The sequence below is a fragment of the Enterobacter sp. UCD-UG_FMILLET genome (genome assembly GCF_000762975.1).
Taxonomy (GTDB): domain Bacteria; phylum Pseudomonadota; class Gammaproteobacteria; order Enterobacterales; family Enterobacteriaceae; genus Enterobacter; species Enterobacter dykesii.
In genome coordinates this window covers 111728-167023 of sequence record NZ_JRJC01000042.1, presented here as the reverse complement: position 1 = coordinate 167023, position 55296 = coordinate 111728, and the positions used below count along the sequence as shown (strand labels likewise).

The 55296-nt window shown below is 57.7% G+C and carries 58 protein-coding genes (1 of these 58 running past the window's edge); 20 read left to right on the top strand and 38 right to left on the bottom strand.

Annotation, left to right across the window (positions count from 1 at the left end; genetic code table 11):
- Nucleotides 1–253: 253 nt before the first annotated feature.
- Together yhjD and LA04_RS20530 are read right to left on the bottom strand one after the other, a co-directional pair.
- Nucleotides 254–1279 (bottom strand): inner membrane protein YhjD, encoded by a 1026-nt coding sequence (yhjD, locus tag LA04_RS20535; protein WP_047652969.1) that lies wholly within the window; start codon nt 1277–1279, stop codon nt 254–256.
- Nucleotides 1280–1329: 50 nt separating this feature from the next.
- Nucleotides 1330–2229, bottom strand: a complete 900-nt coding sequence (locus LA04_RS20530; protein WP_047652945.1) for a LysR family transcriptional regulator — start codon at nt 2227–2229, stop codon at nt 1330–1332.
- A 119-nt stretch (nt 2230–2348) separates the two neighbouring features.
- Between LA04_RS20530 and LA04_RS20525 the strand changes: the two genes are divergently transcribed.
- Nucleotides 2349–3107, top strand: a complete 759-nt coding sequence (locus LA04_RS20525; RefSeq protein ID WP_047652944.1) for an SDR family NAD(P)-dependent oxidoreductase — start codon at nt 2349–2351, stop codon at nt 3105–3107.
- Between the two features lie 200 nt (nt 3108–3307).
- On the opposite strand, the gene LA04_RS20520 is transcribed toward LA04_RS20525, so the two are convergent.
- Entirely contained in the window at nt 3308–3847 is a 540-nt protein-coding gene (locus tag LA04_RS20520; protein WP_047652942.1) for a GNAT family N-acetyltransferase, read from the bottom strand.
- 148 nt (nt 3848–3995) lie between these two features.
- Here LA04_RS20520 and LA04_RS20515 point away from each other — a divergent pair, with 148 nt between their 5' ends.
- A complete protein-coding gene (locus LA04_RS20515; RefSeq protein ID WP_047652941.1) occupies nt 3996–5585 on the top strand; it encodes an STY4199 family HEPN domain-containing protein in 1590 nt (529 codons plus the stop codon).
- A gap of 58 nt (nt 5586–5643) precedes the next feature.
- Here LA04_RS20515 and LA04_RS20510 read toward each other — a convergent pair whose 3' ends face one another.
- From LA04_RS20510 to LA04_RS20500, 3 genes are all read right to left on the bottom strand, one after another.
- Nucleotides 5644–7293 (bottom strand): alpha,alpha-trehalase, encoded by a 1650-nt coding sequence (locus LA04_RS20510; RefSeq protein WP_047652939.1) that lies wholly within the window; start codon nt 7291–7293, stop codon nt 5644–5646.
- A gap of 181 nt (nt 7294–7474) precedes the next feature.
- Nucleotides 7475–8827: a glutathione-disulfide reductase gene (gene gorA / locus LA04_RS20505; RefSeq protein WP_047652938.1), complete on the bottom strand. Its 1353-nt coding sequence runs from the start codon at nt 8825–8827 to the stop codon at nt 7475–7477.
- Nucleotides 8828–8898: 71 nt separating this feature from the next.
- Nucleotides 8899–9741, bottom strand: a complete 843-nt coding sequence (locus LA04_RS20500) for a 23S rRNA (adenine(2030)-N(6))-methyltransferase RlmJ (protein ID WP_047652937.1) — start codon at nt 9739–9741, stop codon at nt 8899–8901.
- Nucleotides 9742–9955: 214 nt separating this feature from the next.
- Here LA04_RS20500 and prlC point away from each other — a divergent pair, with 214 nt between their 5' ends.
- Nucleotides 9956–11998 (top strand): oligopeptidase A, encoded by a 2043-nt coding sequence (prlC, locus tag LA04_RS20495; protein ID WP_047652936.1) that lies wholly within the window; start codon nt 9956–9958, stop codon nt 11996–11998.
- Nucleotides 11999–12005: 7 nt separating this feature from the next.
- Nucleotides 12006–12758: a 16S rRNA (guanine(1516)-N(2))-methyltransferase RsmJ gene (rsmJ, locus tag LA04_RS20490; RefSeq protein ID WP_047652935.1), complete on the top strand. Its 753-nt coding sequence runs from the start codon at nt 12006–12008 to the stop codon at nt 12756–12758.
- Nucleotides 12759–12855: 97 nt separating this feature from the next.
- Here the strand turns inward: rsmJ and uspA are convergent, their stop codons facing one another.
- The gene (gene uspA / locus LA04_RS20485) at nt 12856–13293 is read right to left on the bottom strand and encodes a universal stress protein UspA (RefSeq protein WP_003861223.1); all 438 of its coding nucleotides are present in this window, start codon (nt 13291–13293) and stop codon (nt 12856–12858) included.
- Between the two features lie 283 nt (nt 13294–13576).
- On the opposite strand from uspA, the gene uspB reads away from it, so the two are divergent.
- The gene (gene uspB, locus LA04_RS20480) at nt 13577–13912 is read left to right on the top strand and encodes a universal stress protein UspB (RefSeq protein ID WP_003861224.1); all 336 of its coding nucleotides are present in this window, start codon (nt 13577–13579) and stop codon (nt 13910–13912) included.
- A gap of 43 nt (nt 13913–13955) precedes the next feature.
- Here the strand turns inward: uspB and LA04_RS20475 are convergent, their stop codons facing one another.
- Together LA04_RS20475 and pitA are read right to left on the bottom strand one after the other, a co-directional pair.
- The gene (locus LA04_RS20475) at nt 13956–14363 is read right to left on the bottom strand and encodes a hypothetical protein (protein WP_047652934.1); all 408 of its coding nucleotides are present in this window, start codon (nt 14361–14363) and stop codon (nt 13956–13958) included.
- Between the two features lie 186 nt (nt 14364–14549).
- Nucleotides 14550–16049, bottom strand: coding sequence for an inorganic phosphate transporter PitA (gene pitA, locus LA04_RS20470; protein ID WP_023309552.1), 1500 nt, complete (start codon nt 16047–16049; stop codon nt 14550–14552).
- Between the two features lie 228 nt (nt 16050–16277).
- Here pitA and LA04_RS20465 point away from each other — a divergent pair, with 228 nt between their 5' ends.
- Entirely contained in the window at nt 16278–17474 is a 1197-nt protein-coding gene (locus LA04_RS20465) for an NAD(P)/FAD-dependent oxidoreductase (protein WP_047652968.1), read from the top strand.
- A 32-nt stretch (nt 17475–17506) separates the two neighbouring features.
- Here LA04_RS20465 and LA04_RS20460 read toward each other — a convergent pair whose 3' ends face one another.
- Together LA04_RS20460 and LA04_RS20455 are read right to left on the bottom strand one after the other, a co-directional pair.
- Nucleotides 17507–18445 carry an NAD(P)-dependent oxidoreductase gene (locus LA04_RS20460; protein ID WP_047652933.1) on the bottom strand — a complete coding sequence of 313 codons (939 nt, stop codon included), beginning with the start codon at nt 18443–18445 and terminating at the stop codon, nt 17507–17509.
- A complete protein-coding gene (locus tag LA04_RS20455; protein ID WP_047652931.1) occupies nt 18445–19137 on the bottom strand; it encodes an RraA family protein in 693 nt (230 codons plus the stop codon). Before LA04_RS20455 ends, LA04_RS20460 begins: the two co-directional genes overlap by 1 nt.
- Nucleotides 19138–19306: 169 nt before the next feature.
- Here LA04_RS20455 and LA04_RS20450 point away from each other — a divergent pair, with 169 nt between their 5' ends.
- Nucleotides 19307–20044 carry an IclR family transcriptional regulator gene (locus LA04_RS20450; RefSeq protein WP_047652930.1) on the top strand — a complete coding sequence of 246 codons (738 nt, stop codon included), beginning with the start codon at nt 19307–19309 and terminating at the stop codon, nt 20042–20044.
- A 37-nt stretch (nt 20045–20081) separates the two neighbouring features.
- Here the strand turns inward: LA04_RS20450 and LA04_RS20445 are convergent, their stop codons facing one another.
- The gene (locus LA04_RS20445) at nt 20082–21416 is read right to left on the bottom strand and encodes an MFS transporter (RefSeq protein WP_047652929.1); all 1335 of its coding nucleotides are present in this window, start codon (nt 21414–21416) and stop codon (nt 20082–20084) included.
- 316 nt (nt 21417–21732) lie between these two features.
- On the opposite strand from LA04_RS20445, the gene LA04_RS20440 reads away from it, so the two are divergent.
- Nucleotides 21733–22131 (top strand): potassium channel family protein, encoded by a 399-nt coding sequence (locus LA04_RS20440; protein ID WP_047652928.1) that lies wholly within the window; start codon nt 21733–21735, stop codon nt 22129–22131.
- Between the two features lie 68 nt (nt 22132–22199).
- Nucleotides 22200–23225, top strand: a complete 1026-nt coding sequence (locus tag LA04_RS20435) for a TerC/Alx family metal homeostasis membrane protein (protein ID WP_023309545.1) — start codon at nt 22200–22202, stop codon at nt 23223–23225.
- 60 nt (nt 23226–23285) lie between these two features.
- Here LA04_RS20435 and LA04_RS20430 read toward each other — a convergent pair whose 3' ends face one another.
- Nucleotides 23286–23948, bottom strand: a complete 663-nt coding sequence (locus tag LA04_RS20430; RefSeq protein ID WP_081957735.1) for an HAD family hydrolase — start codon at nt 23946–23948, stop codon at nt 23286–23288.
- A 239-nt stretch (nt 23949–24187) separates the two neighbouring features.
- Between LA04_RS20430 and LA04_RS20425 the strand changes: the two genes are divergently transcribed.
- Complete coding sequence (locus LA04_RS20425; protein ID WP_047652927.1) at nt 24188–24715, top strand: NlpC/P60 family protein; 528 nt, start codon at nt 24188–24190, stop codon at nt 24713–24715.
- A 5-nt stretch (nt 24716–24720) separates the two neighbouring features.
- Here the strand turns inward: LA04_RS20425 and LA04_RS20420 are convergent, their stop codons facing one another.
- Together LA04_RS20420 and LA04_RS20415 are read right to left on the bottom strand one after the other, a co-directional pair.
- Nucleotides 24721–25515 carry an SDR family NAD(P)-dependent oxidoreductase gene (locus LA04_RS20420; protein WP_047652926.1) on the bottom strand — a complete coding sequence of 265 codons (795 nt, stop codon included), beginning with the start codon at nt 25513–25515 and terminating at the stop codon, nt 24721–24723.
- Between the two features lie 32 nt (nt 25516–25547).
- Nucleotides 25548–26429 (bottom strand): LysR family transcriptional regulator, encoded by an 882-nt coding sequence (locus tag LA04_RS20415; protein ID WP_047652925.1) that lies wholly within the window; start codon nt 26427–26429, stop codon nt 25548–25550.
- Between the two features lie 98 nt (nt 26430–26527).
- Here LA04_RS20415 and LA04_RS20410 point away from each other — a divergent pair, with 98 nt between their 5' ends.
- The 8 genes from LA04_RS20410 to arnF all read left to right on the top strand — a co-directional run bounded on the left by LA04_RS20410 (nt 26528) and on the right by arnF (nt 34734).
- Nucleotides 26528–27034 carry a phenolic acid decarboxylase gene (locus tag LA04_RS20410; RefSeq protein ID WP_047652924.1) on the top strand — a complete coding sequence of 169 codons (507 nt, stop codon included), beginning with the start codon at nt 26528–26530 and terminating at the stop codon, nt 27032–27034.
- Nucleotides 27035–27358: 324 nt separating this feature from the next.
- Nucleotides 27359–28498 (top strand): UDP-4-amino-4-deoxy-L-arabinose aminotransferase, encoded by a 1140-nt coding sequence (gene arnB / locus LA04_RS20405; protein WP_047652922.1) that lies wholly within the window; start codon nt 27359–27361, stop codon nt 28496–28498.
- Nucleotide 28499: 1 nt separating this feature from the next.
- On the top strand, nt 28500–29483 hold the full coding sequence (gene arnC / locus LA04_RS20400; protein WP_047173971.1) for an undecaprenyl-phosphate 4-deoxy-4-formamido-L-arabinose transferase: 984 nt from the start codon (nt 28500–28502) through the stop codon (nt 29481–29483).
- Nucleotides 29480–31462, top strand: a complete 1983-nt coding sequence (gene arnA / locus LA04_RS20395; RefSeq protein ID WP_047652921.1) for a bifunctional UDP-4-amino-4-deoxy-L-arabinose formyltransferase/UDP-glucuronic acid oxidase ArnA — start codon at nt 29480–29482, stop codon at nt 31460–31462. The genes arnC and arnA overlap by 4 nt, the downstream gene beginning before the upstream one ends.
- Nucleotides 31459–32361, top strand: a complete 903-nt coding sequence (gene arnD / locus LA04_RS20390) for a 4-deoxy-4-formamido-L-arabinose-phosphoundecaprenol deformylase (RefSeq protein ID WP_047652920.1) — start codon at nt 31459–31461, stop codon at nt 32359–32361. The genes arnA and arnD overlap by 4 nt, the downstream gene beginning before the upstream one ends.
- The gene (gene arnT, locus LA04_RS20385; protein ID WP_047652919.1) at nt 32358–34013 is read left to right on the top strand and encodes a lipid IV(A) 4-amino-4-deoxy-L-arabinosyltransferase; all 1656 of its coding nucleotides are present in this window, start codon (nt 32358–32360) and stop codon (nt 34011–34013) included. Before arnD ends, arnT begins: the two co-directional genes overlap by 4 nt.
- On the top strand, nt 34010–34348 hold the full coding sequence (arnE, locus tag LA04_RS20380) for a 4-amino-4-deoxy-L-arabinose-phosphoundecaprenol flippase subunit ArnE (RefSeq protein WP_161785598.1): 339 nt from the start codon (nt 34010–34012) through the stop codon (nt 34346–34348). The genes arnT and arnE overlap by 4 nt, the downstream gene beginning before the upstream one ends.
- The gene (arnF, locus tag LA04_RS20375) at nt 34345–34734 is read left to right on the top strand and encodes a 4-amino-4-deoxy-L-arabinose-phosphoundecaprenol flippase subunit ArnF (protein WP_047652917.1); all 390 of its coding nucleotides are present in this window, start codon (nt 34345–34347) and stop codon (nt 34732–34734) included. The genes arnE and arnF overlap by 4 nt, the downstream gene beginning before the upstream one ends.
- Here arnF and acpT read toward each other — a convergent pair.
- From acpT to LA04_RS20275, 20 genes are all read right to left on the bottom strand, one after another.
- Nucleotides 34682–35299 (bottom strand): 4'-phosphopantetheinyl transferase AcpT, encoded by a 618-nt coding sequence (gene acpT, locus LA04_RS20370; protein ID WP_047652916.1) that lies wholly within the window; start codon nt 35297–35299, stop codon nt 34682–34684. The genes arnF and acpT overlap by 53 nt on opposite strands.
- A gap of 2 nt (nt 35300–35301) precedes the next feature.
- On the bottom strand, nt 35302–36531 hold the full coding sequence (locus LA04_RS20365; protein WP_047652915.1) for a beta-ketoacyl-ACP synthase: 1230 nt from the start codon (nt 36529–36531) through the stop codon (nt 35302–35304).
- On the bottom strand, nt 36528–37259 hold the full coding sequence (locus LA04_RS20360) for a 3-ketoacyl-ACP reductase FabG2 (protein ID WP_032662188.1): 732 nt from the start codon (nt 37257–37259) through the stop codon (nt 36528–36530). Before LA04_RS20360 ends, LA04_RS20365 begins: the two co-directional genes overlap by 4 nt.
- Nucleotides 37256–37729 carry an ApeP family dehydratase gene (locus tag LA04_RS20355; RefSeq protein ID WP_047652914.1) on the bottom strand — a complete coding sequence of 158 codons (474 nt, stop codon included), beginning with the start codon at nt 37727–37729 and terminating at the stop codon, nt 37256–37258. The genes LA04_RS20360 and LA04_RS20355 overlap by 4 nt, the downstream gene beginning before the upstream one ends.
- Nucleotides 37726–38895: a beta-ketoacyl-[acyl-carrier-protein] synthase family protein gene (locus LA04_RS20350; RefSeq protein ID WP_047652913.1), complete on the bottom strand. Its 1170-nt coding sequence runs from the start codon at nt 38893–38895 to the stop codon at nt 37726–37728. Before LA04_RS20350 ends, LA04_RS20355 begins: the two co-directional genes overlap by 4 nt.
- 1 nt (nt 38896) lies before the next feature.
- Complete coding sequence (locus LA04_RS20345; RefSeq protein WP_047652912.1) at nt 38897–39475, bottom strand: DUF3261 domain-containing protein; 579 nt, start codon at nt 39473–39475, stop codon at nt 38897–38899.
- The gene (locus tag LA04_RS20340) at nt 39472–41796 is read right to left on the bottom strand and encodes an MMPL family transporter (protein ID WP_047652911.1); all 2325 of its coding nucleotides are present in this window, start codon (nt 41794–41796) and stop codon (nt 39472–39474) included. The genes LA04_RS20345 and LA04_RS20340 overlap by 4 nt, the downstream gene beginning before the upstream one ends.
- Nucleotides 41765–42370: an outer membrane lipoprotein carrier protein LolA gene (locus LA04_RS20335; RefSeq protein WP_033146843.1), complete on the bottom strand. Its 606-nt coding sequence runs from the start codon at nt 42368–42370 to the stop codon at nt 41765–41767. Before LA04_RS20335 ends, LA04_RS20340 begins: the two co-directional genes overlap by 32 nt.
- Nucleotides 42367–42789, bottom strand: coding sequence for an acyl-CoA thioesterase (locus LA04_RS20330; RefSeq protein ID WP_047652910.1), 423 nt, complete (start codon nt 42787–42789; stop codon nt 42367–42369). The genes LA04_RS20335 and LA04_RS20330 overlap by 4 nt, the downstream gene beginning before the upstream one ends.
- A 3-nt stretch (nt 42790–42792) precedes the next feature.
- Nucleotides 42793–44484 (bottom strand): glycosyltransferase family 2 protein, encoded by a 1692-nt coding sequence (locus tag LA04_RS20325; protein WP_047652909.1) that lies wholly within the window; start codon nt 44482–44484, stop codon nt 42793–42795.
- Nucleotides 44475–44828: an ApeI family dehydratase gene (locus LA04_RS20320; RefSeq protein WP_045403321.1), complete on the bottom strand. Its 354-nt coding sequence runs from the start codon at nt 44826–44828 to the stop codon at nt 44475–44477. Before LA04_RS20320 ends, LA04_RS20325 begins: the two co-directional genes overlap by 10 nt.
- Nucleotides 44815–46176 carry an AMP-binding protein gene (locus LA04_RS20315; RefSeq protein ID WP_047652908.1) on the bottom strand — a complete coding sequence of 454 codons (1362 nt, stop codon included), beginning with the start codon at nt 46174–46176 and terminating at the stop codon, nt 44815–44817. Before LA04_RS20315 ends, LA04_RS20320 begins: the two co-directional genes overlap by 14 nt.
- On the bottom strand, nt 46169–46756 hold the full coding sequence (locus LA04_RS20310) for a hypothetical protein (protein ID WP_047652907.1): 588 nt from the start codon (nt 46754–46756) through the stop codon (nt 46169–46171). Before LA04_RS20310 ends, LA04_RS20315 begins: the two co-directional genes overlap by 8 nt.
- 6 nt (nt 46757–46762) lie before the next feature.
- Nucleotides 46763–47014, bottom strand: coding sequence for an acyl carrier protein (locus LA04_RS20305; RefSeq protein WP_008503082.1), 252 nt, complete (start codon nt 47012–47014; stop codon nt 46763–46765).
- A 10-nt stretch (nt 47015–47024) separates the two neighbouring features.
- Nucleotides 47025–47282 carry a phosphopantetheine-binding protein gene (locus LA04_RS20300; protein ID WP_008503081.1) on the bottom strand — a complete coding sequence of 86 codons (258 nt, stop codon included), beginning with the start codon at nt 47280–47282 and terminating at the stop codon, nt 47025–47027.
- Nucleotides 47263–48078, bottom strand: a complete 816-nt coding sequence (locus LA04_RS20295) for a lysophospholipid acyltransferase family protein (RefSeq protein ID WP_047652905.1) — start codon at nt 48076–48078, stop codon at nt 47263–47265. The genes LA04_RS20300 and LA04_RS20295 overlap by 20 nt, the downstream gene beginning before the upstream one ends.
- A complete protein-coding gene (locus LA04_RS20290; protein WP_047652904.1) occupies nt 48075–48797 on the bottom strand; it encodes a beta-ketoacyl synthase chain length factor in 723 nt (240 codons plus the stop codon). Before LA04_RS20290 ends, LA04_RS20295 begins: the two co-directional genes overlap by 4 nt.
- Before the next feature lie 66 nt (nt 48798–48863).
- Nucleotides 48864–49928, bottom strand: a complete 1065-nt coding sequence (locus tag LA04_RS20285; protein WP_047652903.1) for a methyltransferase — start codon at nt 49926–49928, stop codon at nt 48864–48866.
- A gap of 66 nt (nt 49929–49994) precedes the next feature.
- Nucleotides 49995–50384: an LptM family lipoprotein gene (locus LA04_RS20280; protein WP_047652902.1), complete on the bottom strand. Its 390-nt coding sequence runs from the start codon at nt 50382–50384 to the stop codon at nt 49995–49997.
- A gap of 335 nt (nt 50385–50719) precedes the next feature.
- Nucleotides 50720–51769: an AI-2E family transporter gene (locus LA04_RS20275; RefSeq protein ID WP_047652901.1), complete on the bottom strand. Its 1050-nt coding sequence runs from the start codon at nt 51767–51769 to the stop codon at nt 50720–50722.
- 145 nt (nt 51770–51914) lie between these two features.
- Between LA04_RS20275 and LA04_RS20270 the strand changes: the two genes are divergently transcribed.
- Nucleotides 51915–53132, top strand: a complete 1218-nt coding sequence (locus LA04_RS20270; protein WP_047652900.1) for an MFS transporter — start codon at nt 51915–51917, stop codon at nt 53130–53132.
- A 4-nt stretch (nt 53133–53136) separates the two neighbouring features.
- Here the strand turns inward: LA04_RS20270 and LA04_RS20265 are convergent, their stop codons facing one another.
- Together LA04_RS20265 and LA04_RS20260 are read right to left on the bottom strand one after the other, a co-directional pair.
- Nucleotides 53137–53694: a DcrB family lipoprotein gene (locus LA04_RS20265; RefSeq protein ID WP_023309515.1), complete on the bottom strand. Its 558-nt coding sequence runs from the start codon at nt 53692–53694 to the stop codon at nt 53137–53139.
- A 72-nt stretch (nt 53695–53766) separates the two neighbouring features.
- Nucleotides 53767–54432, bottom strand: coding sequence for a 7-cyano-7-deazaguanine/7-aminomethyl-7-deazaguanine transporter (locus LA04_RS20260; protein ID WP_023309514.1), 666 nt, complete (start codon nt 54430–54432; stop codon nt 53767–53769).
- A 167-nt stretch (nt 54433–54599) separates the two neighbouring features.
- Here LA04_RS20260 and tusA point away from each other — a divergent pair, with 167 nt between their 5' ends.
- On the top strand, nt 54600–54842 hold the full coding sequence (tusA, locus tag LA04_RS20255) for a sulfurtransferase TusA (RefSeq protein WP_008503071.1): 243 nt from the start codon (nt 54600–54602) through the stop codon (nt 54840–54842).
- 63 nt (nt 54843–54905) lie between these two features.
- Here tusA and yhgN read toward each other — a convergent pair whose 3' ends face one another.
- Nucleotides 54906–55296, bottom strand: partial view of an NAAT family transporter YhgN gene (gene yhgN, locus LA04_RS20250; protein ID WP_003861574.1) — the 3' portion only. Its footprint extends 203 nt past the window's final position; 391 of the gene's 594 nt are visible here — the last part of the coding sequence; the start codon falls outside the window, past its right edge; its stop codon occupies nt 54906–54908.

Genomic DNA, 55296 nt, shown 5'->3' with positions numbered 1-55296 from the left:
TCTTATTTTTGTCGAACGAAAGGCCATATTACGCACAGCAAAAGCGACATTTCAATCTGTAACAAAGCCGCGGGCTGGTGATAAAAACAACAAAAAGCGGATAATTTTCAGACCAGCGAAAACACGTCTATGAAATGCTTCACAGATTTTAAATATTGGTCAATTAAACTGGATTTCGGTTAAATAAAAGTTACGGGCTGGATTTATATGCTGAAATGAAGAATCGGGCTGAAATTTCAGCCCGAGAGCGGGGCTAGCGGTGCGTTTTGCCCGGCATTCGCGTGTCGCCTTTGTACTCGGCGGTGGCAATCCATGCCGCGCAGAACAGGGTCAGGCGGGCGAAGAAGTAGAAGAAGGCCATCAGCCCCAGCACCGAGCCAAACGCCGCGCCGGAAGGGGATTTCACCAGTGACGGTAAGGTGTAAGTCATCACGATTTTGATCACCTCAAAGCCGATCGCCGCAATCAACGTGCCGCGGAGCAGCGCCTTCTTGCGCGGACGATGGCGCGGCAAGCGCCAGAAGATCCAGAAGAACAGCAGGTAGTTGGCGAAGATGGAAATGGCCAGCCCAATGCCGCGCCAGGCGGGCTTCAGCCATTCGATGTAATCAAGGTAAAGCGCGGAGATGATCATCTGCTGCGCCGAGCCCGCCACGGAGGTAATGGAAAGCGTCACGATCAGCGCGACGAGCAGGCCAATCAGCGAAACAAAATCGCGGAGATACTTAACCCATATTTTCTCCTGGTCCTGCGGCTTACGCTCCCAGACGTCGCGCGACTGGGCGCGGATGGCCTCGCGCAGGTTGCCCATCCAGTTAACGCCGGAGTAAAGGGCAATCAGCAAACCGACAATACCCACGGTGGTACGCTGCTGAACGGCGGTATTGATGGTGCTCTTGAGCGTGCTGGCAAGGGTCGGGTCACTGACGTTATTCAGGATCTTATTGAAGATATCCTGCAGTAGCGTCGGGTGCGACGCGAGCACAAAACCGGCTGCCGCAAACGACACCATCAGGATTGGTATCATCGACAGGAAGGAAAAATAGGTGATGGCGGCACCAAACTGGTTCCCCATGCGGTCATTAAACCGTTCTGTGGCGCGTATCAGGTGCGCAATCATGGGAAGCTGCTGAATTCTCGCGGCGATACCGGTGACGGTCCCCAGCGCTTTGCTGGCGGTGCCTGGCGTTTTGGCCTCTTCGGGCCCGGTCTCCATCTTTTTGATGGGGTCATACTCTAAATGTTGAGTCGGTCGTTGCGGATTGTTTTCCGGCGTCACGCGCATTTTCCTTTTCGTTTGGCTGGATGTTTTTGAATTATAGCTTGCGGCTAGTCCACGTAAGCTTTTGTGAGTTCAGTTAGCCACTCCATGAACAGATGGACCCGGCGGGAGAGGTTGCGGCGGTGGGGGTAAATCAGGGAAACAGGCATCGGTTCGGCCCGGTATTGCGGGAGGATCTCAATCAGCTTCTTCGCGCGCAGTAAATCGCGCACACCAACCCGCGGCACCTGAATAATGCCCAGCCCGGCGAGACAGGCAGCCTGGTAAGTTTCTGTGCTGTTGACGGTTAAGACCCCGCCCGTTTTTATCCACTGCGTTGCACTGCCGTTATAAAACTCAAAACCCTGGGGGCGTGTTCCCAGCGTAGCGGTGTAATGAATGACGGCGTGCGAGCCTAAATCGTCCAGGGTTTCCGGATAGCCAAAACGCGCCAGATAATCCGGGCTGGCGCAGTTAATCACCGATAGCTTGCCCAGCGGACGGGCAATCAGCCCTGAATCCTTCAGCGTGCCGACGCGCACCACGCAATCAAACCCTTCGCGGATCACATCCACAAGACGATCGCTGCTGCTGAGCTCAAGTTCAATGCCCGGATAGTGCTGCAGAAAAGCAGGCAGTTTGGGGATGACTAAATTTCGAGCAACGCCGACGGGCATATCCACGCGGAGCCGACCGCTGATGCTGGAGGGATCGTGCTGAAACATGCCGTCGAGTTCATCAAGGTTTGCCAGCAGATCTTTTGCCCGTTCGTAATAGACCATGCCGTCCTGCGTCAGGCTGACGCGGCGCGTGGTGCGGTGCAATAGCTGGGTGCCAAGCCGGTTTTCCAGAGCCTGAATTTGCCGCGAGACGCTGCCTTTCGGCAGGGTTAACGTTTCGGCCGCGCGGGAAAAACTCTCCAGTTCCGCGACGCGGACGAACAACTGCATTGCGTGAATTTTATCCATAGAGGAAGCTCATTGTTGTTTCTGCTGAAACAGTGAAGCGTTTTAACCCATCTTTATTGATTTTCTATCACCTAATAAGCTCTTTCTCAATCTCCTTAACAGCCAAAACGAGGTTTATGATGAGTGAACGTATCGCATTAGTGACGGGTGGTAGCCGTGGTCTGGGCAAAAACGCTGCGTTAAAGCTGGCGGCAGACGGCACGGGAATTGTCCTGACATACAACCGTAGCCAGCAGGAAGCGCTGGATGTTGTGCATGAAATTCAGCAAAAAGGCGTCAACGCAGCGGCATTACAGCTCAACGTCGGGGATATCACGAGTTTTGATCATTTTGCCCGACAGCTTCAGGAAACCCTTAAGACCGTCTGGCAGCGCGAAACCTTTGACTATTTATTGAACAATGCCGGAACGGGTTTATACGCGCCCTATGCCGACACGACGGAAGCCCAGTTTGACGAAGCGCTGAACATTCATTTCAAAGGACCTTTCTTCCTGACCCAGCGCCTGCTGCCGCTGCTTAACGACGGGGGACGGATCCTCAACGTCTCCAGCGGGCTGGCCCGTTTTACCCAGCCGGGCTCAGGGACCTACGCGGCGATGAAGGGGGCGATGGAAGTGCTGACGCGTTATCAGGCGAAAGAGCTGGGCGCGCGCGGCATTTCCGTCAATATCATTGCGCCTGGCGCGATAGAAACAGACTTTGGCGGCGGACGCGTGCGCGACAACGCGGAGCTAAATCAGATGCTGGCTTCGCAGACGGCGCTGGGACGGGTGGGTTTGCCGGACGATATCGGCGATGCCATTGCGGCACTGCTTAGCGATAAGCTGGGCTGGATGAATGCGCAACGTATTGAAGTCTCTGGCGGTATGTTCCTGTGATGCACGAGCTTAAGGGGAAGGATCCTCTTAAGGAGACCCTTAATCACAATATTTCGCCAGAGAAAGACCCTGAAGTTTTTTTATTAACGCAATGGCCGCAGAAAATATTTCCAGCAAATGACGTTTGATATTCGTTTCCTCTTAATAGCGACACTAAAGAGGAAACGATGTCCGGGGAATATCTGCTAAAAAGCGGTTGGTCAGGAATTATTATTCAGGTATTCCTGCTGTAATAAACCAAATAGCCAGTCATTTTGCCAGCGCCCCGCAAGATAATAGCTCTCGCGTAATTCCCCTTCCAGGCGAAAGCGGGCTTTTTCCAGCAGGCGTCTTGAAGCGACATTTCCCGCGGTGACGGTGGCGGTGAGTCGCCGTATACCACCCTGATGAAAAGCGTAATCACAAAGCGCTTTCAGGGATTCAAAGCCGTAACCTTTCCCCTGCGCCTCGGGGGCGAAAAGGAAGCCCACTTCTGCGCAGTCCTCCTCCCGATGAATATAGCCGGTAACGCCCAGCGGGGCCTGTGAGGCGGTGTCACGTATGACGAGACAAAGCCAGTGCGCGCTGCCCGGTACCCATGGGGTCAGGCGCGAATCAAATGCCTCGCGGATGGCCGCGACGGGGCGGTCTTCCGCCACAAAGCGCATCACGTCCGGGTGCTGCTGTAGCGCCAGAAAAAAGGGCCAGTCTTGTTCCTGCAGGGGCGAACAGGTCAGGCGAGAGGTAATTAAAACCGGCATTCGGATTCTCCTGAAACATTTTAAATCATTTTAGGGTTGTCACTTTATTTCAACAGAAAGTCAGGTATGGTTAACCGCGTATAAATAAAAAGAATAAAGGGCGTTTCGTGCCCATTCCGGATGTCTTCGTTGTCGCTTAAGGAAAACAATGACTCTCAGCACATCACATCATATTCGCGAACAGTTTGAACACTGTCTGGCGGTCATTCGCCTTGCGTCGGTGGAAATTTTACTCCTTCTGAATGTACATGCTTCTGAGGGCAAAGATCCACGCTGGTTCCTGGAACAACTCGACAGCGCGCGATTAGCTCAGGGCGGCTGGGGAGCCGTTGCGAAAAAACTCAACCTTAATGATGCCGAGATGTCGGAATTTACGCTCCAGCTACGCCTGCTGCAGCAGCGCGTTCCGCAGTATGAAAGCGGACAGGATGTGAGTGAAAACCAGCTTATTGCGGCGATGCGGTTTGTGACCGCGCTGGAACATCTTCGCCTGCAGCAGCCGCTGTTGACCTACAGCACGGACCTGGCGCCGGGAAACGAACTCCAGCAGCAGCAGGCGCACAAGCAGGTACGCGCGATTGAGCTGATGATTAAAGGGCTCATCCAGCAGGCCTGGCCCGATCAGGTGCGGCTGAACAACCATCTGAAGACCCTGTTTAACGCTGACCGCGTGCGGCGCTGGCTGAAGCTTGGCGAGATCAATGATGTCCTCAGCGGCATGATGTTCAGTGAACTGGCGCAGATGCTGGTGGATAAAAAAGAGTTCAGCCGCTATTACGCTTCGCTGTTCAGCGACCCGTCGATGCTGACGCTGCTGGTTGAACCGCGCAAAACGCTGCAAACCTTCCTCGATGACATTCGGCAAATCCGCAACAACATCACCGTTCAGAAAACGTTAAGCTCGGCGCAAATCCAGCTGCTGGATAACTACTACACGCAGATCGCGCGGCCCGTGCAACGGGCGTTTGAAGAGGGGAGAACGCCCGTCAATCCGGCCGGATTCATGGCGGTAGATGCCAGCGAATTGCATACCTTCTGGGAAAAGGCGCAGAAAATGGATCGGGTCACCGGTGGGGATCTGTTTGAAGTCCGGGACACCATTGAAAAGCCTACCCAGCGCGCGCCGCGTACGCCCGAACAACGCGAGCAGCTCATTTCCGGTGCGCTATGGGGGGCGGTTGGCGTTATGGTGATTGCCATCGTGGCGGGGGGCTTCTGGCTGGTAACCAGCAGCAAGCCGCAGCCAGCGACCGTCAGCGCGGCTGAAGCGGCTCCTCCGCAGGAAATGCGCGAGACGCCTTCTTCGCGCGAAACGCTCACGCGCATGGGGGTCACCTGGGACGAGAATAATTTCCGCTCGGCCATTAACCGCAACGATACCCGCGTGACCCAGCTCTTTTTGCAGGGCGGTATGGACTGGAAGCTCTCCTGGACCGAAGAGGCGATGTCTGCAGGCTATGACGATGTGCTGGAGCTGATGCTACGCTACCGGCAGAACATGGTGGAAGAGAAGCCGTGTCGTCGCTTCATCAACACGCTCAGCCACGCCATGTCGAACGGTGAGTCTCTGACCTCGGTTCGTAAAGAGTATCTCAAAGCTTTCTGCACCGTGCCTGCCGTGGTGAAACGCCAGCAGCACGATCTCGACATGGCCACACGCCGCGCGCAGTCGCAGCCGGATGCCACCACGAAAAAATGGCAGTCCATTCAGACTGCCATTTATGAGGTGATTCGCTGATCTCTTTTCCCTCTCCCTGTGGGAGAGGCCGGGGTGAGGGCACCAGACCGCACCCCGCTTAAGGCTCCCCATACAACCCAATCAGCCGCCGCACCACGCCGTTCGTCCAGCCGAAACCGTCCTGCAGCGGATACTCACCCCCGCCACCTTCGCGCGGCGTACTGCTGGCGATGTGGTACTTCTCAATCAGCTTGTGATGCGTCTTATAAAAATGGTTCACCGTATGCAGCCAGCTCCAGGCAATCTCATCGCCCAGCGAGTCGTTGCCATACTGCTTGAACCCCTGAATCGCCATCCACTGCAGCGGTGCCCAGCCGTTGGGTTTATCCCACTGCTCGCTGGTTTCGTACTCGGTCGCCAGAATTCCGCCCGGCGTCAGCAGACGCGCCTTGACCGCATCCGACAAACGTTCTGCCTGCTCGTGCGTCGCCATTCCAACATACAGCGGCACAATGCTGGCGGCAGAAAACAGCGCCAGCTCTTCGCGTCGCCAGTCGTAATCGCGGTAACAGCCGCTCTCCTCATCCCACAGATAGCGGTTCACCGCCGCGCGGCGGTCATTGGCTTTCTGGCGGAACGTTTCTGCCGTCTCTTTATCCCCTTTCGACGCCGAGATGTTGGCGATAGCGCTTTCCAGCTTGAACAGGAAGGCGTTCAGATCGATGGGGATAAACTGCGTCGTGCGGATGCTGGCGAGCCGCGACGGATCGCGCAGCCAGCGGGACGAGTAATCCCAGCCGGACGCCGCCCCCGCACGCAGGTCGCGATACACCTCATTGGGCGGACGACCCGAGTGGCGGGCGGTTTCCACGTCCTCAATCCACGATTCGTCGCGCGGGGTATCACGGTCGTCCCAGTAGCGGTTGAGCAGTGAACCGTCCGGCATACGCACGGCGCTGCGGTAAGCCTGGTTAAGCAGCAGCGACTCCGCGCCGTCCATCCAGAAGGCGTACTCCATTTTGAGGTGGTCCAGATAGCGTTTCGCCCCGCGCACGCCGTCCTCCTCGAACAGCTCCACCATCAGGGCAAAGACCGGCGGCTGCGAGCGGCTGAGATAATAGGTGCGGTTGCCGTTGGGGATATGCCCGTAGCGTTCAATCAGCCAGGCGAAATTGTCCGCCATACACTTGAGCAGATCGTTACGGCCACTCTCTGCCAGCCCCAGCATGGAGAAATAGGAATCCCAGTAGTAGGTCTCGCTGAATCGCCCGCCGGGGACGATATAGGCCTGCGGCAGAGCCAGCAGGGAAGACCAGGGAATATGATCCTGCGGCTCGCGCGTCAGCACCGGCCACAAGTTATCAATGTGCTCTTTCAGGGAGAGTCCCGGGTCGGAGACATATTCTGTGCCGTACGTTTCCGGCATCCAGAAGTGGTTCTCCACAAACTGGCGCAGGTCGAAATCCCGGTGGCGTCTGACCTTGCGGTAGCGGATCAGGATATCCAGCGGATCCATCTTCGGTGCGCAGTCTGGGAAGGTTTTACTGTCCGCAAACAGCCGCGTCGACTGCACGTGCTCGAACAGTTCAAGATAGCGGTCTGCGGGCGTCAACGCATCGGAGGCGGGTAGCCCCTCGATCATTTCGGGTTCCGGCTCCGCCTCAATCATTTCATCCAGTTTCAACTCGCAGGGATCGGTCTCGTAGCGCAGCTCTTCTGCAATCTCGAACTCGATGTTCTCGGTAGCCTGTAGTTTCTGGTTGAACATGGTGATAGGGACCTCCGGTTGTGTGTTCAAAAGACAGGTTTATCCGGGCGTCTTATAAGCGTAGACATTCGCTTCGGTAGATGGGGAGGGAAATGTGCGGTAGATCACTATTTTCGGAGCATTCGTTTTGCAACGATTTATGAATGTTAAAAAAATGCCCCTCCGGGGAGGGGCATCAGGATTAACGCATGGTCACAAACTCTTCCGCGGCCGTCGGGTGGATGGCCACCGTGTTGTCGAAGTCTTTCTTGGTTGCGCCCATCTTCAGCGCCACGGCGAAGCCCTGCAGGATCTCGTCCATGCCGAAGCCGATGCCGTGGATGCCGACAATCTTCTCTTCCGGGCCCACGCAGACCAGCTTCATGCGGCACGGCTGACGGTGCGAGGTGACGGCGGTATACATCGCGGTAAACGCCGATTTATACACTTTCACCTGGTCGTCGCCGTACTGCTCGCGCGCCTGCGGCTCGGTTAAGCCGACGGTGCCGATTGGCGGGTGGCTGAAGACCACGGTTGGAATGTTGCTGTAGTCCAGATGCTCGTCCGGCTTGTTGTTGAACAGGCGCTCGGAGAGACGACGGCCCGCCGCAACGGCGACCGGCGTCAGCTCAACCGCGCCGGTGTTGTCGCCAACCGCATAAATGCCCGGTACGCTGGTGTTCTGGAATTTATCGACGACGATATAGCCTTTTTCGTCGGTTTTCACGCCGGTGACGCCCAAGTTGAAGTTATCGTTCGCCGGCTCACGGCCAATCGCCCAGATCAGGCAATCGACGGTCTGGCTGCGGCCATCTTCCAGCTCAAGCGTCAGGCTACCGTCCGCGTTTTTCACCACCGCTTTTGGCACGGCGTTGGTGTGCAGGGTGGGGCCTTCGGTGTTCATCACTTCAACCAGCGTATCGACAATCAGCGGGTCAAAGCTGCGCAGCGGCGCGTGTTTACGTACGAACAGGTGCGCTTCTGCGCCCAGGCCGTTAATCACGCCAGCCAGTTCCACCGCGATATAGCCCGCGCCAACAACGGCAACGCGTTTTGGCAGGGCAGGCAGCTCGAAGAAGCCGTCGGAATCAATGCCGTATTCCACGCCCGGGATGTTCGGGTGGCTCGGACGACCGCCGGTGGCGATCAGGATGTGATCGGCGGTGATCGTCTCGCCGTTCACTTCGATCGTTTTCTCGTCCACAAAGCGGGCGAAACCGTGGATAACATCGACGTTATTTTTACCCAGAACGTTGTCGTACGAGGTGTGAATACGGTCGATGTAGGCGGTACGGCTGGCGATCAGTTTGTCCCAGTCGAAGCGGTTGATGGTGGTGTCAAAGCCGTAGTCCGGGCCATACATATGGATAGCTTCACGGATTTGCGCCGCATGCCACATCACTTTCTTCGGTACACAACCCACGTTCACGCAGGTGCCGCCCAGCGCTTTGGCTTCAATCAGCGCGCACTTCTGGCCGTACATGGCCGCACGGTTGATGGAGGCGATGCCGCCGCTGCCGCCGCCGATTGCGATGTAGTCATAATGCTTAGTCATTGCTTTTGTCCTTAATCGTGAATTGCAGCGATTGTATACCTGAAATCAATAGTTTCCACCGATGACTGCGATTACTCCGGCACGATCCAACTGACGGTGGCGTGGCCTGTCCCGGCGGGCACCAGCGTTTTATGCAGCCATGGCAGCACGTTGTTCATCTGCGCTTCGAGCTTCCACGGCGGGTTGATCACAATCATGCCGGAGGCGGTCATGCCGCGCTGATCGCTGTCCGGACGTACCGCCAGCTCGATCTGCAGGATTTTGCGGATGCCGGTCGCTTCCAGGTCTTTGATCATGCGTTTGATCTGCGCGCGCAGCACCACCGGATACCACAGGGCGTATGTCCCGGTGGCGAAGCGTTTGTAGCCTTCGTGGATGCCGGTTACCACCGCCTGATAGTCGGTTTTGATTTCGTACGGCGGGTCGATCAGCACCAGGCCGCGACGAGAAACCGGCGGCAGCTTGGCCTTCAGCTGCTGGTAACCGTCGGCTTTTTCCACGCGGGCGCGGCTGTCTTTCTGGAATTCAGAACGCAGCAGCGGGAAATCGCTCGGGTGCAGCTCGGTCAGCTGAATGCTGTCCTGCTCGCGCAGCAGCTGGCGGGCAATCAGCGGTGAGCCAGGGTAGTAGCGTAGCTGGCCGTTGCGGTTGAAGTGATTCACCACGCCGATGTAAGGCTCCAGCTCGGCAGGCAGGTCGTCCTGCTGCCAGATGCGGGCAATCCCTTCCAGATATTCACCGGTACGCTCGGCATGCTCGCCGCTCAGCTGATAACGGCCCGCGCCCGCGTGCGTGTCCAGATAGAGAAACGGCTTCTCTTTCTCTTTGAGCGATTCAATGATCAGGCTCTGAACGGTGTGTTTAAGGACGTCGGCGTGGTTGCCTGCGTGAAAGCTGTGGCGATAACTGAGCATGGATGAATGTGTTCCAGGTAGTAAACGTAGGCCCGATAAGCGTAGCGCCATCGGGCAAAAATAGAGCGTATCGCCACAGTATACAGAAAAGTTTCCACGGCCGCGAAAGCGCAACGTCCGGCATTGAAATCCTCTACACTTAACCCCATTCTAGATCTCATATGCACAGCGCCGGATGCGCGCTTCATTCACCTATTTCAACAGGACAGCGTTTATGACCAATCCATTACTGACGCCTTTTTCGTTGCCGCCGTTTTCTAAAATCCTCCCTGAGCATGTGGTTCCAGCCGTTACGCAATCGCTGGACAACTGCCGCGCGGCGGTAGAAAGCGTGGTAGCGCAGGGCGCGCCGTACACCTGGGAAAATCTGTGTCAGCCGCTGGCCGAAGTGGACGACGTGCTGGGGCGTATCTTCTCCCCGGTGAGCCACCTGAACTCGGTAAAAAACAGCCCGGAACTGCGCGAAGCCTACGAACAGACCCTGCCGCTGCTCTCTGAGTACAGCACCTGGGTCGGCCAGCACGAAGGGCTGTACAAAGCCTACCGCGACCTGCGCGACGGCGACCACTATGCCGAACTGAGCACGGCGCAGAAAAAATCGGTCGATAACGCCCTGCGTGATTTTGAGCTGTCCGGGATTGGCCTGCCAAAAGAGAAGCAGACCCGCTACGGTGAAATTGCCGCGCGTCTGTCCGAGCTGGGTAACCAGTACAGCAACAACGTGCTCGACGCCACCATGGGCTGGACGAAGCTGATTACCGACGAAGCGGAACTGGCAGGTATGCCGGAAAGCGCGCTGGCGGCGGCAAAAGCCCAGGCTGAAGCGAAAGAGCAGGAAGGCTTCCTGTTAACGCTGGATATCCCGAGCTATCTGCCAGTGATGACCTACTGCGACAACCAGGCCCTGCGCGAAGAGATGTACCGCGCGTACAGCACCCGCGCCTCCGATCAGGGGCCAAACGCCGGTAAGTGGGACAACAGCCCGGTTATGGCGGAAATCCTCGCTCTGCGTCACGAGCTGGCGCAGCTGCTGGGCTTCGAAAACTACGCTGATAAATCCCTCGCCACCAAAATGGCGGAGAACCCGCAGCAGGTGCTCGACTTCCTGACGGATCTCGCGAAACGCGCCCGTCCGCAGGGCGAAAAAGAGCTGGCCCAGCTGCGCGCCTTCGCGAAAGCGGAGTTCGGCGTAGACGAGCTGCAGCCGTGGGATATTGCCTACTACAGCGAAAAACAGAAGCAGCACCTCTACAGCATCAGCGACGAGCAGCTGCGCCCGTACTTCCCGGAAAACAAAGCCGTTAACGGCCTGTTTGAAGTGGTGAAGCGCATCTATGGCATCACCGCCAAAGAGCGTACCGATATCGACGTCTGGCACCCGGACGTGCGCTTCTTCGAGCTGTATGACGAGAAAAACGAGCTGCGCGGCAGCTTCTATCTCGATCTCTACGCGCGTGAGAACAAGCGCGGCGGGGCGTGGATGGACGACTGCGTGGGCCAGATGCGTAAAGCCGACGGCTCTCTGCAGAAGCCGGTCGCCTACCTGACCTGTAACTTCAACCGTCCGGTAAGCGGCAAGCCGGCGCTGTTCACCCACGACGAAGTGATTACCCTGTTCCACGAGTTCGGTCATGGTCTGCACCATATGCTGACCCGCATCGAAACCGCAGGCGTGGCCGGTATCAGCGGCGTGCCGTGGGATGCGGTCGAGCTGCCGAGCCAGTTTATGGAAAACTGGTGCTGGGAGCCGGACGCGCTGGCGTTTATCTCCGGTCACTACGAGACCGGCGAACCGCTGCCGAAAGAGCTGTTGGATAAAATGCTGGCGGCGAAAAACTACCAGGCGGCGATGTTCATTCTGCGCCAGCTGGAGTTCGGCCTGTTCGATTTCCGCCTGCACGCCGAGTTTAGCCCGGAGCAGGGCGCGAAAATCCTTGAGACCCTGGCCGAGATTAAAAAGCAGGTTGCCGTTATTCCTGGGCCAACCTGGGGCCGCTTCCCGCACGCGTTCAGCCACATCTTCGCAGGCGGCTACGCGGCGGGTTACTACAGCTACCTGTGGGCCGACGTGCTGGCGGCAGATGCCTTCTCCCGCTTCGAAGAAGAGGGGATCTTCAACCGCGAAACCGGCCAGTCGTTCCTCGATAACATCCTGACCCGCGGCGGGTCTGAAGAGCCAATGGTGCTGTTCAAACGCTTCCGCGGCCGCGAGCCGCAGTTGGACGCGATGCTTGAGCATTACGGGATCAAAGGCTGATTGTTACGTGAAGATCTGCTTAGTAGATGAAACAGGCGCCGGAGACGGCGCCTTATCTGTTCTGGCGGCCCGCTGGGGGCTGGAGCATGATGACGAAAACTCGATGGCGCTGGTGATGACGCCGGAACATCTGGAGTTGCGTAAGCGCGACGAACCGAAGCTCGGCGGGATTTTCGTCGACTTTGTCGGCGGCGCGATGGCGCACCGGCGCAAGTTCGGCGGCGGTCGCGGCGAAGCGGTGGCCAAGGCGGTCGGCATCAAAGGGAGCTACCTCCCTGACGTGGTCGATGCCACGGCGGGGCTGGGGCGCGATGCGTTTGTGCTGGCGTCAGTCGGCTGTCGCGTGCGGATGCTGGAGCGTAATCCGGTTGTCGCTGCGCTGCTCGACGACGGGCTGGCGCGAGGCTATGCGGACCCGGAAATCGGCCCGTGGTTACAGGAAAGATTGCAGCTGATCCACGCCTCCAGCCTGACGGCATTGACGGATATCACCCCGCGCCCGCAGGTGGTCTATCTCGACCCGATGTTCCCGCATAAGCAGAAAAGCGCGCTGGTGAAGAAAGAGATGCGGGTGTTTCAGTCGCTGGTGGGGCCGGATTTGGATGCCGATGGCCTGCTGGAGCCGGCTCGTCAGCTTGCCACGAAGCGGGTGGTGGTAAAGCGCCCGGACTATGCGCCGCCGCTGGCGGACGTTGCGACCGCTAACGCAGTGGTCACGAAAGGGCACCGGTTTGATATTTATCCGGGTACGCCGGAATAAAAAAAGCCGGGTGGCGACTTCGCCTTACCCGGCCTACTTCCTCGAACTATCCCCTCTGCCTTTGGGAGAGGGTTAGGGTGAGGGGCGTTTAACGCACTTACTCGTCTTCTTCGTCACGCAGTGGAACAATCAGCATATCCACGTGAACGGTGTTAATCAGCTGGCGCGCTGAAGACATCAGCTTGCTCCAGAAGTCCTGATGGTGACCGCAAACCACCAGGTCCATATCGTATTTCTTGATCGCATCAACCAGCACCTGGCCCAGGTCGCCGCTGCCGCTCAGGGTTTCGGTAATCGGATAGCCCGCGTTGGTGGAGAGTTCGCTCAGGGCATGGTGAGTCTCTTCGGAAATGCGTTTCTGCATATCGCCAAGATTCACGTCGATCAGACCGGTGTAGAGGTCGGAGTAATTCACGTCAACGTGAATCAGCGAAACTTTCGCATTGTAGGGACGTGCCATGGATACCGCTTTATCAACCAGCACTTTGCTCTCAGGGGAGAGGTCTACCGCGATGAGAATGTGTTTGTAAGCCATAGTGTTACTCCTTCCTTAAGTTATCGATGACTAAGTGAGAATGCCGTCGTCTGATACTTTCATTACGGCCCAGTTAAACATATTTTTCAAGCTTTGGTGTTGATAACGATTAACCTTGTGGCAAAAAAATTAACGGATCTCCTACACTATTAAATGAGCCGTTCGGATATTAAAACGCGAACCGGATCGACTTCTGGTCATTCTTTCACTGAACTGTCTGTCAGGGCATTGGGGTGCGGTAGCTCAGGAGCCTTGCTTCGTGGGCGGACGCCGGGGAGGATGTATGATTAGCACCGTCGCATTGTTTTGGGCGTTATGCGTGGTTTGCATAGTGAATATGGCGCGCTACTTCTCATCGTTACGTGCGCTGTTAGTGGTACTTCGTGGTTGCGATCCGTTGCTTTATCAGTATGTGGACGGTGGAGGGTTCTTCACCTCGCATGGACAGCCCAGCAAGCAGATGCGTCTGGTGGGGTACATCTACTACCAGCGCTACCGCGATCATCACGATGAAGAGTTTATTCGTCGCTGCGAGCGCCTGCGTCGTCAGTTCATTTTGACCAGCGCCCTGTGCGGGCTGGTCGTGGTCAGTATGATTGCATTGATGATTTGGCACTGAGCGCCACAGCAGGCGGGGTCAGCCCCGCCTTCTTTCCTCTGGCTCAGGGCTTAACCGAGAACCGGAGATCGGAGATATTGCTCTCAATCGAAATAACTTTCCCGCTATAGGTGATTTTGACTTCTCCGTTTGTATCAAGGCTGGCCGCGGTAATCGTACCTGTACCTTCAATGACCGGATGCTTCATGGCCAACTGATGGATAATGTCGATATCTTTCCCTGCTATCTCCCCTGAGAGATAGTAACGGTAGATTGTGGGCACGGTTGCACCGCCCTGGTTGTTCACGGTCATATAGAGCCAGACGCTATCGGATAATTTATAAACGCGCTGTAGTTCATCGTTATTTCGCTGATTGGGCTGGTGGTTTAACCAGAAAAATCCAATGACCAGAGTCAGAAGCGAAAGCGTCACAAGGGAGTGAATCCATTTAGTAGCCGTTTTGAATGGCATAGTCTATTCCGTCATGGGTGTTGTTTGGCCTGAGAACATTCGCGAGGATAATAGTTATTTGTGCAGTAAAAATCTGAACAGATAGTGTTCAGATTGTCCTGATTACAGCAATGGGTTTAGTAAAAACAACAGCCATAAAAAAAGCGGGTCAGTTTCCTGACCCGCTTTTTTGTCGCCTTCAACCGATTAAATCAGCTTCAGCGAAATCCAGTACAAACCGCCAGACAGCAGGATTGAGGCCGGAAGGGTGAATACCCAGGCCATCAGAATGTTGGTCACGGTTTTGCGCTGCAGACCGCCGCCGTCAACAATCATGGTACCTGCCACGGACGAGGAGAGTACGTGGGTGGTGGATACCGGCATACCGGTGTAGCTCGCCAGACCGATAGAAACCGCCGCCGTCATCTGCGCGGACATACCCTGCGCATAGGTCATGCCTTTCTTACCGATCTTCTCTCCGATGGTGGTCGCCACACGACGCCAGCCAATCATCGTACCGATACCGAGTGCCAGCGCGACGGCCATGATGATCCAGATTGGCGCGTACTCAATGGTGTTGAGCATATCGCTTTTCAGTTTCTTCAGCAGACGTTTGTCGTCACCATTCACCTCTGGCAGCTTCGCGACTTTATCGGTCACGTCAGAGATGCAGAGCATGATACGACGCAGCTGACCACGCTGTTCAACGGCCAGTTTGTCGTAGCTTTCGATGTCGCCCAGCATGCCCTTGGCGCGTTCCAGCGCGTTAATCGCGTTTGCCGGATGGCAGTGGAATTCGCCAGGCGCGGTGGTTGCACCGGCTTCCGGAGAAGGGATCAACTGATCAACGCCGGTCGCTTTTTTCAGCAGATCGGGATGCTGCTGGAAATAGGTTTCAACGTTGTTGACCGCATCGCGGGTACGGGTGATTTCGTAACCCGAGGCGTTCATGTTCACCACGAAGCCTGCCGGTGCGACGCCGATCAGAACCAGCATCACCAGACCAATGCCTTTCTGCCCGTCGTTCGCGCCGTGAGAGAAGGCCACGCCGATAGCGGAAATGATCAGGGCGATACGCGTCCAGAACGGCGGCTTTTTCTTGCCGTCTTTCTTCTCACGCTCTGCTGGCGTCAGGTGGATACGCGCACGTTTTTTCGTGTTGCTCCAGTAGCGACGCAGGATAAAAATCAATCCACCCGCGACTACCAGGCCCACGATAGGGGAGATGATCAGAGAGCCGAAAATGCCCAATACTTTAGGCAGGTTCAGCGCATCAACGACGGAGGTTCCGGTCATCAGGGCGTTGGTTAACCCGATGCCGATAATCGCGCCGATGAGGGTGTGAGAACTGGATGCAGGCAGGCCAAAATACCAGGTACCGAGGTTCCAGATAATTGCAGCAAGCAGCATTGAGAACACCATAGCGAGGCCATGGCCAGAACTAACGTTAAGCAGCAGATCCGTTGGCAGCATATGCACAATGGCATACGCAACGCTCAGCCCGCCCAGGAGGACACCAAAGAAGTTAAATACCGCCGCCATAACAACCGCAAGCTGCGATCGCATTGCGCGAGTGTAGATAACCGTCGCTACTGCGTTTGCAGTGTCGTGGAAGCCGTTGATCGCTTCGTAAAACAGTACAAAAACCAGAGCAAGCAATAATAAAAGCCCGGTATGTAAATCCAGGCCGGCAAACAAATGTAGCATAGGACGTTACGCCATTTTGAGGACATGAACGCGGCGCATTATCCAGGACAAATGCGCGGCGGGCAAAGTGAAATATAGACTTTTTTTGACATACCACCTGATTTGAGAAATGCCTCATAAAGGATATTCTTTAAATTTCAATGGAATGCCTTTGTAATATCTTTTTACGCTGGTGTGACCACAGAGGAAACTTTACAATCCGCGGCAGTTAACAAAGAGGGTTTTGACGTGGAAAGGTTTGATGCCGTGGTAATTGGCGCCGGTGCGGCGGGTATATTTTGTGCGGCAATGGCCGGACAGGCGGGTCGTCGCGTGCTGCTGCTGGATAACGGTAAAAAGCCCGGCCGTAAGATCCTGATGTCCGGCGGCGGGCGCTGCAACTTTACTAATCTGTATGTTGAACCCGCGGCCTATTTGAGCCAAAACCGTCATTTTTGTAAATCTGCGCTGGCGCGCTACACCCAATGGGATTTTATCGATCTCGTGGGCAAGCACGGCATCGCGTGGCATGAAAAGACGCTGGGACAGCTGTTCTGCGACGACTCCGCACAGCAGATTGTCGATATGCTGGTGGCCGAGTGCGAGAAGGGCGGCGTCGTCATGCGCCTGCGAACGGAAGTGCTGGAGGTCGCCCGCGACGACCAGGGCTATACGCTGCAGTTGAATGGTGAAACCGTCAGCGCTGACAGCCTGGTGATCGCCAGCGGCGGTCTGTCGATGCCGGGACTGGGCGCCTCCCCGTTCGGCTATAAGATTGCCGAACAGTTTGGCCTGAAAGTTTTGCCCACGCGCTCCGGGCTGGTGCCTTTTACGCTGCATAAACCGCTTCTCGAACAGCTTCAGACGCTGTCCGGCGTGTCTGTTCCCTCGGTCATTACCGCCGAAGACGGGACGGTGTTCCGCGAAAATCTGCTCTTTACCCATCGCGGTCTTTCCGGCCCGGCGGTACTGCAAATCTCCAGCTACTGGCAGCCGGGGGAGTTTGTCACGGTGAATCTGCTCCCCGATTGCGATCTCGACGCGTTCCTTAACGAGCAGCGTACCGCGCACCCGAATCAAAGCCTGAAAAACACCCTGGCAATGCAGCTGCCAAAACGTCTGGTGGAATGTTTGCAGGCGCTGGGGCAGATCCCGGATGTGTCTCTCAAGCAGCTGAACAGCCGCGAGCAGGAGATGCTGGTGGAAACCCTGACAAACTGGCGCGTGCAGCCAAACGGCACGGAAGGCTACCGAACCGCGGAAGTCACGCTGGGCGGGGTTGACACGAATGAGCTCTCGTCCCGCACCATGGAAGCGCGTAACGTGCCGGGGCTCTACTTTATTGGCGAAGTGATGGATGTGACCGGCTGGCTCGGCGGCTACAACTTCCAGTGGGCATGGGCAAGTGCCTGGGCATGTGCTCAGGCGCTGGCAGAAGACAAGTGACATAGGCGCGCTGCCACTCGTCGCGGTTGGCTTTACGAGCTGACGGTGGTTGCGTCCGTCACGGCCAGAATATTGCTCGCGGCCACGGTCCCCATCCTGATATATGACGCTGCGGTAACGCCGCCAATATGCGGTGAAATAACCACGTTTTCTACGGACTGCCAGAGGTGCGGCGCGGTCAGCGGCTCGTGGGGAAAGCTGTCCAGCGCGGCGCTGTGCAGCGTGCCATCCCTGAGCGCCGCCAGTAACGACTCATCGTGGATCAGTCCACCGCGTGCCGTATTGACCAGAATGGCGTTCCGCTTGCAGTGTGCGAGCGTTTCGCTATTGATCATCCCCCGATTCTCATCGGTCAGCGGACAGTGCAAAGAGATGACATCGGAACGGGAAAGAAGTCCGTTCAGCGTTTCTGCGCGTTCGCACAGGACAGGCATAGTCTTAGCATAGGGATCGTAAGCCAGCACCTTCATGCCGAAAGCGTGACCAATAGTCGCCACGCGCGAGCCGATAGCACCCAACCCAATTAACCCCAGCGTTAAGCCCTCGAGTTCAATGGATTTATGCGTCGCCTTATCCCAGTGCCCGTCCCGCAGCCGCTTGTCCAGAGGCACCACTGACTTTGCGCAGGCGAGGATCAGCGCCCAGGTATGTTCAGCCACTGCCGCCGCGTTTGCGCCTGGCGCAGCGCGAACGGCGATGTTGCGCTCGGCCGCTGCCGTCTGGTCTATCACATCGATCCCGCTTCCGTGCTTGGAAATAACCTGCAGTGCCGGGGCGGCATCCATGACTTTTGCGGTGATCCGGCCGTAACGAACCAGAATCGCCACAGGATTGTGTCGTTCACACAGCGCGATCAGGTCATCTTCTGTGGGCTGGCGGCCAGCAAACACTACCTCAAAGCCCTGCAACATCACCATGGCCTGCTCCGCCAGGTCGCTTCCGGTAACCAGAACTACGTCTTTGCCCCCCATCACAGCGTCTCCCCGTCAGCTAACATACCTGCCTTACGAAGCGCGTCATCAAGCCAGTGTGGACGTAAATCGCCTTCACGGATGGCGGCAAGACGTCGGGTCTCCATCTCCAGCTTTCCTTTTGCCAGCGCGATAACCTCCTGAACCTCATCGCGCGGGATAACGACCACGCCGTCGATATCCGCGACAACCAGATCCCCGGCCTGAACCGTCGCCCCGGCGACTGAAATGGGATGATTAACCCGGCCAGAAATTAACTTTGTCGGGCCGCAGGGGTTCAGACCGGCAGAAAAGACAGGGTAGTGACCTTTGCTCAGGGAATCTGCGTCACGAACAGCGCCGTCAATAATGATGCCCGCAATACCGCTCGCCTGAGCCTGAGTGGCCATGATTTCGCCAAGCAGCGCGCAGCTCAGGTCGCCTTTGCCATCAACGACCAGGACATCGCCGGGCTGCGCCACCGCCATCGCGGCATGAATCGCCAGATTATCACCCGGACGGACTTCCACGGTGACGGCCGGACCCGCAACGGACATATGTGGGGCCAGTGGTTTGATGCGGCCATGAAGCGTACCGCGGCGACCGGCCACGTCGGCCAGAATAGCTGCCTGATACTCGGCAGCCCGACGAACGTCCTCGGCAGAAACGCGCTCGAACTGGCGATTAATCGGTTTTTTTTCAGTAACGGACATAAATGCCTCCATATTGTTTTACTGAGTACAATGCAGGTGTACAGAACAAAACAACTATAGCGGTGTTGCTTTCCTTTTAGCCAGACCCGAGGTGGCGTTTGTGATGTAAACACGAAGTGACTCACAAAATTTGAGGTACACTCACTGCCGGGCTAACAAGGAGATAATGATGGGGAATGAAGGCGTTGTAGCGGTTGAAAAAGCGCTGGCTTTACTGGATTGCTTCCGTCCTGGGGATGAGAGCCTGACGCTGACCGCGCTGGCACAGCTGTCGGGTTATCACAAAACCACGGTTTACCGCTTGATGAATTCTCTTGAACGGATGAATTACGTCGTCAGGCATGAAGACGGCAATTATGCGCTTGGCCCACGTCTGCTTTACCTCGGCAAGCTGTATGAACAATCTTTCCATCTTTCCCGGGTGGTTCAGCCAGAGCTTCAGGCCTTATCTCTGGCGTCTCAGGAGAGTGCCAGCTGGTATGTGCTGGAGGGAGGGCAACGCCTTTGCCTGTTTCGCGCTGAAGCGTCGCACGGCCTGCGGCACAGCAATCTTCCCGGCAGCCAGTTCCCGCTCGATAATTCAGCCATCAGTAAGGTATTACGCCATTGGGGGCTCAATGAAAGCCTGCCGGAGGAAGACGCTGAACTTCCTTTCTACACGTCAGGCGCACGCGATCCCCACACCGCCGCGTTTGCGATGCCTGTCTTCGGCGTTCACGACAAGCTGGTAGCGGCGTTAGCCCTGACCGGCCCCATCTCACGGCTGACGGAAGATCGTCGTGAGCAGGAGATAGGCCAGTTGATGAAGGCGGCTGCAAGCCGTCTGTCGCAGAAAATGGGTGCCAGTAAGCCCTTCTGTCAGCAGTTCTTTGGTGAAACGAGCGACGCGGCGGAAGAAAATCTTTAAACACAGGAGCGGGACATTTGTCCCGCTCCTGTCATCACTAATGCGTGACCTGTTTTTCGTGTAGCTGAGCGTTGCGAGCCTGCCGTCCTATGATGAGTACCGCGATACCCCCGGCCACGCACAGCACGGCCAGCGGAAGCATAGCCAGCGTGTAGCTACCCGTCCGCTCATTGATAATGCCGTACGCGTTTACCATCACTGCCCCGCCTATCAGGTTTGCAATGGCACCGATCGCGGCCAGTCCCGCCGCCGCTGAGGTACTGCTCATCCAACCGGACGCCAGCGCCCAGAAAGGCCCTTTCATTGAATAAGCGCCTATCAGCATAATGCTGAGGATGACGATCGTGGCAGACAGCGAGACGCTCGCAAAGGCGGCAAACACGCCGGCGGCAATCATGAACAGCGTCAGCGCGGTATGCCAGCGGCGTTCGTTGGTACGATCGGAGTTCCGTCCCCATACAATCATGAGAACAGATGCCAGACCGTAAGGAATAGCGTTAAGCAGACCTGTCTCAAGATTATCGAGATGGAAGGATTTCAGCAGTTGAGGAGACCAGACGCTGATGGTGGTGCCCGCGGACGATGCTCCGGCGTAAATCAGCGCCATCAGCCAGATTTGGCGATGCTTCAGCAACTGCCACGTGGTCTGATGTCCGATATTCTTTTGCTGATTGCGCTCGGTTTCCAGCGTGGTTTCCAGCCATTGTTTCTGTTCGCTGCTAAGCCAGTTCGCCTGATGAGGGCGATCCCGGAGAATAAACCAGGCCGCAATACCCAGCAGCACCGCCGGCAAGCCTTCAATAATGAACAGCAGGTGCCAGCCGCGAAGACCCAGCCAGCCATCCAGTGACAGTATCAATCCGGAAAGCGGGGAACCGATGAAGTTAGCGAGCGGGATGGCGACCATAAAGGACGCAATAATGCGTGCGCGGTAGCGGGACGGGATCCACCAGGTCAGATACAGCACGACGCCCGGGAAGAAGCCCGCCTCTGCAGCACCGAGAAGAAAACGGACGATATAGAGCGATGTGGTGTTCTGCACCAGGGACATACACATGGAGACGATGCCCCAGCTGATCATAATGCGCGGGATCCACAGCCGGGCGCCGACTTTCTGCATGGCCAGGTTGCTGGGTACCTCAAACAAAAAATAGGCCACGAAGTAAAGGCTGCTGGCAAAGCCAAACGCGGCTTTGCTGAGGCCAAGGTCCTCATTCATCTGCAGCGAAGCCATGCCGATATTCCCGCGATCGATAATGGAGACCAGGTAACTGACAATCAGAAACGGGAGAATACGCCAGATCACCTTCCGCATCGTCTCTCTTTCTATGTCCTCGGTGGCGGTAGCGCCGTTACGTAAATGTTCTGTCATTGTGTCCTCGCAGGGTTTGTTCTTTGTTTTATTAGGTACAACTCAGTTTTATTAAACAAAACCACTATAGCGACGATGCGTTATTTTTATCCAGTTAATGGAAGGTTTAAATGATGTAAATAAGAGGTGACTCACAGATAGCGCGCTGCGGATACATCGCTTTTAGCTGCTAACCAGCCGCAAGCAGGACGCGCTGGCAGAGAAATAGTCACGCAGCGCAATTATTGCACCAACTTTTGCTTTCCATTCAACTAAGCTTCGACCAGGTGCCCCGCCGCGTTAGCGGGGCCATACTCCTTTTGGTCGAGCACGCATCATGCAGCTACTCAGTATTATTATTTTGCTTACCCTAACCGTGGTGATCCATTCGCTGTGGATGTTTGGCGTTTTAAAATTCATCAAATTAGAAGTCGATTCTGCGGTACGCATTGTTTTACGCAATGTCGGTATCGTGATCTCCATGATCTTCGCCCATCTCCTTGAGGCCGGGCTGTTTGCTGGGTTTTATTTTGTCATCGACGCGTTTAATGACTGGAACACCAGCTTTTACTTTTCGCTGGTGAGCTATGCGACGGTAGGGTACGGCGACGTCACGTTACCCCAGCACTGGCGGCTCATCGGTGGGGTGGAAGGGCTGGTGGGCGCGTTGATGGTGGGCTGGTCCGTGGCGGTTCTGGTGGCGGTGCTGCAGCGCTTGCGCGGTATGAGCGGCTAGACGACGGGTGTGCTAAAGTAACGATCTTTTTCTGTTACTGGCTTTTGTCAGTTTGTATGGTGTTGTGTATGTCTGCTGCTCATCTCGGTTTCCCGACGGAAACCGTTGTTGTCTTCGTGGTGATGGCCGTTGGGGCGATGTTTATCGACCTCTTTATGCACCGTCACGATAAACCGATCTCGCTGAAAAGCGCGGCGATGTGGTCCGTTTTCTGGGTCATGATGGCGATGGCCTTCGCCGGATTCCTGTACGTTCACCACGGCGCCGAGATGGCGAGCCTGTTCCTTACCGGCTATGCGCTGGAAGAGGTGCTCTCCGTCGATAACCTGTTCGTGATGATGGCAATCTTCGCCTGGTTCGGCGTGCCGGATAAGTACCGTCACCGCGTGCTCTACTGGGGCGTGTTGGGGGCGATTGTCTTCCGCGGCATCTTTGTGGCTATTGGCACCAGCCTGCTGAGTCTGGGGCCGTACGTTGAGGTGATCTTCGCGCTGGTCGTCGGCTGGACGGCGGTGATGATGCTCAGGCGCAATGAAGAGAGCGACGAAGTGGAAGATTACTCTGGCCATCTCGCCTATCGCCTGGTGAAGCGCTTCTATCCGGTCTGGCCGAAAATCAGCAGCAACGCCTTTATTCTGACCCAGAAAGAGGTGGATGCGGAGCTTGAAAAGCCGGAAAACCAGGACGTGATGGTCGGACGCGTGAAGAAGGCGAAGCGCTATGCGACGCCGCTGCTGCTTTGCGTAGCCGTCGTCGAGCTTTCTGACGTCATGTTCGCGTTTGACTCCGTGCCGGCCATTATTGCCGTGAGCCGCGAGCCGCTGATTATCTACAGCGCCATGATGTTCGCCATTCTCGGCCTGCGTACGCTTTACTTCGTGCTGGAAGCGCTGAAGCAGTATCTGGTGCACCTTGAGAAAGCCGTGGTTCTGCTGCTATTCTTCGTGGCGTTCAAGCTCGGTTTAAATGCCACCGATCACTTCTGGCATCACGGTTACAGCATTGGCGCCACGGCCAGTCTGTTTGTGGTACTCGGCGTGCTGGCCCTGGGGATTATTGCGAGCGTGATGTTCCCGGGAAAACGTGAGGCCTGATGCATCGTTTTTCTCCCTCTCCCTGTGGGAGAGGGACGGGGTGAGGGCACCAGACCGCACCTAACCCTTAATCGGTGAATTCCGACGCTTGCGCGGGTGGTGGAAGTGCCGCCAGTGTGGATCCTGCGCCGCCGCCAGCAACTCGTGGTCGCCGCGGGTGTCTCCCCAGGCGCGCAGGTGATAGGCGTTCAGATCGCCATACACTTTTTCCAGCCTTGCCACCTTCTGGGCGCAGCGGCAGTTATTGCCCGTGATGCGCCCCGTCAGCTTGCCGTCTTTCACTTCCAGCTGCGTGCCAATCAGCTTAATGCCCAGTTTGTCAGCCCACGGCTGGAGCACCAGCGCCGGGGACGCGGAACAGATGGTCACCTCCGCACCGGAATTTACCTCAGCCGCCACCGCCAGAACCCCTTCAGGGCGCATCAGCTTGTTCCAGTATTTTTCACAAAAGGCTTCCGCCTGCTGGCGCAGCCAGTGTTCATTCACGCCCGTCAGGAAGGTTTTAATCAGCACTTCCTTCAGCTCATCGCGCGTCAGCTTGCGACGCACGCAGTGGAGCGTGGGCAGCGCCATGCGCACCAGGCGGCCCGCGAAGTAGCGTTTACCGAAGGCAAAACGCAGGAAAGGAATAAAGCTATCGTGGTGCGTTAATGTCCCGTCAAAGTCAAAGACAGAGAGCACGCTGGATTTAGCCACCGTCTCATCGGCAATCATATTGGTCATAAATACGTCTTAGCTGAAATACACATTCTGCGGATCAGTTTACCTGCTTTAGCTGGACAGTCCTTATACCACCACTCTTTTTTTCTCGATCTTGCGATCTCAAGGTGAGTCCATTTTTGGCCTCGATAACAATTGGTGAAAAAACGAGCTGTCTATATTATCGCCACATCGCAAGATATTTAGGGGAACCATTGGCCCCCACAGGTAAGGAAAAACTCACTCACTACTTCTTTCTTGATATGACACTTAGATCGCTTATTTCAATCCTCACGTTAAGTTTTGCTTCGTTTTCTGCGTTCAGCTTTCAACTGCCAGCGTCGATGTTATCGATGAACAGCGAACTGGGAGCATCACCGGCGAAATCTGCGCTGGTGCATCAGGAAACGGGCCCGCTGCGCTCGCGTATTCTCGATCAATACCAGAAGTGGAAAGGCACCCAGTACCGGTGGGGCGGAACCACGCATCGCGGGGTGGATTGTTCCGCGCTGATGCAGCACCTGTTCACCGATGCGGCGCATCTTAATTTGCCGCGCACGACGAGTGAACAGATCCATCGCGGCGTGCAGGTGGCGCAATACCGCCTGAAAGCTGGCGATCTGGTCTTCTTCCAGACGGGTCCGAACCGGAAGCACGTTGGCGTTTATATTGGCGAAAACCAGTTTATTCATGCCTCAACCAGTCAGGGCGTAACGGTTTCAACCCTGACGGATGATTACTGGCAGGCACACTACATTACCGCCCGTCGTGTCGCGGGCAGCGCGGCCTGACAGCATCAGATGATGTCATCCACGACGCCACCGTCGACGCGCAGCGCCGCGCCCGATGTGGCGGAGGCCTGGGGCGAACAGACATAAATCACCATGTTGGCCACCTCTTCAACCGTGGCGGCACGCTGGATAACCGAGCTGGGGCGGTTGGCCATCACAAACTCTTTTGCCAGCTGTTCCAGCGATTTGCCGGTTTTTTCGATTTCATCTTTCATCATCTCTGCGAAACCGTCAGACATCGTCGGGCCCGGCAGGACGCTGTTAACCGTCACGCCGCTCCCCGCCACAAACTTCGCCAGACCGCGCGCCAGCGAGAGCTGCGCCGTTTTGGTCACGCCGTAGTGGATCATATCCGCCGGAATATTGCAGGCCGACTCGGAGGAGATAAACACCACGCGTCCCCAGCCTTTCTGCACCATACCCGGCAGCAGGGCGCGGGACAGACGCACGCCGGACATCACGTTGGTCTGCCAGTAACGCTCCCAGGTTTCGTCGTCGGTGGTATAGAAATCCTGCGGACCGTAAATCCCGGCGTTATTAACCAGAATATCGACGTTATTCGCTACCTTCAGAAGCGACTCGACCCCTTCCGCCGTGCTGAGATCGGCAATCGCGGCACGCACCTGTACGCCCGGCAACACCTGCTGGAGCTGCTGAATGCCTTTATTCACCGATTCCGTGCTCCGGCCATTGACGATCACTTCCGCACCGCTTTCTGCCAGACCTCTGGCAATGGCGAACCCGATCCCGCCGGTTGAGGCGGTCACCAGCGCCACTTTCCCCGCAAAGTCGATTTTCATCATCTGCTCCTTATCGTTTTAACGTTCGGACCTTAAAGCGTAGCAGGTGGGGATGACGGCTTCTGGCTAAAAAGGCGCAATAGCGTCTCAACCTGTTCATCAAGCGGGGCGAGGGAACGCTTAACTATCAGGTGAAGCGGCGTTGCCCTGCGCGCGCCATGGCTCAGCGGCAGGCGTTTCAGTACGCCCTGATCCAGCTGGGTCTGGATGCGTTCCTCTGGCAGCCAGCCGTAGCCGACCTGAGAGACGACGGCCTCTATGGCGGCATCGATGGTGGAGAAGGTCCACGACTCGCCGGCAGCACGCGCGGCGGGCTGGCTGTCCGCAATCTGGATGAGCGGCCACGGGCGAAGCATCTCATCATTTAGCGGCGCATCGAGGCGAAACAGGGGATGCTGATGATGGGCCACGGCAACAAAGTCGATATTCATCAGCCATTCGCCGAGCCCGGTAATGTCCTGGCGGCGGGTTAAGACCATCACATCGGCTTCGTCGTTAATGGCATCGGCGCGGGTATTTTCCAGCACCTCGGTCAGACGGACCCGGGTTTGCGGATACTGCTGCTGGAACTGACGAAGAATAGCGAACAGGCGGCGGCGCGGGAAAATGGAGTCCACTACCAGATCTAACCGCGTGCGCATCCCGTTTCGAAGGGTCGCTGCGCGCGTCTCGACGTACGAAAACGCTTTCAGCAGCGGTTTAACCTGGTTGAGAAGAAGCTCTCCTGCCGGCGTTAACACCGCCCGTCGTCCCTCCGGCACCAGAAGCGCCACGCCCAGCCGCTCCTGCAGCAGCGACAGGTTATAGCTCACCGAAGACTGGCTGCGGTGCGTTTCTTCCGCCGCTCTGGCAAAGCTGCCCGCCTCAACTACCTTTTCCAGTAAGGACCATTGTTCAAGCGTCGTCTTATGCATGATTTATCTAATATTTGGATGAATTTGATTAAAACATAGCGTTATTCATTCATTTTTTGAAGGGGTACAATCTTCTCATCAAAACAAAGGAGACATTTATGAACACCTTCGACAAACACGACTTAAGCGGCTTCGTTGGCAAACACCTTGTTTATACCTACGACAACGGCTGGAACTACGAGATTTACGTCAAAAATGAAAACACCCTCGACTATCGTATTCACAGCGGTCTGGTAGCCAACCGTTGGGTTAAAGATCAGCAGGCTTATATCGTGCGGGTAGGGGAGAGCATCTACAAAATTTCCTGGACTGAGCCAACCGGTACCGACGTTAGCCTGATCGTCAACCTGGGCGACAAACTGTTCCATGGCACCATCTTCTTCCCGCGCTGGGTTATGAATAACCCGGAAAAAACCGTCTGCTTCCAGAACGATCACATTCCGCTGATGAACAGCTATCGCGATGCGGGGCCGGCGTATCCAACGGAAGTGATTGATGAATTTGCCACGATCACCTTTGTTCGCGACTGCGGCGCCAATGATGAAAGCGTGATTGCCTGCGCGGCCAGCGAGTTACCGAAAAATTTTCCAGATAACCTAAAATAAGCGCGACAATTAACTAAAAAGAAAAGTTCCAGGTTATTTCTTCTTTTACAGAAATAACCGGGATTTTTTTTGTTTGTTTATGCTTGGTTTAAAAATTACATCTTGTAAAAATTGAGTTGGATCACGAAATAAATAATTCATAATTATCTAAAGCATTGTTTATAAATGAGATGTAATTGGTTTTGTTACCTCTGCAATACACATCTTAATTTTTCCCTAAGAAATGAACGATACCTTGATATGAGTTTATGGTTCGTTGAAATAAACGAAAAAGTAATTGGGTAATATCAAGCGCGTGCCATTCTTATTGCAAGGAAATTAATGATGAGTGATTTTTTGCCTTTTTCCCGCCCGTCGATGGGTCATGAGGAATTAGCGGCGTTGCAGGAGGTTTTAACCTCCGGCTGGATCACCACTGGGCCTAAGAATCAGGAACTTGAAGAGGCATTTTGTCAACTTACCGGGAATCGGCATGCGATTGCCGTCTGTTCAGCTACCGCGGGCATGCACGTCACGCTGATGGCGCTGGAGATTGGCCCGGGTGATGAAGTTATTACCCCTTCCCAGACCTGGGTATCCACGCTGAATATGATCGTATTGCTGGGCGCCACGCCGGTCATGATTGATGTGGACAAAGATACACTAATGGTGACGCCAGAAGCCGTTGAAGCCGCCATTACCCCGCGCACTAAAGCCATTATTCCCGTTCACTATGCCGGTGCGCCGTGTGAAATCGACGCTATCCATGCCATCGGTGAACGTCACGGTATTCCGGTTATTGAAGATGCGGCCCATGCCGCCGGAACGTATTACAAGAACCGTCATGTGGGCTGGAAAGGAACGGCGATTTTTTCCTTCCACGCCATTAAAAATATGACCTGCGCGGAAGGCGGCTTAGTCGTCACGGATAATGCCCGGCTGGCACAGCGGATCCGCAGTCTGAAATTCCATGGCCTCGGCGTAGACGCCTATGACCGCCAGACGCACGGCCGCGCGCCGCAGGCGGAAGTGATCGCGCCTGGGTATAAATACAACCTGGCGGACATCAACGCCGCGCTGGCGCTGGTGCAGTTGGGCAAGCTGAAAGAGGCCAACAGGCGCCGCCAGGAAATCGCCGAACGCTACCTTCTGGAGCTTGGCGACACGCCGTTCCAGCCGCTCACCGTTCCGTCATGGCCGCACGTGCACGCCTGGCACCTGTTCATTATTCGCGTTGACGAAGCGCGCTGCGGGATCTCACGCGACAGCCTGATGGCGGCGCTAAAAGAGAAAGGCATCGGTACCGGCCTCCACTTCCGCGCGGCGCACACCCAAAAATACTACCGCGAGCGTTTTCCTGATGTATCGCTTCCGAATTCTGAATGGAATAGCGCGCGTATTTGTTCTCTCCCTCTTTTCCCGGACATGACTCATGACGACACGACCCGCGTCATTACCGCACTCCATCAGCTTGCAGGACATTGATATGTTCAGTGCACCGCCTGTACAAAAAGTTTCCGTGGTAATCCCGGTTTATAACGAGCAGGAGAGCCTGCCCGAACTGATCCGCCGTACAACGGCCGCCTGCGACACGATGGGCAAGGCCTACGAAATTCTGCTGGTGGATGACGGCAGTAGCGATAATTCCGCGCTGATGCTGACCCAGGCCGCACAGGCCGAAGGCAGCCACATTGTGGCTGTGCTGCTCAACCGCAACTACGGCCAGCACTCGGCGATTATGGCGGGGTTTAGCCACGTCACGGGCGATCTGGTCATCACCCTGGACGCTGACCTGCAAAACCCGCCGGAAGAGATCCCGCGCCTGGTCGCCAAAGCCGATGAAGGCTATGACGTGGTCGGCACGGTACGTCAGAACCGTCAGGACAGCCTGTTCCGCAAGCTGGCCTCTCGCACCATCAACCGTCTTATCCAGCGCACGACCGGTAAAGCGATGGGCGATTACGGCTGCATGCTGCGCGCCTACCGCCGCCATATTGTCGACGCGATGCTGCACTGCCATGAGCGCAGCACCTTTATTCCGATCCTCGCCAACACCTTTGCCCGCAAGGCAACGGAAATTCCGGTTCTGCACGCCGAGCGCGAGCACGGGGAGTCGAAGTACAGCTTTATGCGTCTCATCAACCTGATGTACGACCTCATCACCTGCCTGACCACTACGCCGCTGCGCCTGCTGAGCGTGTTCGGCAGCATCATCGCCGTGGCCGGTTTTGCGCTGTCTGTCCTGCTGGTGGTGCTGCGACTGGTCTTTGGCCCCCAGTGGGCGGCGGAAGGGGTCTTCATGCTCTTTGCCGTGCTGTTTATGTTCATCGGCGCCCAGTTTGTCGGGATGGGCCTTCTCGGTGAATACATTGGCCGTATCTATAACGATGTTCGCGCGCGTCCGCGCTACTTTATTCAACGTGTTGTCCGTCAGGAACACAAAGCATCTCAAGAGGAAATTCACCCATGAAAGCTGTTGTATTTGCCTATCACGATATGGGGTGCACGGGCACGCTGGCCCTGCTGGAAGCGGGCTATGACATTGCGGCAATCTTTACCCATCCGGACGCGGCCGGAGAGAATAACTTTTTTGGCTCCGTGGCGCGTATCGCCGCCGAGCGCGGGATCCCGGTTTATGCTCCGGACGACGTCAACCACCCGCTGTGGGTGGAGCGCATCCGCGCGCTGGCGCCTGATGTAATTTTCTCGTTCTACTATCGCAACCTGCTTTCCGACGAGATCTTAGGTCTGGCCGCAAAAGGCGCCTTTAATCTTCACGGTTCTCTGCTGCCTGCCTACCGTGGCCGCGCCCCGCTGAACTGGGTGCTGGTGAACGGTGAAACGGAAACGGGCGTGACGCTGCACCGCATGGTGCGCCGTGCGGACGCGGGCGCTATCGTGGCGCAGCAGAAGGTCGCTATTGATGCGGACGAAACGGCGCTACAGCTGCATCAAAAGCTGAATGCGTCGGCACAGACGCTGCTGCGTGATGCGCTTCCAGTCATCCTCAACGGCACCTTCAGCGAGACCGCGCAGGACGAAAGTAAGGCAAGCAGCTTTGGCCGCCGCGCGCCGGAAGATGGTCGTCTGGACTGGAACAAGCCTGCCCGCCAGCTGCACAACCTGGTGCGTGCCGTGACCGACCCGTGGCCGGGCGCGTACAGCTTTGCGGGCGTAAGCAAATTTATCGTCTGGAAATCCCGCGTGCGTGACGATATTCCTGCTGCCAAACCGGGCACCGTCGTCTCTGTCTCTCCGCTGATTGTGAGCTGCGGCGAGCAGGCGCTGGAGATCGTCACCGGACAAACCGACAACGGCCTGTACGTGCAGGGCACGCAGCTGGCACAGTCTCTTGGCCTGGTGGCCGGGGCGCTGATTACCAGCGCGCCGGTGGTTGCCATCAAGCGCCGCACCCGCGTGCTGATCCTCGGCGTGAACGGCTTTATCGGTAACCACCTGACGGAACGTTTGCTTAAAGACGATAACTACGAAATCTACGGTCTGGATATAGGCGCGGATGCCATCAGCCGTTTCCTCGATAACCCGCGTTTCCACTTCGTGGAAGGGGATATCAGTATCCATTCCGAATGGATTGAATACCACATTAAAAAATGCGACGTGGTGCTGCCGCTGGTCGCCATTGCCACGCCAATCGAGTACACCCGTAACCCGCTGCGCGTGTTCGAGCTGGACTTCGAAGAGAACCTGAAGATCATCCGCGACTGCGTGAAATACGACAAGCGCATCATCTTCCCGTCCACGTCTGAAGTGTACGGCATGTGTACCGATAAGAACTTCGATGAAGACACCTCCAACCTGGTGGTCGGGCCGATCAACAAACAGCGCTGGATTTACTCCGTCTCCAAACAGCTGCTGGACCGCGTGATTTGGGCCTACGGTGAGAAAGAAGGCCTGCGCTTCACTCTGTTCCGTCCGTTCAACTGGATGGGCCCGCGTCTGGATAACCTGAACGCGGCGCGTATCGGCAGCTCCCGTGCGATCACCCAGCTGATCCTCAACCTGGTGGAAGGCTCGCCAATTAAGCTTATCGAAGGCGGGAAACAGAAACGCTGCTTTACGGACATCAGCGACGGTATTGAAGCGCTGTTCCGCATCATCGAAAACAAAGATAACCGCTGCAACGGCGAAATCATCAACATCGGTAACCCGGAAAACGAAGCGAGCATTCGCGAGCTGGCCGAGATGCTGCTGGCCAGCTTTGAGCGCCATCCGCTGCGCGACAAGTTCCCGCCGTTTGCCGGCTTCCGCGAAGTGGAAAGCAGCAGCTACTATGGTAAGGGCTACCAGGACGTTGAGCACCGTAAGCCAAGCATTCGCAACGCGAAGCGCTGCCTGAACTGGACGCCGACGGTCAAGATGGAGCAGACCATTGATGAAACGCTCGATTTCTTCCTGCGCACCGTGGAGCTGTCGGAACAGGCCTCATGAAAAAAGTCGGTTTACGCATTGATGTCGACACCTTCAGGGGAACGCGTGACGGCGTACCCAAACTGCTGGAACTGCTGAGCAAACACGATGTGCGTTCCAGCATTTTCTTCAGCGTGGGGCCTGACAACATGGGACGCCATTTATGGCGTCTGATTAAACCGGCATTTCTGTTCAAAATGCTGCGCTCGCGCGCAGCATCCCTCTACGGCTGGGATATTTTGCTGGCCGGCACCGCCTGGCCCGGCAGACGCATCGGCGCGGGTAATGAAGCCGTTATCCGCGAGGCGGCGCAGCATCATGAGGTCGGTCTGCACGCCTGGGACCACCATGCCTGGCAAGCCTGGGCGGGCGTCTGGGATATCCCGCGCCTGTCCCGTGAGGTCGAGCGTGGGATGCTGGAGCTGGAGGCCATTACCGGTCAGCCCGTGCGCTGCTCCGCCGTGGCGGGATGGCGTGCGGATCAGCGCGTCGTGAAGGCCAAAGAAGCCTTTGCGTTTCGCTACAACAGCGACTGTCGCGGAACCGGGCCCTTTTTGCCGCTGTTAGGCGAAAATCGCTACGGTACGGTGCAAATTCCGGTTACGCTTCCCACCTGGGATGAAGTGGTCGGGCGCGAGGTGAAGGCGGATGAGTTCAATCGCTACATTCTGGACCGCATTCATCGTGACGCCGGCACGCCGGTGTATACCATCCATGCCGAAGTGGAAGGGATTGCGTATCAGCATGATTTCGATGAACTGCTGACCATGGCCGCTCAGGAGGGCATTGAATTCTGCCCGCTGAGCGAGCTGCTGCCGGACGATCTCAGCACCCTGCCCGTGGGCAAAGTCGTACGTAATGAAATGGCTGGCCGGGAGGGCTGGCTTGGCTATCAACAAACCGTGAGTCCGGTCCCATGAAAATAGCCCGTTATGGCTTAGCGCTTCTCGCACTGTTTATCGTTTACTACCTCATTCCGGTCGATATCCGCCTGCTCTGGCAGCCTGATGAAACGCGCTATGCGGAAATCAGCCGCGAAATGCTGGCATCCGGAGACTGGGTAGTCCCGCATTTTCTGGGGCTGCGTTACTTTGAAAAGCCGATTGCCGGCTACTGGATCAACAGCATCGGGCAGATGCTGTTCGGGCACACGAACCTCGCCGTGCGTGCCGGGTCTATCTTCTCTACTGGCTTAGCCGCGCTGCTGGTCATCTGGATGGCCTGGCGTCTTTGGCGGGATAAACGTGTTGCCTTGTTCTCCGGCCTGATCTTCCTGACCCTGTTCCTGGTGTATGGCATCGGCACGTATGCGGTGCTGGATCCTATCATCACCCTGTGGCTGGTGGCGGCGATGTGCAGCTTCTGGCTGGCCTCACAGGCTCAAACCGTTGCCGGAAAAGCGGGCGGCTATGTGCTGCTTGGGCTGGCCTGCGGGATGGGGGTGATGACCAAAGGCTTCCTGGCGCTGGCGGTACCGGTGATTGGCGTGCTGCCGTGGGTGATCGCCCAGAAGCGCTGGAAAGAGGTGCTGATTTTTGGCTGGCTCGCGATCCTGAGCTGCGTGCTGATTGTTCTACCGTGGGGGCTGGCCATTGCGCACCGTGAGCCTGACTTCTGGCGTTATTTCTTCTGGGTGGAACATATTCAGCGTTTTGCCCAGAGCGACGCGCAGCACAAAGCCCCGTTCTGGTACTACATACCGTTCCTGATTGCGGGCAGCCTGCCGTGGCTGGCGCTTTTGCCCGGCGCGTTTCGTCTCGGCTGGAATGACAGACAAAACGCGGGTGGCGGGTTCTATCTGCTGGGGTGGGTGGTGATGCCGCTGCTGTTCTTCAGCATCGCCAAAGGCAAGCTGCCGACCTATATCCTGCCGTGCTTTGCCCCGCTGGCGATCCTGATGGCGCGCTATGCCTGCCTCGCGGCGGAAAAAGGTGCCAGAGCGTTACGCATTAACGGCGGGATTAACCTGGCGTTTGGCGTTATCGGCGTGGCGGCGGCGCTGGTGGTCTCGCCGTGGGGGCTGTCTAAACATCCGGTCTGGACGTCGGTCGAACTGTATAAAGTGTTCTGCGCGGTGGTGGCGTTCCTCATCTGGGCCGCGGTAGGCTGGTTTACGTTCCGACAGAGCCAGCAGCGCTGGTGGCTGGCGGCACTGTGCCCCGCGGGGCTGGCGCTGCTGATTGGTTTTGCCATTCCTAACCTGGTGGTGGATTCCAAACAGCCACAGTCGCTGGTTGATACCGTGCGCGAGCCGCTTCAGGAAAGCCGATTCGTGCTGGCCAATAACGTGGGCGTGGCCGCGGGCCTTGCGTGGGAGCTGAAGCGCAATGACATCACGCTGTTTGGTCAGAGCGGTGAGTTGCGCTACGGGCTGGATTATCCCGATGTGAAAGATCGTTTTGTCAGTGAGGACGACTTCGCGCAGTGGCTGGCAACGCATCGTCAGCAGGGACGCGTGTCGCTGGTCATGCTGCTCTCAAAACGCGACGATATTTCACGGGCGAATTTACCGCAGCCGGACAATCTCTATATCCAGGGGCGTCTGGCCCTGCTGGAGTATCTGCCGAAGTGATGACCTGGATCTGGCTAATACTGGCAAGCATGCTCAGCTGCGCGGGGCAGCTGTGTCAGAAACAGGCTACCCGCCCGGCGAAAGCCGGGCGGCGCGGGACGCACATCGCGCTGTGGCTTGGCCTGGCGCTGCTGGCGCTGGGCTGCGGGATGCTGGTCTGGCTGGTGGTGCTGCAACGTCTGCCTGTCGGCATCGCGTACCCTATGCTGAGCCTCAATTTTGTCTGGGTGACGCTGGCGGCGAAGTCGTTCTGGCGTGAGCACGTTGCTGCGCATCACTGGCTGGGGGTGGGGTTCATCATCATTGGGATTGTTATCCTGGGAGGGAGCCTGTGAAAGGCGCGTTCTGGGCCTTATGCAGCGTGCTGTTAGTCAGCGCGGCGCAGCTGTTGCTGCGCAATGCCATGCAGGCATTGCCACCGGTCAGTAATGTTCTGGCGTTTGTTTCCGCGCTGTGGCACTTCTCGTCCGGCACGGGCGCGCTGCTGCTGGGGTTGATGGGGTACGTAGCCTCGATGGGCTGCTGGTATCTGGCGCTGCATCGCATGGCGCTCAGCAAAGCGTATGCTCTGCTGAGCCTCAGCTATATTCTGGTGTGGGGCGCGGCGATTCTACTGCCCGGCTGGGGAGAACGCTTCTCCTGGCACGGGCTGGTGGGCGTCGGGTTTATTATTCTGGGTGTGCTGGTGATTTTTCTGCCCCGCACGTCCCAACGTGAATAATCGACTCGTGGGTCAGGGTATAAGGGGTTGCTGTGCAGACGGCAAGGCTCAGGGAGCCGACCTGTAGCTGGCTGACCGCGTGCGTCCGCGCCGTGCTGTCGATGCTGACAATCTGCCAGGCGCTGCCGCCACGCTGTTTTACAATCGCTTCTTTCCGCGTCCAGATACGCCAGAAGGCGGAAAGCCGTTCCTCGGGCGCTTCTCGCTCCAGCTCGTCATGCTCCGTCATGCTGAATACCGCATTAGCCAGCGCCTGCCAGTTCTTTCTCGGGCGAATCACTTCGATATCGCAGCCGACTTCACCTTCATCGCTCATCAGCAGGGCGATATCGTCACCGCTGTGGCTCAGGTTGAACCACAGCGGATGACCCTTCGCAAAGGCCGGTTTCCCCTGCTCGCCGTAAATGATGTCGGGGAGCGGGTGAGGGGATAACGTTCTGGCGAGCAGCGTCCTCCCGGCCAGCCAGGAGGCCTGTCGGGCACCCTGAGGCGCCCTGTCTGCGAGCGCTGACGCCAGCGGGTCCGCGCAAAGGGTGGAGATTTTTCCCAGTACAAACTGGTACATAGTTACGCCCAGCGTTTAATGATGATCGAGGTGTTGATGCCGCCAAACGCGAAGTTGTTGCTCTGCAAATACTCGCAGTCAATCTGGCGGGCTTCTCCCATAATATAATCCAAAGCACCGCATTGCTCATCCGGCTGCGTTAAATTGAGCGTCGGGGCAAACCAGCCTTCACGCATCATCTGCAGGCTCATCCACGCTTCCAGCGCGCCGCAGGCACCCAGCGTATGGCCAAAATAGCTCTTCAGCGAGGAAACCGGCACGCTGTCACCGTAGATAGCGGCGGTGGCCAGGCTTTCGGCGATATCACCGCGATCGGTGGCGGTACCGTGCGCGGAGATATACCCCATATCCCGGGCGTTTAATCCCGCCATGGCCAGCGACTGCTCCATGCAAATCTGCATGGTTTCACGCTGAGGCTGAGTGATATGGGCCGCGTCGCAGTTGGTGGCAAAGCCCACGATTTCGCCGTAGATCGTGGCCCCGCGCGCTCTGGCGTGCTCCAGCTCTTCCAGAATCAGGGTGCCTGCGCCTTCTCCAATCACCAGACCATCGCGCTGCGTATCAAATGGCGACGGGGTATGTTTAGGCGCGTCATTGCGCTGGCTGGTGGCGAAGAGCGTATCAAATACCGCCGCTTCAGACGGACACAGCTCCTCAGCGCCCCCCGCGACCATGACGGTCTGATACCCGTGGCGAATGGCCTCCCAGGCGTAGCCAATCGCCTGGCTGCCGGAGGTACAGGCGCTTGAGGTCGGGATGACGCGGCCGCGTAGTCCAAAGAACAGGCCGGTATTCACCGCCGTGGTGTGCGGCATCATCTGGACGTAGGTTGTCCCAGTGATGTTATTGGTGTGCTTTTCGGTGAGCATGGTCGCGAATTCGCTGACGGGCCCGGTACTGCCAGTCGAAGAACCGTAGGCGATACCGGTTTGACCGTTGGTGAGCACCGCTTCGCCAATCAGGCCCGCCTGCTCCAGCGCCAGCTCGGTGGCGCGGGTCGACATCAACGATACCCGGCCCATGGCGCGAATACGCTTGCGGGTATAGTGTTCCGGCAGCGTGAAATCATCGATCGGTGCGCCCAGAAGGGTATGCAGGCCATCATACACCTGCCATTCCGGCATTTTACGCACCGCGTTTTCATACGCCAGCAGCCTGCTGGAAACGGATTGCCAGCTTTCGCCAAAGGCGGTCACGCCGCCCATGCCCGTAATCACCACGCGACGCGTCATAGCATGCCTCCGTTAATGGAAATGACCTGGCGGGTAACGTAGCCCGCAATATCTGACATCAGATAGCTTGCCAGCCCGGCGACCTCCTCAGCCTGGCCCATACGTTTCATTGGGATGATGGACATGGCTTCCTTCAGCGCGGCTTCTTCCATCTCAATCATGCCGGTATCAATCAGCCCCGGGGCAATGCAGTTGACGGTGATTTTGCGTTTTGCCAGCTCAATCGCCAGCGCTTTGGTGGCGCCGATAATGCCCGCTTTGGCCGCGCTGTAGTTCACCTGTCCGCGGTTGCCCATCACGCCGGACACGGACGATAAGGTGATAATGCGCCCCCCTTTACGGGTGCCAATCATCGGCATAATGCAGGGGTGAATGACGTTATAAAAACTGTCGAGATTGGTGTGGATCACGCTGTCCCAGTCGTCTTCGCTCAGCGCCGGAAAGGCGCCGTCGCGGGTAATTCCGGCGTTGCTGACCACGCCATACCATGCGCCATGGGCTTCAATCTCCTGCTCCAGCACCTCGCGGCACTGTTCGCGGTTGCCCACATCAAAGGCGAGTAAACGACCGTTGCCACCCGCCTGCGTGATGGCGTCCAGCGTCTCCTGCGCGCCTGCGGCATCACGATGGTAATGCACGCCTACGGTAAACCCGTCGGCGGCAAGCTGGCGGGCGATGGCGCGCCCTATGCCTTTGCTGGCCCCTGTGACCAGTACGGAACGACTCATGCGTTAGATCCCTGATTAAAAAGCGATGTTAATTCTTCTGCGCTCGGCTGGAAGGTATTGACCCGGCCCGTGGCCAGCGTCTCTTCATTAGCGGAAATCGCGCATTCAAAGCTGCCGAAGCGTTCGTCCTGCATCAGCAGCTTAACGGTAATATCCAGCGTCAGGCCCGCGGCGAAACGCCCGCTGGCGCAGATCAGCTCGCGCGCGCCGAGCACCATGCCCAGCGCGATATGATCCTGCCCCTGCTGCTGGCGATGCCAGCCTGACCAGACGCCGACGGTTTGCGCCATCAGCTCGAGCGCGTACCAGCCCGGCAGGTCGCCATCGGCATTGAGAAACGGCGCCAGCACGCTTTGCCCGTTGACGGCCACGCGGCAGACCGCCGTGTCGTCCGTCACGTTCTCAACGGACCCCAGCAGCATCATCGGCGCCTCGTGCGGTAAATAGGCTTCTGGTGATAAGTAGCTCATGATGCTCTCCCCAGCAGAATGCTGGCGTTGTTACCGCCAAACGCGAACGAGTTAGACAAAATGACCGGCTTTTTCAGAGCGGTGCGCTGGTGCAGCAGGCCGCACGACGCCAGCGTGTCGTCCGGTGCGTAGCGGGCGAAGTCCTGCGGCGGCAACGGCAGATCGCGCGTCAGAATCAGCCAGCTCAGGGCCGCTTCGGTAATACCGGCGGCGCCCAGCGTATGGCCGGTAAGGTGCTTGGTGGAGCTACACGGCACGCTTTCCCCGAAGAGATCGTGAACTACCTGCGATTCAATCTGATCGTTGAGCGGCGTGGCCGTGCCGTGCAGGTTGATGTAGCCGATATCTTGCGGCTGCATACCCGCTTCGTTAAGCGCCTGAGTAATAGCCCTTATCGCCCCTTCGCCCTGCGGATGCGGAGCGGAAATATGGTATGCATCGCTGGATTCGCCCGTCCCGAGCAGCGCCACGTCGGCGGGCTCCCTGCTCAATACCATCAGCGCGGCGGCTTCACCGATGGTGATCCCCCGGCGGTCGCGACCAAACGGCTCGCAGAGCGTGGGGGAGAAGGATTCAAGGCTGTTAAAACCGTTGACGGGCATCCGGCTCAGGGTATCGGCCCCGCCGACAATGGCGATGTCCACCAGCCCGGCTTCAATCAGACGTTTGCCGCCGATCATCGCCCGCGCGCTGGAGGAGCAGGCCGTGGAGATCGTGTAGGCCGGGCCTTCGAGCTGAAGCCAGTTGGCGAGGAAGCGGGACGGATCGCCAAGCTCCTGCTGCGGATACTGCCAGCGCGTGCTGGCCTCGCCGTCGGTCATGCGCCTGACGTGCTCATCGCCCTCATCCAGCCCGGAGGTGCTGGTCCCCAGCACCACGGCCACGCGGTCGCGACCGACGCGGGCGATGGCCTCGTTAACGGCGGGCTGAATCTGCGCCAGCGCGGCCAGCAGCAGCTGGTTATTGCGGGTGCGGTGTGCGGAGAAGGCGTCCGGGACGGGCGGCAGCTCGCCTTCCACGCCGCCCAGAACGGCTTCGGGTAAATTCTGCAGCCAGCCGGTCCGGGCGTGCATACCCGGCGCGACGCCTGCCACCAGATTCGCGGCAATCTCGTCAGGCGAGTTGCCCAGCGCGTTGACCATGCCAACAGCGGAAATATAGATCATCTCAGTCACCCAGATATTGAATGGTGATGTGGTATTTGAATACGTGTTGCTCGATGCTGATCGGCTCGCGCTTGCCTTTGCGCTGCAGGTAGACAATCTCCGTCACCAGCTTGCCGCTGGCGTTACGTAGCTCGCGTCGATCGCCATTGTCCGTTAGCGTCCAGCCCTTCGGCAACTGCGGCTGCCAGGCGCTAATCGGCCAGTGGCTGAGCATCACGTCGGCCAGCACCTGGCTGGCGGGCGGCAGCTGCGGCACGACGATCGACTGTTCGGTATGAATACCGGTCTCATCGTACGTTGCCAGGAACAGACGAATGCCCACGGAAGAGAGCCCGGCCAGCGTCACCTTATGCGCATCCGCGTTGAGCATCACCAGCAAAGACTGCGTTTGTCCGTTAAAGCTGCCGGTCAGCAGCTGCTGGGAGCTTACCGCCGGGCTGATGCCGGGCGGCGGCAGCGTAACTTTGGTGCCCGGCTGGAGCCAGGCCTGAGGCCGCGTCTCTTTGGTATCGGTCGAATGGCTGCAGCCTGCCAGCAACAGCGCCGCGGTTAGCGCGACGGCTCGGTAAAAAGCGTTCATTTACGTTTTCTCTCTTTCTTATCCGGCATCGCCAGCGGCGCCAGCAGGAAGGCGGTAAAAATACCGCTTACCAGCACGATACCAAAGCTGCTGATGGCCTGGGTGGCGCTGAAGACGAGCATGCCCAGCGTGAGCAGCGTGGTCATCATGGCCAGCGTAATCGCCAGCATGGAGGTCAGCGGCGTACCGCGCGGGTTGCTGAAAAACAGCGTGTAGTTAATGCCAATGCCGAGCACCAGTACCAGCGCCAGCAGTGAGAACAGATTCACCGGGTGGCCCGTTGCGGCCAGTACCGCCAGCCCGCAGCTCAGCGACAGTACGGACGGCACCAGGCTTATCAGCCCTTTACGCCAGCCGAGGCGCAGCATCGCCCCGCAGGCAATCACTGCCAGCGCGGCAAACAGTAGCCCCGTCAGCAGCGTGCGGTAGAGAGCAAACAGGCTGTCAAAGCTGGCTTTGCGATCGACCCAGACGACGCCGTCATGGCGCGCGGCCAGTTCACCGAGGTAAGCGCTGTTTTTCGCGCCGTCCACCGGCACGAGCACGCCGCTTTCCCCGTCGGGCAGGGTCAGCCAGAGCAGGCGCCAGCCTTCGCTGGCCGGGCTTTTAAGCCACGCGTCCACGCTGACCGGCATGGCGTCGAGATTCGGCGATACGGCGTTGAGCCCGGCGCTTTTCAGCACGTTCGTTACCGCAGGAGCAGCCTCGCGCAGCAGCGTAAGATCGCTTTTCTGGCGGGCCAGCGAGTTCAGCGGCAGCGTACGCCAGCGGGCGATCTCTCCGGCTTTCTGCGCCTGTGCCAGCGCCGGGGTAAAGGCTTCCAGCCGCTCCAGCGTTTGCTGAGGCGAGGCGCCATGAACCACAAACCATTTCTGATCGACGCTCTGTCCGGTCAGGGCGGTAATGGTTTTCTCCTGCGCCAGAATATCTTTCGGCAGGGCCTGCAGCTGGGCGATGTCGTCGTCCACCCTCAGGGTGCTCATCCCCACGGCGGAGAGCAGCGCCAGCGCGACGGGCAAACCAACGGACAGTTTTTTATTGCGTCGCCAGGCGGCCAGCCAGCGCAGCATGATAACCATCAGCGGAACCGGGCGCACCGGTAAACCCCGGCACAGCCACGGATGCCAGAAAATCACCGTCAGGCAGGAGGCGCTCAGCCCCACTGCGGCGAACACCGCCATCTGGCGGATCCCGGGGAAGGGGGCCAGCATCATAATCAGGTAGGCGGCGACGGTCGTCAGCAGCGCCAGCAGCAGCGCATTGCGTACTTTCGCCAGGCTTTGCCAGGGGGAATGCTCCGCGCCGTGCACCATCCGTTCGGTCAGGTAGTAGAGCGTGTAGTCGGCTGAAATACCGATGATGCTCATGCTCATCACCAGCGTCATCAGATGCAGCTCGCCAAAGAGCAGCAGCGTCACCACCGTGCCCGCCAGCGCGCCGATGGCAATCGAGAGCACGCTCAGCAGCAGCGGACGCAAAGAGCGGAACACCGCCACGATGAGCAGGAACACGCCAAGCAGGGTGGCGATGCCCAGCGTCGAAACGTCGCGTTTGGCCTGCTGGCTGGCGTAATCGCTGTAGAACACGGTCCCGCGCGAAAGCAGCTGCGCCTGCGGGTAACGCGCTTTTAGCCTCTCCTGCAGCGCGTTAAGCGTCGTCACGAGCCGGTGGGTCTGCTGCATATCAAATGACGAGCCCGCCAGCTCGCCGTGCAGCAGATACCAGTAGTTTCCCGTCTCATCCTGTGTGACCAGCCAGCCGTCCATCAGCCGCAGCTTCTGGCCGTTTTGCGCCAGAGCGAGCTGGGAGCCGCGCATCAGCATCAGGGGATCGTTTTGCAACTCTTTGCCGCTGACGCCGGAAAAGGCCGAATAGAGCTGAGATAAAATCCACTGCGCCTGCGCTTCTCCGCCGTTTTGCAGGCGGGCGCGGGTGGAGGGATCGATCAGGCCATTTCGGTGCTGCCAGAAGAACTTTCCCCAGGCCTTTTGCCCGGCGGCGTCCATCGGGCCTTTAACCTCGCTGAGCGAATCGCTGCTTTGCAGCAGCGCCAGCCACTGCTGCGCCACGCGCGGATCGGGCTCTTTGCCGGGGCTGACCAGCCAGACCAGCTGGCGGTCGAGACGCTGCATAAAACCGTCGTTGAGCGCCGGCGGGATCGCCCCCAGCGTCTGCTTCGGCAGCATGGCCAGCACGCTGCTATTCAGACGCGCGCCGGGCAGCAGCGACAGCAGCACGCCCAGCAGAATCAGGCATAGCGTGGCCCACAGCAGCGCCGGGCGCAGGGATTTACGGTGCGGCAAAGCGTTGGCGTTCGTCATCGGTCAGGCTGGCGGGCGTCAGTTGGTGGCGTGAAAGGGCGATATCGGTACGGTCGCCCTGTTTGTCGTTGAGACGAATCGTCTCCAGATAGGTCGCGCCGCCCAGATCGAGGGTGGCGAAGATTTTGTCCAGCGGTGTCGTTTTTGGCGTAAGCACCAGCGACCAGCGGCCCGCGCCCAGGTCTTTAAAATCGATGCGGAAGTTCTCTTCAAGCACCCTGCGGTCGGCCTGGAACAGGGCCCGCAGAAGATGGTTGAACTGGAACATCTGCGGATTATTGTCGGCGGTGACGGTCTGCGGCGGCTGGCCGTTAATCGCCTGCACCATCCGCTTGTCATCGAGCAGGAGCGTCATCGGGAACGGCGCTTTTTGATCCCACAGCAGGCCGCTGTCGCGGGCGATCAGCATCTCGCCCTGCGAGCGCAGCGGCTGCGGCATATCTTTTATGGTGCGAACCTGTTCGAAGTGCGCGCGCACGACGGGCTGCCCGGTGAAACGCTGCTGCAGTTCATCCAGCGTCACGGCGCTGACCAGCGGGCTGACGATCAGCGCCAGCAAAGGCCACCATTTCATGGCGTCACTCCCATTTGTTCAAACAGTATTGCCGGGCTCACAAAGCACATTTCGCGGGTGGCTTCTTCCACCGCCACCTGGATGGTGTAACCGGTGGTGGTGCGTTTGCCGGTCTGCGCATCGAAAATTTGATAGGCAATGCGCAGGCGGTTTTCATACTCTTCAACGTGCGCGCGGACGCGAATACGCTGCTCAAAGGTCACCGCATCGCGGTATTTCACCCGGGTATCGACGACGGGCCAGACGTAGCCGGAGGCCTTCATCTGGCGATAGCCATAGTCAAACTGATTGAGCAGCGCCTCGCGGGCGATCTCAAAGTAGCGGAAATAGTTACCGTGCCAGACCACGCCCATCATATCGACGTCGTGGAACGGAACGGTGATCTCAACTTCAGTCGTAAAGCGGGGATCGGTCAGCACCCTTTACTCCTTCTCTCTGGACTCTGGCAGATGCCAGAAATCGAAAAAATTAAACCAGTCGAGCGGCGACAGGAGGGCGTAATGCTCCAGCCGCTGCGCGTAGCGATCGACGGTCTCCTGCAGCGCCTGCTGGCGTTCGCCGCGCGGGAGGCGCAGCGGGTCGGCAAACGGTTCGCTGTGCAGGACGAGCTTACCCTGCTGGCGCAGGGCAAAAATCAGCACCACCGGGCAGCGCAGGATGGAGGCCAGAATAAACGGCCCCTGTGGGAACGGCGCTGGCTGGCCCATGAACGGACTCCAGATCACCCGCCACTCGCCGCCACGCTGCGGATTCACCGCGATGCGGTCGCCCACAATCGCGACCCATTCTCCCCGCTCAAGCTTCTCTTTGATGGCAATCGCGGTGTCCGGGCCGATGTCGGTAACCGACATCAAATTCACGCCCGCCTGGGGTGCCATTTCGCTCATGATTTGCTTAAAGCGCTGGGCGTTCTCGCTGAAGACCAGGGCGGTGATAGTTTTGCTGCCGTCCAGCTGGGCCAGCGCCCGGCAGGCTTCTACGTCGCCAAGATGCGAGGCCAGCAGCAGCTTGCCCTGCGGCGCCGCGATATTAAGCGTTTCGCTCGCGCCGGGGGCAAAGACCACGTCGCGCTCAAACTTCAGCTCACCGCGCCAGCTGGCGACTTTATCCAGCATCGCGTTGCCGAAGCGCATGAAATGGAAAAAGCTGTTGAGCCGCGGGGGAACGGGCATGTTTCGCTGACGCAGTTCTTGCTTCACTCTCTCAATCCACTGCCGCGAGGCCTGCCGCGCCGGACGCGCAATAAGCCAGTACACGCCGATCACCGGCCACAGCAGCACGGTAAAAGCCCGCCGACCCATCAGCTTCCAGACGCGCAGCATCAGGCGCATGCCCCACAGGCCTTTGACCTCGTCCTGCTGTGCCCAGTGCTGGCGGCGTCGACGGAAAAGCAGGCCGGGCATGCGGGGCAGCATGCCGAAGAACAGCCGGGTATGCATCAGGGAGATCCGCACGTTATCTTTTAACGCGTCGAAGTGGGACAACCCGTCCTGCGGGTAGGTGACGCGGGTGGGCAGAAAGATGCTGGTGTTGCCCTGCCAGTAGAGACGGACCATCACTTCGGTGTCAAAGTCCATCCGTTTGCCGAGCGTTTCACGCGCTGCCAGCCGCAGCGTGGGCGAGACCGGATAGACCCGAAAGCCGCACATGCTGTCTTTAAGCTGCAGGGATAAGGTCTCAATCCACACCCAGACGTGGGTTACCCAGCGCCCGTAGAGCCGCGAGCGTGGAATGGAATCATCGTAAATGGGCTGGCCGGAAATCAGCGCGTCCGGGTGGCGCTCCGCCAGCGCCAGCAGTTTGGGGATATCTTCGATGGCGTGTTGACCGTCCGCGTCCACCTGCACGGCGTGGGTATAGCCCGCGCGCGCGCACTCCTCCAGCCCCCTGATGACCGCGGCGCCTTTCCCGGCGTTTTGCGCCAGACGGACCAGCGTCATCTGCGGCTGCTCCGCCGCCAGGCGTTCGAGCTCCTGTCGGGTGCTCGCTTCGCTGCCGTCATCCACCACCAGGCACGGCAGGCCGAACGGTGCGAGACGCGACAGCACGCTGGCGATCATGGCGCCGTGGTTGTAGCACGGGATCAGCACGCAGGGGTGGAAGGTTACTGACATAGCCGAATTTTCCCGCTGCTGGCGGTATGGCGTTCAGCCCCTGCGTGACGCTGGTAGCTGAAGGTCAGCATCTGACGTTCGGCATGCCACTCAAGCACCAGCGTGACCGTGGTTTCCGGCAGCAGAGGCGCCTGGAACTTCACGTTTTGAATGCTGTGAAAGCGGTAGCCCGGAGCCAGTAAGGTCGTTGCGTAGTGCATCACCCAGTCAAGCTGCGCAACCCCGGGCAGCAGCGGCTGTACGGCAAAATGGCCCTGAAACCAGAACAGCGCCGCGTCGAGATGCAAAATAATTTCCAGCTTCTCCGGCTGTGTCTGGTGGCGCTCAATTTCAGGAATTTTCATGAAATAACTCCTCTAACTGCGCATAGACACGCTTGTTCATACTGTTTACCGGCATTTCATCTACAATGCGCCAGTATCGCGGAACGGCGACCGGCTCAAGCCACGGCAGCAGGGCGCGACGCCAGGCGAACTCCTGCGCTTTTTTATCCTGCATATACCCGCGCTGGCGAACCGCTTCGTCCAGAACCAGCAGGACGCCAATCCCCTGACGGCCCCCGCGCGTGACCGGCAGTGCAGCCGCTTCGCAAATGCCGTCGAGTTCCAGCAGGCGACGTTCAATCTCGTTAAGCGAGATGCGCTTTTCTTCAATTTTGACCACCCGCCCGCGGCGACCGGCGATGCTGAACAGCCCCTCGCTGTCGAAGTGCAGGATATCGTCCAGCTGGAGCCCTTCAGCCTCGTGGATCAGCGGCGACGTGACGCGACAGGCTTCATCTTCCTGATGGAAAATAACGCCGGGGAAGGGTTGCCATGGGACGTTATCCTGCTGGCGATGGCGCCAGGCGAGGATCCCGGTTTCGGTGCTGCCATAAATTTCATCCGGCCAGATGTTAAGCCAGCCAGCGGTGGTTGAGACGTCGCACCAGGGCAGCATGCCCCCTGCTGAAATCAGCATTCTGACGGGCGGCGCGGGCAGTTCCGTATCCAGGCGCTTCAGGAACGCCGGGCTGCTGATGAACAGGTAATGTCTGTCATGAGGAAGGGCGGCCAGCTGTTCAGCGTAGTAGAGCATCGCGGCATGCAGCGGCAGGCCCAGCGCCATCGGCAAGACGATGCGGAATGTCAGGCCGTACAGGTGTTGCGGTACGACCGAAGCGACAACGCTACAGCCGGTCAGACGCTCGCCGAAGCGGTCAGCCAGCAGACGGGCTTCGCGATCCAGGCTGACAATGTGCTTAATCACCCGGCGCGGGGTACCCGTGGAGCCGGAGGTGAACAGCTCAACGAAGCGGCTTTCGTCAATGTCCGGCAGGGGCGCCCAGCGGCGAGCGGTCTGATGGCTGGAGGCCACCACAATCAGCTTGCCATGGAAATCGAGAGTCCTGTCGCTCAGGACGCCGCTAAACAACGACTGCTGTTCTTCAAGCTGCGAAACGCGGCTATGACCGGGAATGACCGGCGTTTTACTGGCATGCAGCGAGGCCAGAAGCGCAACGATAAACAGGTAGCTGTTTTCAAAGCACAGCGCCCAGCGCTCGCCTTCCTGCTGACGCAGGGTGTCGACCAGTAAGGTCACGTCGTGGCGCAGCTGGCCCAGCGTCCAGGTACGATCGTCAAGCCAGGCAACGGGCATGTCGTCAGGGCGGGGCGCGTTTAACCACTGGCCCAGCGGAAGGGGGTTAGTCATTGTGCATCTCTTTTTTTATCACCCGCTGGCGCACCAGCCACTCGGCCGCCATCAGCGTTCCCATCAGGATATAAGCCACCATACCGTTCCACAGCGTCCACAGATGCATATCGCCGTGGAGCACGGTGAACAGCGCCATCGCGCCGTTTCCGATGAAAAAGCCGCACCAGACGAGGGTCACCTTGCGGGTATAGCGCACGCCCTCCGGGGGCAAATCTGGCTCGCGCAGGCGCGCCAGCCGTTCGACCAGCGGCATCGCGGTCCATAGTGAACCGCCGAACACGGCCAGCATCACAAGGTTGACGACCACCGGGTAGAACAGCAGCCACTGGTGGGTTTTCAGCAGGTAGCTTGCCGCGCAGAGCGCAATGCCCGCGAGCGCCACGCACTGCACCACATACCGCATCGGGCCGGTGTTCCGCCGCGCCTGGCGCAGGCGCAGCAGCAATACCAGCGCCATCACCGGCAACAGCCACTGCAGGCTGTTGTGCGTTAGCCCAAATCCAATCAGGAAGGGCCACGCCAGCAGCATCAGCCCCGTCAGCAGTGGGATGACCGGGAACGTCCGTCCACCACGCACGACGTTTTACTCTTCGCGCAGAAGCTGTTCGACGGCGTCTACCACATCCTGAACGGTACGAACCGATTTGAAGGTTTCCGGCTTGATTTTCTTACCGGTTTTCTTCTGCAGATGAACGATCATGTCCACCGCATCAATGCTGTCCAGCTCCAGGTCTTCATAAAGACGGGCTTCGGGCGTAATGTCCTGCGGGTCGATTTCAAAGAGCCTGGTCAGAAGGCCGCAGACTTCCTGATAAATGGTTTCTTGTTCAGTCATCGTTCACATCTCAGGCGCGTTGAGCGTTGATAAAGGACGCCAGCGTGGCGACGGAAAAGAAGTGCTGGCGCATCTCTTCGCTTTCGGCAGAAAGCACCACGCCATACTGGTTTTTTACCGCCAGACCCAGTTCCAGCGCGTCAATAGAGTCCAGACCCAGCCCATCGCCAAACAGCGCGGCATCGGTATCAATATCCTCTGCGGTAAGCTCGTCCAGATTCAGCGTGGTGATTATGAGATTCTTAATTTCAAGATAAAGCGCTTGCATCATTAATTCCTGACAAAGATTGAAGGCCTGATGTTAATCGATGCTGCAGATGCCGGTTTAACTGCCTTGCCGCCAGCGCCGGTTCTTGTTCATTTGCATCGTAAAATTCGTCGATGTTCACGCGGTCGCGGACATCCACGGTGAAAACAGGTTTTTCTGGCGGTACATCATACCAGCGGCTTTTTTTATCCAGCAGGTGTTCGCTACAGTGGATCAGCACCACCCGCAGATCGCTGTTACAGCGCACGGCGATATTTGCCGCGCCGCGCTGGAGGGAGATAGCCTCGCCAAACCGGGTACGCGTGCCTTCCGGGAAGATTAACAGCGTGTCGCCCTGAGCCAGACGCTGCTGGCTGGCCGCGAGCAGGGGCTCGGCTTCGCTGTTAATCAGGTAATCCGCCGCGCGGATAACGCCGCTGACAAAGGGATTGCGCAGCAGCGCGCTTTTCACCAGGCAGTCGGTTTCGGGCATCACCGACGCCAGAATCACGTAGTCAATTAACGTGGGGTGGTTAGCCACCACCAGACAACCTCGATCGCTGCGCAGCGCGTCAAGATTGTGAATGCGATAGTCCAGTACGCCGAGGCCGCGCGCCACGGTCAGGAAGAAGCGGAAGCTGGCCGCAATGCTGCGACGCGCCAGACGGCGACGGTTAGCGCGGTCGCGCTGGACGATCAGCAGCAGGTTGAACCAGACCAGCGACAGCAGCAGCCCGCCCACGCCAAACAGCGCGAAGCAGAAGCCGGTCATCACCAGGCGCCATAGCCAGTTAATTCGGGCAGCCAGGCGGTTCATGCGCGCGTCCATTGCCACAGCAACCGTTCGCCGGGCACCACAAACTGACGTTCCTCGCCGAGATAGCGCTGCAGGAACATCAGGCTTTGCGGCAGGGCGGGTTCTTCACCCGTGCTGCCGCTGCGGGTTTCACACTGCAATTCCTGGCCGGATTCAATCACCAGCGCCAGCGCGTAGGGCCAGGTAGGCATCTGCGGCGGTAACGCCGGATGGTAGAATTCCGGCAGCGCGCCGTCAAAATCGACCAGCAGGACGCGGGAATAGCCCGCCTGCAGCAGGCTCAGCACTTCACATAAGGCCTGCTGGAAGGTGTCCAGTCCGGCAGAAATGGATGACGAGACGATTGCCTGGCGTGCGGTGATCGTGAGATTACCCACCGCGGAATTGTGCACGGACATCGCGAAGTCGGTGGGGGAAACGGACTGTCCGGTCGCCAGAGCATGCAGAATACGGTAGTTGCGCTCCAGCTCGCCGTGGCGGCTGGAATAGACGACGGCATCAACGGCGTGGTTTTGCAGCATGGCAAGACCAATATCCACCGCCAGCTTACTGCCTGAATTGAGGCGGCGCGCGGTCATCATGGGTAAAGCGGTCAGGCGGGGAAGCGGGGCCGCTGGGTCAACGGCCGGCTGCAGGCGCGACCACGCCTGCCACTCTGTGGCATCGCTGAGTCCTGGCGCTCTTGCCTGCCAGTCGATAATGTTCAGTGAAAATTTCATCTACGCGCGTCCGCGAAAAAAACCGTATTCAAAGGGCAGGCTGGGCCACCCGGCAGCTACGCTGCTCTATTGTTCACGTTTGGTGCATATCAGCAGGGTATGACCGACCCCAAGGTTGTCCAGCCGCTGTTCAACGCTGAAACCTGCGCTCTCCAGGTAGCGATAGAACTTCTCTACGCTGTAAAACCGGCTATTGCCATTCGCCATACAGGTGAAATAGAGCGAGGTGGCATTCAGGCTGAAAGAGGCTGCTTCAAATTTCTGAGCATCCCAGAAAAGCTCCATGATGCACAAACGTGCGCCTGGCTTCATGGCCTCTGCGACGCGCGTCAGCATGGCGACAATCTGATCCGGAGAGAAACAATCCAGGAACTGGCTCATCCACCAGACGTCGGCGTCACCCGGCAATGTTGCTGGGCTAAGCATATCGACAGCATGGAATGCAATACGATGAGAAAAACCTGCTTTTGCGATGTTTTCCTGCGCCAGCGCTATCTGCTGCGGCAGATCGAGGATCGTCACGGCAACATTTTCGTCATAGCGGCAGCAGCGTAACGACCATTTACCCGTATTTCCGCCCACATCGTACAATTTTGTCGGCGAGCTTGCGAATATATATGGCAAAGCAGCATCAAAAGCGGCGTCAGAATAGTAATGATCGAAGGCGAACCAGCTCTCTTTCGCCGGAGCAGGTAATTGGGATAACGCCGGGTAGATGGTTGGCCAGTTGCCAAACACGGCTAATCCGGCCGGTTTTTCCTCCTGCAGGGCATCCGCCAGGTGAAATAGCCCCTGGTAACAAACGTCCTGGGTGAAATCCATATTTACGCGGGTCATTTCGTCGTGCAGTAAAAAATGGCCCACTTTCGCCAGAAAATAACGTCCATTCTGTTGGGTAAAGATTCGACCGCTTAATCCCATATCCAGCAGTACGCTGACGCCATAGCTGCCGAGCGTGCTGTGTTCCGTTATTTCCTCGAGGCTGGCCCCCGCTTTACCTTGTTTATCGAGCCAGGCGAGAACGCCTGAGTTACGCAGACAAAGCGCTGTCTGGAATAACATCGGGGCAAAGGCGATGCGTTGCGCTTCGGTAATGGCATCCAGTGCGCTGAGTGTGTCCTTTTCGTACATTCCTGCGTAACCTTTGAGGCTAAAAAAAGGTTATCGGGCCATATAGGGCCCGACTTTAGAAAAATATTACAGCGCGGCGCCCGCGGAGAGGTTCAGCTGAATATCGTGGTCGAGGTTATTCACCCAGCGGTTATAATTTTTGTGAATTTTACCGTCTGCCGCTTTCAGGTTAAGGCTGTTTTCATAGTTAATTGAATAGCTTGTTGCCGTGTACGGAATACTCACCTGGACCGAATGATCGCGTGACTGCAGACGCCCCTTAATCATTCCCGGGCCCGCTTCCGTCATGATCCAGTCACGTTTTTGGCCTGCTTTCAAAATTGCCGTTTTTACCTGATCGGCAGTATGGCCCGCGCTGACAATAGAGTGAACCTGAGCGATTGGGGCGGTACGCGCACAGCCTGCCAGTGCACCAATGAATACGGCAGCAGCACACCATTTAACGATCTTTTTCATCAACAACTCCATATCAATATTAACAATTAAGGGTGGTGTTTTTTACAAATAATATCCGTCCGGCTTTCCATTGGCGTCAGGCGTATTTTTAATCAATATTAATGTTTGCATTACGTTGAAGCGAAGACGGGAATAATAACATGGAAAATAAATAACCATTTCAATTTTTATAATTTGCGTTAAATCATGAATTGCGATTGAGCGTAATGCGCACGACGTAAATAAAAAGAGGATGAATATCGCCTTAACGCAAATAAAATACCGCGACGGATTAAGGACGCGGTAATTTAAGGTGTATTACTGACGGTTTAAACCTACCTGTACAGGTAGGTCGGTTACCCGGGTAACCGGCTTTTCGGCCTCCCCGGTCCGAGCAGGATCGCCAGCTTGCTGCCGCCTTTGGTGGTTTCCATCCAGATTTTACATACGCTGGTCAGGGGAACCGACAGCAGCATACCGACCGGGCCCAGCAGCCATCCCCAAATCAGTAAGGATAAAAAGACCACCAGCGTCGACATGCCCAGCCGGTGCCCCATCATGCGCGGCTCAAGAATATTACCCAGCACCATATGCACGACGAGGAACAGCGCGCCGACCAGCATGCATTCGTAGAAGCCGTTAAACAGAAACGCCTGAATCATCGGCGGCACGGCGGAAAGCACCGCGCCAATATTGGGCACGTAGTTCAGCAGAAAGGCCAGCACGCCCCACATCAGGGCGAACTGCACGTCCATCAGCATCAGCCCCAGCCAGACAATCACCCCGGTCCAGACGCTCAGGAGCGTTTTCAGCGCCAGATATTTGGATACGCCCTTCAGGGCCCGGTGTAACCCGGCAATGTGAATTTGTGGATTGTTCAGCGCAAAGCGCAGCTTATAGGGGACGTGGCGGACTTCGAACAGCATAAACACCACCGTCATGACCAGCAGCAGAATGCTGGCCATCGCGCCGGAAAGCCCCGTCATCAAGGTGGTGGCGTAGGTCATGACCTTCTCGGAGTCCATCCTGCGCAGCATCCGTTCGGGTGAGATATGCAGATTAAGGAAGGGGACCATCTCCTGCAGCGCGACAATTTTACGCGTCAGCTCTTTGTTGTACTGCGGCAGCATGGTGGAGAATTCGCTCAGCGATGCCGCCAGCACGCCGAAAAGCGCCGTCAGGGCAATCAGCATCACGATGACGACGATGGTGATGGCTACCGGACGGCTGATGCCCCGGCGTAAAAACCAGGTGACCAGCGGATTTAGCACAATGGCAAAAAAGAGCGCCAGCAGGAGCTGAACAATAATGTCGGCGGCAGCATGGATACCCGCAAGGATAACCACCAGACAGGCGAGTTTTAATAAGATGTGGAGTCCAGCTTTGTCGGACGGGTTAGCGATCATGCGTGTTCCTTAATATGATGACCCGATAAGTGTAGTGCCCGGGCTTCGCTTCGTCTGGCACCGTTAATCTGAAAGTCGGGGCTGATTTTCTTATTGCGCCGTGGTAATAGTGAAACACTGTTGTAAAAAATCCAGGTAGAACCCCATGCCCGAACCTGCCGCTGAACCGGCACTGAGCGGACTGCTCCTCAATCTGCGCATCGTTTCCGTTGTGATTTTCAACTTTGCCAGCTATTTGACCATTGGCCTGCCGCTGGCGGTCCTGCCGGGCTATGTCCATGACGTGATGGGCTTCAGCGCCTTCTGGGCGGGGCTGGTGATTAGCCTGCAATATTTCGCCACGCTCCTCAGCCGCCCGCATGCCGGGCGCTACGCGGACACGTTCGGTCCAAAAAGCATCGTGGTGGTGGGACTGTGCGGCTGTTTCCTCAGTGGCCTGAGCTACCTGCTGGCTGCCACCACCGGCCACTGGCCGCTGGTCAGCCTGGCGCTGCTCTGCCTGGGGCGCGTCATTCTTGGCATCGGGCAAAGTCTGGCGGGAACCGGCTCGACGCTGTGGGGCGTGGGGGTGGTAGGCGCGCCGCACATTGGTCGGGTGATCTCCTGGAACGGGATTGTCACCTACGGTGCGATGGCGCTCGGTGCGCCGCTCGGCGTGGCCTGCTATGCGCTTGGCGGGCTATATGGGCTTTCCATCACCATTATGGCGGTCGCGCTGCTGGGAATCCTCTTTGCGCTCCCGCGCCCGAAAGTGAAGGCTAGCAAGGGCAAGCCGCTGCCGTTTCGGGCGGTGCTGGGGCGCGTCTGGCCGTACGGCATGGCCCTGGCGCTGGCGACCACCGGCTTCGGCGTGATTGCGACCTTCATTACCCTGTTCTACGACGCCAAAGGCTGGGACGGCGCGGCCTTTGCGTTAACCCTGTTTAGCTGTGCGTTTGTTGGCGCCCGCCTGCTTTTCCCTAACGGCATCAACCGTCTTGGCGGGCTGAATGTGGCGATGATCTGCTTTGCGATAGAGATAGTCGGGCTGCTGCTGACCGGAATTGCGATGGTGCCCTGGGTCGCGAAAGTGGGCGTGTTCCTCGCGGGGGCTGGCTTCTCCCTGGTCTTCCCTGCGCTGGGCGTGGTGGCGGTAAAAGCCGTGCCGCAGCAGAATCAGGGGGCGGCGCTGGCGACCTATACGGTATTTATGGATATGTCTTTAGGGATTACCGGCCCGCTGGCGGGGCTGGTGATGGCCTGGGCAGGGGTTCCGGTGATCTATCTTGCCGCGGCGGGGCTGGTGGTGATTGCGCTGCTGCTGACGTGGCGGCTAAAAAAATGGCCCCCGGTGCAGGCACCGGAGGCCACGTCATCGTCGTGAAGCGTTACTGGATCACGATGGTGTTAATGATGTTTTCAGCAGCCGTCTGCGCTTTCTGCTGATCTTCGGCTGGCAGGGTGATCTGCAGGGTCAGCAGCTTATTATCAACCTTGCCCAGCACCACAGAAGAGTATGCGGTCTGGCCTTTTGCGGAGATGATGCTGTCGAGCTGTTGCAGCGTGTGGCCTTTCAGCTCGATGGATTTATTGGTCACGACCTGTAGCTGCGGATCGCGGCCGCGCTGCTGATCTTCCAGACGTTTGGACAGGACGGCCAGGTCTTCGCTGGTGTCGTCGCCCACAATCACAATGACCGCTTTCTGCCCGGTTGCGTCGGAGTAAACGTGCATATTGTTCGCCTGGGTGCCCAGCTTGCCGCTCTGATCGGTCATATCGGCTGGCAGAGAGAAGCTGAGTTTGCCATCCATCAGATTCACCGGCTGGCCGGTCGCGTTGCTCTCTGCGGATGCGCCCTGAGCAGGCGTTTTCGTGTCGCTGTTATCACAGGCTGCAAGACCCACAACCAGCAGGCCAATCCCGACATATTTAACCAGATTGCGCATTGACTTCTTCCTTTCGATAAACGGCCATAACGGCTCATTCGCTCATCTTATCACAACTGATAAAGCGAACCCTTAACCAGCCTGCAATGCCGTGATTTCAGATTTATCTGCCAGCCTTTTCAGCAGCATATTGAGCAGCACGCCGTACATCGGCAGGAAGAAAACAATGCTGATGAGGACCTTGAAGCAGTAGTCCACCAGCGCGATTTCCATCCAGTGCTCGGCCATGAACGCATCCGGGCTGCGCCAGAAGGCGATAAAGAAGAAGGCCAGCGTATCGCTCACGTTACCGAACAGCGTGGAGGCGGTTGGCGCCATCCACCAGCGATGGTTCTGACGCAGGCGGTTAAACACGTGCACGTCGAGGATCTGCCCCAGCGCGTAGGCCATAAAGCTTGCGGCAGCGATACGGGCAACAAACAGGTTGAAGTGGGTTAACGCCTCAAAGCCCTGCCAGCTTCCCATATAAAACAGAGACGAAACCACGTACGAGATGAACAGCGCCGGGAGCATGACCGAAAAAATAATACGGCGAGCCAGCGGTGCGCCAAAGATACGCACGGTCAAATCCGTCGCGAGGAAAATAAACGGGAAGCTGAATGCGCCCCAGGTGGTGTGAAAACCAAAGATGGAGATCGGGAGCTGCACCAGATAGTTGCTGGAGGTGATCACCAGCAAATGGAAAAGCGAAAGCCAGAACAACGCTTTTACGCGCTGTGATTCAGAAAACGACGTCATATTGTGACCTTTTTATACGTTGGGGTGAGGGAACCCAATAAAAACCGCAGCATGATACTGCTTTGTCAGGACATTGCAATGGTTAGTTTTTACGCAATCGTTAACCTGGTTTGCATTGATCGCAACCGGGCGTAAACTACAGCCGTTTTTACCAGACCGAGAAGACCATGACCGACCTGTTTTCCAGCCCAGACCACACTCTTGATGCCCAGGGCCTTCGCTGCCCGGAGCCGGTAATGATGGTACGTAAGACCGTGCGCAACATGCAGACCGGTGAAACGCTGCTGATTATTGCCGACGACCCGGCCACGACCCGCGATATTCCCGGCTTTTGTACCTTTATGGAACATGAGCTGGTAGCACAGCAGACCGAGGCGCTGCCGTATCGGTATTTGATTCGTAAGGGGTAGGTGGGCTGCCTCTGCGGCCTGATGTCCTCACCCCGGCCCTCTCCCGCGGGGAGAGGGAGAACGTCATCCCTTCATCCACGCCCTGATCCCGTCCAGGAACATCTGCGTTGCCATCATCACCAGAATCAGCCCCATCAGGCGCTCCAGCGCGTTCACCCCTTTCTCACCCAGCAGGCGCAGGAACAGCGACGACTGCAGCAGGATGATAAACGTCCCGCCCCAGGCGATCAGCAGGGCAATGACCAGATGGCTCATCTGGTTCGGATACTGATGCGACAGCAGCATCAGCGTGGCCAGAATCGTTGGTCCTGCGACGAGGGGGATCGCCAGCGGCACGATAAACGGCTCTTCACCCGCAGGCAGGCCGCTGCTGCTGCCTTCCGCGCTCGGGAAAATCATCTTAATGGCAATCAGGAACAGAATAATCCCGCCGGAAATCGACACGGTTTCGGCG

Excerpts from the sequence above, each read along its gene's own strand:
- LA04_RS20530 (WP_047652945.1), bottom strand. The coding sequence starts at position 2,229 with ATGGATAAAATTCACGCAATGCAGTTGTTCGTCCGCGTCGCGGAACTG.
- LA04_RS20525 (WP_047652944.1), top strand. The coding sequence starts at position 2,349 with ATGAGTGAACGTATCGCATTAGTGACGGGTGGTAGCCGTGGTCTGGGC.
- LA04_RS20520 (WP_047652942.1), bottom strand. The coding sequence starts at position 3,847 with ATGCCGGTTTTAATTACCTCTCGCCTGACCTGTTCGCCCCTGCAGGAA.
- LA04_RS20515 (WP_047652941.1), top strand. The coding sequence starts at position 3,996 with ATGACTCTCAGCACATCACATCATATTCGCGAACAGTTTGAACACTGT.
- LA04_RS20510 (WP_047652939.1), bottom strand. The coding sequence starts at position 7,293 with ATGTTCAACCAGAAACTACAGGCTACCGAGAACATCGAGTTCGAGATT.
- gorA (WP_047652938.1), bottom strand. The coding sequence starts at position 8,827 with ATGACTAAGCATTATGACTACATCGCAATCGGCGGCGGCAGCGGCGGC.
- LA04_RS20500 (WP_047652937.1), bottom strand. The coding sequence starts at position 9,741 with ATGCTCAGTTATCGCCACAGCTTTCACGCAGGCAACCACGCCGACGTC.
- prlC (WP_047652936.1), top strand. The coding sequence starts at position 9,956 with ATGACCAATCCATTACTGACGCCTTTTTCGTTGCCGCCGTTTTCTAAA.
- uspA (WP_003861223.1), bottom strand. The coding sequence starts at position 13,293 with ATGGCTTACAAACACATTCTCATCGCGGTAGACCTCTCCCCTGAGAGC.
- uspB (WP_003861224.1), top strand. The coding sequence starts at position 13,577 with ATGATTAGCACCGTCGCATTGTTTTGGGCGTTATGCGTGGTTTGCATA.
- LA04_RS20475 (WP_047652934.1), bottom strand. The coding sequence starts at position 14,363 with ATGCCATTCAAAACGGCTACTAAATGGATTCACTCCCTTGTGACGCTT.
- pitA (WP_023309552.1), bottom strand. The coding sequence starts at position 16,049 with ATGCTACATTTGTTTGCCGGCCTGGATTTACATACCGGGCTTTTATTA.
- LA04_RS20460 (WP_047652933.1), bottom strand. The coding sequence starts at position 18,445 with ATGGGGGGCAAAGACGTAGTTCTGGTTACCGGAAGCGACCTGGCGGAG.
- LA04_RS20455 (WP_047652931.1), bottom strand. The coding sequence starts at position 19,137 with ATGTCCGTTACTGAAAAAAAACCGATTAATCGCCAGTTCGAGCGCGTT.
- LA04_RS20450 (WP_047652930.1), top strand. The coding sequence starts at position 19,307 with ATGGGGAATGAAGGCGTTGTAGCGGTTGAAAAAGCGCTGGCTTTACTG.
- LA04_RS20445 (WP_047652929.1), bottom strand. The coding sequence starts at position 21,416 with ATGACAGAACATTTACGTAACGGCGCTACCGCCACCGAGGACATAGAA.
- LA04_RS20440 (WP_047652928.1), top strand. The coding sequence starts at position 21,733 with ATGCAGCTACTCAGTATTATTATTTTGCTTACCCTAACCGTGGTGATC.
- LA04_RS20435 (WP_023309545.1), top strand. The coding sequence starts at position 22,200 with ATGTCTGCTGCTCATCTCGGTTTCCCGACGGAAACCGTTGTTGTCTTC.
- LA04_RS20430 (WP_081957735.1), bottom strand. The coding sequence starts at position 23,948 with ATGACCAATATGATTGCCGATGAGACGGTGGCTAAATCCAGCGTGCTC.
- LA04_RS20425 (WP_047652927.1), top strand. The coding sequence starts at position 24,188 with ATGACACTTAGATCGCTTATTTCAATCCTCACGTTAAGTTTTGCTTCG.
- LA04_RS20420 (WP_047652926.1), bottom strand. The coding sequence starts at position 25,515 with ATGAAAATCGACTTTGCGGGGAAAGTGGCGCTGGTGACCGCCTCAACC.
- LA04_RS20415 (WP_047652925.1), bottom strand. The coding sequence starts at position 26,429 with ATGCATAAGACGACGCTTGAACAATGGTCCTTACTGGAAAAGGTAGTT.
- LA04_RS20410 (WP_047652924.1), top strand. The coding sequence starts at position 26,528 with ATGAACACCTTCGACAAACACGACTTAAGCGGCTTCGTTGGCAAACAC.
- arnB (WP_047652922.1), top strand. The coding sequence starts at position 27,359 with ATGAGTGATTTTTTGCCTTTTTCCCGCCCGTCGATGGGTCATGAGGAA.
- arnC (WP_047173971.1), top strand. The coding sequence starts at position 28,500 with ATGTTCAGTGCACCGCCTGTACAAAAAGTTTCCGTGGTAATCCCGGTT.
- arnA (WP_047652921.1), top strand. The coding sequence starts at position 29,480 with ATGAAAGCTGTTGTATTTGCCTATCACGATATGGGGTGCACGGGCACG.
- arnD (WP_047652920.1), top strand. The coding sequence starts at position 31,459 with ATGAAAAAAGTCGGTTTACGCATTGATGTCGACACCTTCAGGGGAACG.
- arnT (WP_047652919.1), top strand. The coding sequence starts at position 32,358 with ATGAAAATAGCCCGTTATGGCTTAGCGCTTCTCGCACTGTTTATCGTT.
- acpT (WP_047652916.1), bottom strand. The coding sequence starts at position 35,299 with ATGTACCAGTTTGTACTGGGAAAAATCTCCACCCTTTGCGCGGACCCG.
- LA04_RS20365 (WP_047652915.1), bottom strand. The coding sequence starts at position 36,531 with ATGACGCGTCGCGTGGTGATTACGGGCATGGGCGGCGTGACCGCCTTT.
- LA04_RS20360 (WP_032662188.1), bottom strand. The coding sequence starts at position 37,259 with ATGAGTCGTTCCGTACTGGTCACAGGGGCCAGCAAAGGCATAGGGCGC.
- LA04_RS20355 (WP_047652914.1), bottom strand. The coding sequence starts at position 37,729 with ATGAGCTACTTATCACCAGAAGCCTATTTACCGCACGAGGCGCCGATG.
- LA04_RS20350 (WP_047652913.1), bottom strand. The coding sequence starts at position 38,895 with ATGATCTATATTTCCGCTGTTGGCATGGTCAACGCGCTGGGCAACTCG.
- LA04_RS20345 (WP_047652912.1), bottom strand. The coding sequence starts at position 39,475 with ATGAACGCTTTTTACCGAGCCGTCGCGCTAACCGCGGCGCTGTTGCTG.
- LA04_RS20340 (WP_047652911.1), bottom strand. The coding sequence starts at position 41,796 with ATGACGAACGCCAACGCTTTGCCGCACCGTAAATCCCTGCGCCCGGCG.
- LA04_RS20335 (WP_033146843.1), bottom strand. The coding sequence starts at position 42,370 with ATGAAATGGTGGCCTTTGCTGGCGCTGATCGTCAGCCCGCTGGTCAGC.
- LA04_RS20325 (WP_047652909.1), bottom strand. The coding sequence starts at position 44,484 with ATGTCAGTAACCTTCCACCCCTGCGTGCTGATCCCGTGCTACAACCAC.
- LA04_RS20320 (WP_045403321.1), bottom strand. The coding sequence starts at position 44,828 with ATGAAAATTCCTGAAATTGAGCGCCACCAGACACAGCCGGAGAAGCTG.
- LA04_RS20315 (WP_047652908.1), bottom strand. The coding sequence starts at position 46,176 with ATGACTAACCCCCTTCCGCTGGGCCAGTGGTTAAACGCGCCCCGCCCT.
- LA04_RS20305 (WP_008503082.1), bottom strand. The coding sequence starts at position 47,014 with ATGACTGAACAAGAAACCATTTATCAGGAAGTCTGCGGCCTTCTGACC.
- LA04_RS20300 (WP_008503081.1), bottom strand. The coding sequence starts at position 47,282 with ATGCAAGCGCTTTATCTTGAAATTAAGAATCTCATAATCACCACGCTG.
- LA04_RS20295 (WP_047652905.1), bottom strand. The coding sequence starts at position 48,078 with ATGAACCGCCTGGCTGCCCGAATTAACTGGCTATGGCGCCTGGTGATG.
- LA04_RS20290 (WP_047652904.1), bottom strand. The coding sequence starts at position 48,797 with ATGAAATTTTCACTGAACATTATCGACTGGCAGGCAAGAGCGCCAGGA.
- LA04_RS20285 (WP_047652903.1), bottom strand. The coding sequence starts at position 49,928 with ATGTACGAAAAGGACACACTCAGCGCACTGGATGCCATTACCGAAGCG.
- LA04_RS20280 (WP_047652902.1), bottom strand. The coding sequence starts at position 50,384 with ATGAAAAAGATCGTTAAATGGTGTGCTGCTGCCGTATTCATTGGTGCA.
- LA04_RS20275 (WP_047652901.1), bottom strand. The coding sequence starts at position 51,769 with ATGATCGCTAACCCGTCCGACAAAGCTGGACTCCACATCTTATTAAAA.
- LA04_RS20270 (WP_047652900.1), top strand. The coding sequence starts at position 51,915 with ATGCCCGAACCTGCCGCTGAACCGGCACTGAGCGGACTGCTCCTCAAT.
- LA04_RS20265 (WP_023309515.1), bottom strand. The coding sequence starts at position 53,694 with ATGCGCAATCTGGTTAAATATGTCGGGATTGGCCTGCTGGTTGTGGGT.
- LA04_RS20260 (WP_023309514.1), bottom strand. The coding sequence starts at position 54,432 with ATGACGTCGTTTTCTGAATCACAGCGCGTAAAAGCGTTGTTCTGGCTT.
- tusA (WP_008503071.1), top strand. The coding sequence starts at position 54,600 with ATGACCGACCTGTTTTCCAGCCCAGACCACACTCTTGATGCCCAGGGC.